The sequence below is a fragment of the Rariglobus hedericola genome (genome assembly GCF_007559335.1).
GTDB lineage: Bacteria > Verrucomicrobiota > Verrucomicrobiia > Opitutales > Opitutaceae > Rariglobus > Rariglobus hedericola.
In genome coordinates, this window is record NZ_VMBG01000001.1 from 225999 (window position 1) to 283669 (window position 57671).

The 57671-nt window shown below is 60.0% G+C and carries 51 protein-coding genes and 1 tRNA gene (2 of these 52 cut by a window edge); 30 read left to right on the forward strand and 22 right to left on the reverse strand.

Annotation, left to right across the window (positions count from 1 at the left end; all coding sequences use genetic code 11):
* From FPL22_RS01080 to FPL22_RS01095, 4 genes are all read left to right on the forward strand, one after another.
* A protein-coding gene (locus FPL22_RS01080; RefSeq protein WP_275263000.1) for an amidase crosses the window boundary here: on the forward strand, positions 1-565 show its 3' portion. It extends 734 nt beyond the left edge of the window; 565 of the gene's 1299 nt are visible here — the last part of the coding sequence; its start codon lies beyond the left edge, outside the window; it ends in the stop codon at positions 563-565.
* Positions 537-1337: a fumarylacetoacetate hydrolase family protein gene (locus FPL22_RS01085; protein ID WP_144228276.1), complete on the forward strand. Its 801-nt coding sequence runs from the start codon at positions 537-539 to the stop codon at positions 1335-1337. Before FPL22_RS01080 ends, FPL22_RS01085 begins: the two co-directional genes overlap by 29 nt.
* Before the next feature lie 154 nt (positions 1338-1491).
* Positions 1492-2184: a dihydrofolate reductase family protein gene (locus FPL22_RS01090; protein ID WP_144228277.1), complete on the forward strand. Its 693-nt coding sequence runs from the start codon at positions 1492-1494 to the stop codon at positions 2182-2184.
* 3 nt (positions 2185-2187) lie between these two features.
* Positions 2188-3039 carry an ion transporter gene (locus FPL22_RS01095; RefSeq protein WP_144228278.1) on the forward strand — a complete coding sequence of 284 codons (852 nt, stop codon included), beginning with the start codon at positions 2188-2190 and terminating at the stop codon, positions 3037-3039.
* 38 nt (positions 3040-3077) lie between these two features.
* On the opposite strand, the gene FPL22_RS01100 is transcribed toward FPL22_RS01095, so the two are convergent.
* On the reverse strand, positions 3078-3683 hold the full coding sequence (locus FPL22_RS01100) for a mobile mystery protein B (protein WP_144228279.1): 606 nt from the start codon (positions 3681-3683) through the stop codon (positions 3078-3080).
* A complete protein-coding gene (locus FPL22_RS01105; RefSeq protein ID WP_162525151.1) occupies positions 3680-4087 on the reverse strand; it encodes a helix-turn-helix domain-containing protein in 408 nt (135 codons plus the stop codon). Before FPL22_RS01105 ends, FPL22_RS01100 begins: the two co-directional genes overlap by 4 nt.
* A 205-nt stretch (positions 4088-4292) precedes the next feature.
* On the opposite strand from FPL22_RS01105, the gene FPL22_RS01110 reads away from it, so the two are divergent.
* The 3 genes from FPL22_RS01110 to FPL22_RS01120 all read left to right on the forward strand — a co-directional run bounded on the left by FPL22_RS01110 (position 4293) and on the right by FPL22_RS01120 (position 7498).
* Positions 4293-5297: a cupin domain-containing protein gene (locus tag FPL22_RS01110; RefSeq protein ID WP_144228281.1), complete on the forward strand. Its 1005-nt coding sequence runs from the start codon at positions 4293-4295 to the stop codon at positions 5295-5297.
* Between the two features lie 251 nt (positions 5298-5548).
* Entirely contained in the window at positions 5549-6733 is a 1185-nt protein-coding gene (locus FPL22_RS01115; protein ID WP_144228282.1) for a hypothetical protein, read from the forward strand.
* A 30-nt stretch (positions 6734-6763) separates the two neighbouring features.
* The gene (locus tag FPL22_RS01120; RefSeq protein WP_144228283.1) at positions 6764-7498 is read left to right on the forward strand and encodes an ATP-grasp domain-containing protein; all 735 of its coding nucleotides are present in this window, start codon (positions 6764-6766) and stop codon (positions 7496-7498) included.
* An 8-nt stretch (positions 7499-7506) separates the two neighbouring features.
* On the opposite strand, the gene FPL22_RS01125 is transcribed toward FPL22_RS01120, so the two are convergent.
* From FPL22_RS01125 to FPL22_RS01135, 3 genes are all read right to left on the reverse strand, one after another.
* Positions 7507-8169, reverse strand: a complete 663-nt coding sequence (locus FPL22_RS01125) for an AbiU2 domain-containing protein (RefSeq protein ID WP_162525152.1) — start codon at positions 8167-8169, stop codon at positions 7507-7509.
* A gap of 22 nt (positions 8170-8191) precedes the next feature.
* Complete coding sequence (locus FPL22_RS01130) at positions 8192-14059, reverse strand: excinuclease ABC subunit UvrA (protein WP_238991272.1); 5868 nt, start codon at positions 14057-14059, stop codon at positions 8192-8194.
* A gap of 208 nt (positions 14060-14267) precedes the next feature.
* Entirely contained in the window at positions 14268-15044 is a 777-nt protein-coding gene (locus FPL22_RS01135) for a DeoR/GlpR family DNA-binding transcription regulator (protein WP_144228286.1), read from the reverse strand.
* 97 nt (positions 15045-15141) lie between these two features.
* Between FPL22_RS01135 and FPL22_RS01140 the strand changes: the two genes are divergently transcribed.
* From FPL22_RS01140 to FPL22_RS01180, 9 genes are all read left to right on the forward strand, one after another.
* Positions 15142-15606 (forward strand): phage holin family protein, encoded by a 465-nt coding sequence (locus FPL22_RS01140; RefSeq protein ID WP_144228287.1) that lies wholly within the window; start codon positions 15142-15144, stop codon positions 15604-15606.
* A gap of 101 nt (positions 15607-15707) precedes the next feature.
* Complete coding sequence (gene lpdA, locus FPL22_RS01145) at positions 15708-17105, forward strand: dihydrolipoyl dehydrogenase (RefSeq protein ID WP_144228288.1); 1398 nt, start codon at positions 15708-15710, stop codon at positions 17103-17105.
* An 83-nt stretch (positions 17106-17188) separates the two neighbouring features.
* A tRNA-Arg gene (locus tag FPL22_RS01150) sits at positions 17189-17263 on the forward strand.
* A 51-nt stretch (positions 17264-17314) separates the two neighbouring features.
* A complete protein-coding gene (locus FPL22_RS01155; protein ID WP_144228289.1) occupies positions 17315-18205 on the forward strand; it encodes an NAD-dependent epimerase/dehydratase family protein in 891 nt (296 codons plus the stop codon).
* A gap of 73 nt (positions 18206-18278) precedes the next feature.
* Entirely contained in the window at positions 18279-18587 is a 309-nt protein-coding gene (locus tag FPL22_RS01160) for a YbaB/EbfC family nucleoid-associated protein (protein ID WP_144228290.1), read from the forward strand.
* 110 nt (positions 18588-18697) lie between these two features.
* Positions 18698-19294, forward strand: coding sequence for a recombination mediator RecR (recR, locus tag FPL22_RS01165; protein ID WP_144228291.1), 597 nt, complete (start codon positions 18698-18700; stop codon positions 19292-19294).
* A gap of 126 nt (positions 19295-19420) precedes the next feature.
* A complete protein-coding gene (locus FPL22_RS01170) occupies positions 19421-19864 on the forward strand; it encodes a response regulator (RefSeq protein ID WP_144228292.1) in 444 nt (147 codons plus the stop codon).
* Positions 19865-19876: 12 nt separating this feature from the next.
* Positions 19877-21829 (forward strand): cyclic nucleotide-binding domain-containing protein, encoded by a 1953-nt coding sequence (locus FPL22_RS01175; RefSeq protein ID WP_144228293.1) that lies wholly within the window; start codon positions 19877-19879, stop codon positions 21827-21829.
* 136 nt (positions 21830-21965) lie between these two features.
* Entirely contained in the window at positions 21966-22166 is a 201-nt protein-coding gene (locus FPL22_RS01180) for a hypothetical protein (RefSeq protein ID WP_144228294.1), read from the forward strand.
* A 74-nt stretch (positions 22167-22240) separates the two neighbouring features.
* Here the strand turns inward: FPL22_RS01180 and FPL22_RS01185 are convergent, their stop codons facing one another.
* The 4 genes from FPL22_RS01185 to xseB are packed head-to-tail and all read right to left on the reverse strand — an operon-like array spanning position 22241 to position 26792.
* Positions 22241-23059 (reverse strand): sugar phosphate isomerase/epimerase family protein, encoded by an 819-nt coding sequence (locus tag FPL22_RS01185; protein WP_144228295.1) that lies wholly within the window; start codon positions 23057-23059, stop codon positions 22241-22243.
* Positions 23060-23115: 56 nt separating this feature from the next.
* Positions 23116-24477: a GH1 family beta-glucosidase gene (locus tag FPL22_RS01190; protein ID WP_144228296.1), complete on the reverse strand. Its 1362-nt coding sequence runs from the start codon at positions 24475-24477 to the stop codon at positions 23116-23118.
* Positions 24478-24528: 51 nt separating this feature from the next.
* Positions 24529-26493: a 1-deoxy-D-xylulose-5-phosphate synthase gene (dxs, locus tag FPL22_RS01195; protein ID WP_144228297.1), complete on the reverse strand. Its 1965-nt coding sequence runs from the start codon at positions 26491-26493 to the stop codon at positions 24529-24531.
* 50 nt (positions 26494-26543) lie between these two features.
* Positions 26544-26792, reverse strand: coding sequence for an exodeoxyribonuclease VII small subunit (gene xseB / locus FPL22_RS01200; RefSeq protein WP_238991274.1), 249 nt, complete (start codon positions 26790-26792; stop codon positions 26544-26546).
* Between the two features lie 155 nt (positions 26793-26947).
* On the opposite strand from xseB, the gene FPL22_RS01205 reads away from it, so the two are divergent.
* Positions 26948-28186, forward strand: coding sequence for a M48 family metallopeptidase (locus FPL22_RS01205; protein ID WP_144228298.1), 1239 nt, complete (start codon positions 26948-26950; stop codon positions 28184-28186).
* Entirely contained in the window at positions 28186-29082 is an 897-nt protein-coding gene (locus tag FPL22_RS01210) for an endonuclease/exonuclease/phosphatase family protein (protein ID WP_144228299.1), read from the forward strand. The genes FPL22_RS01205 and FPL22_RS01210 overlap by 1 nt, the downstream gene beginning before the upstream one ends.
* Positions 29083-29169: 87 nt before the next feature.
* Here FPL22_RS01210 and FPL22_RS01215 read toward each other — a convergent pair whose 3' ends face one another.
* Complete coding sequence (locus tag FPL22_RS01215; RefSeq protein ID WP_144228300.1) at positions 29170-30084, reverse strand: IPT/TIG domain-containing protein; 915 nt, start codon at positions 30082-30084, stop codon at positions 29170-29172.
* Between the two features lie 57 nt (positions 30085-30141).
* Here FPL22_RS01215 and hemW point away from each other — a divergent pair, with 57 nt between their 5' ends.
* From hemW to FPL22_RS01230, 3 genes are all read left to right on the forward strand, one after another.
* Positions 30142-31329, forward strand: coding sequence for a radical SAM family heme chaperone HemW (gene hemW, locus FPL22_RS01220; protein ID WP_144228301.1), 1188 nt, complete (start codon positions 30142-30144; stop codon positions 31327-31329).
* An 87-nt stretch (positions 31330-31416) separates the two neighbouring features.
* Positions 31417-31926: a hypothetical protein gene (locus tag FPL22_RS01225; protein WP_144228302.1), complete on the forward strand. Its 510-nt coding sequence runs from the start codon at positions 31417-31419 to the stop codon at positions 31924-31926.
* A gap of 36 nt (positions 31927-31962) precedes the next feature.
* On the forward strand, positions 31963-32949 hold the full coding sequence (locus FPL22_RS01230; protein ID WP_238991275.1) for a M23 family metallopeptidase: 987 nt from the start codon (positions 31963-31965) through the stop codon (positions 32947-32949).
* Positions 32950-32952: 3 nt separating this feature from the next.
* Here FPL22_RS01230 and nadA read toward each other — a convergent pair whose 3' ends face one another.
* Genes nadA through FPL22_RS01245 form a run of 3 tightly spaced genes read right to left on the reverse strand, consistent with a single transcriptional unit; the run spans position 32953 to position 34800 of the window.
* Positions 32953-33933 carry a quinolinate synthase NadA gene (gene nadA, locus FPL22_RS01235; RefSeq protein WP_144228304.1) on the reverse strand — a complete coding sequence of 327 codons (981 nt, stop codon included), beginning with the start codon at positions 33931-33933 and terminating at the stop codon, positions 32953-32955.
* A 29-nt stretch (positions 33934-33962) separates the two neighbouring features.
* A complete protein-coding gene (locus tag FPL22_RS01240; protein WP_144228305.1) occupies positions 33963-34331 on the reverse strand; it encodes a TPR end-of-group domain-containing protein in 369 nt (122 codons plus the stop codon).
* A gap of 7 nt (positions 34332-34338) precedes the next feature.
* Positions 34339-34800 (reverse strand): Fur family transcriptional regulator, encoded by a 462-nt coding sequence (locus FPL22_RS01245; RefSeq protein WP_144228306.1) that lies wholly within the window; start codon positions 34798-34800, stop codon positions 34339-34341.
* A gap of 122 nt (positions 34801-34922) precedes the next feature.
* Between FPL22_RS01245 and priA the strand changes: the two genes are divergently transcribed.
* Positions 34923-37148 (forward strand): replication restart helicase PriA, encoded by a 2226-nt coding sequence (gene priA / locus FPL22_RS01250; protein ID WP_238991276.1) that lies wholly within the window; start codon positions 34923-34925, stop codon positions 37146-37148.
* A gap of 9 nt (positions 37149-37157) precedes the next feature.
* Here priA and FPL22_RS01255 read toward each other — a convergent pair whose 3' ends face one another.
* Positions 37158-38702 (reverse strand): YifB family Mg chelatase-like AAA ATPase, encoded by a 1545-nt coding sequence (locus FPL22_RS01255; RefSeq protein WP_144228308.1) that lies wholly within the window; start codon positions 38700-38702, stop codon positions 37158-37160.
* Positions 38703-38708: 6 nt separating this feature from the next.
* Complete coding sequence (locus FPL22_RS01260; protein ID WP_144228309.1) at positions 38709-39554, reverse strand: hypothetical protein; 846 nt, start codon at positions 39552-39554, stop codon at positions 38709-38711.
* A 129-nt stretch (positions 39555-39683) separates the two neighbouring features.
* Here FPL22_RS01260 and coaE point away from each other — a divergent pair, with 129 nt between their 5' ends.
* The 6 genes from coaE (at position 39684) to FPL22_RS01290 (ending at position 48336) form a co-directional block, all read left to right on the forward strand.
* Positions 39684-40265 (forward strand): dephospho-CoA kinase, encoded by a 582-nt coding sequence (gene coaE / locus FPL22_RS01265; protein ID WP_144228310.1) that lies wholly within the window; start codon positions 39684-39686, stop codon positions 40263-40265.
* A 48-nt stretch (positions 40266-40313) separates the two neighbouring features.
* Positions 40314-42308, forward strand: a complete 1995-nt coding sequence (rho, locus tag FPL22_RS01270; protein WP_144228311.1) for a transcription termination factor Rho — start codon at positions 40314-40316, stop codon at positions 42306-42308.
* Positions 42309-42368: 60 nt separating this feature from the next.
* On the forward strand, positions 42369-44099 hold the full coding sequence (locus tag FPL22_RS01275) for a GspE/PulE family protein (RefSeq protein WP_144228312.1): 1731 nt from the start codon (positions 42369-42371) through the stop codon (positions 44097-44099).
* Positions 44100-44123: 24 nt separating this feature from the next.
* Positions 44124-45206, forward strand: coding sequence for a type IV pilus twitching motility protein PilT (locus tag FPL22_RS01280; RefSeq protein WP_144228313.1), 1083 nt, complete (start codon positions 44124-44126; stop codon positions 45204-45206).
* A 51-nt stretch (positions 45207-45257) separates the two neighbouring features.
* The gene (gspE, locus tag FPL22_RS01285; protein ID WP_144228314.1) at positions 45258-46958 is read left to right on the forward strand and encodes a type II secretion system ATPase GspE; all 1701 of its coding nucleotides are present in this window, start codon (positions 45258-45260) and stop codon (positions 46956-46958) included.
* 73 nt (positions 46959-47031) lie between these two features.
* Positions 47032-48336 (forward strand): type II secretion system F family protein, encoded by a 1305-nt coding sequence (locus FPL22_RS01290; RefSeq protein ID WP_144228315.1) that lies wholly within the window; start codon positions 47032-47034, stop codon positions 48334-48336.
* 84 nt (positions 48337-48420) lie between these two features.
* Here the strand turns inward: FPL22_RS01290 and FPL22_RS01295 are convergent, their stop codons facing one another.
* The 3 genes from FPL22_RS01295 to FPL22_RS01305 are packed head-to-tail and all read right to left on the reverse strand — an operon-like array spanning position 48421 to position 50660.
* Positions 48421-49416: a 3'-5' exoribonuclease YhaM family protein gene (locus FPL22_RS01295; RefSeq protein ID WP_144228316.1), complete on the reverse strand. Its 996-nt coding sequence runs from the start codon at positions 49414-49416 to the stop codon at positions 48421-48423.
* A 14-nt stretch (positions 49417-49430) separates the two neighbouring features.
* Positions 49431-49988 (reverse strand): isochorismatase family protein, encoded by a 558-nt coding sequence (locus FPL22_RS01300; RefSeq protein ID WP_144228317.1) that lies wholly within the window; start codon positions 49986-49988, stop codon positions 49431-49433.
* Between the two features lie 6 nt (positions 49989-49994).
* Positions 49995-50660 carry a metallophosphoesterase gene (locus FPL22_RS01305; protein WP_144228318.1) on the reverse strand — a complete coding sequence of 222 codons (666 nt, stop codon included), beginning with the start codon at positions 50658-50660 and terminating at the stop codon, positions 49995-49997.
* A 59-nt stretch (positions 50661-50719) separates the two neighbouring features.
* Here FPL22_RS01305 and FPL22_RS01310 point away from each other — a divergent pair, with 59 nt between their 5' ends.
* The gene (locus tag FPL22_RS01310; protein ID WP_203235093.1) at positions 50720-51292 is read left to right on the forward strand and encodes a hypothetical protein; all 573 of its coding nucleotides are present in this window, start codon (positions 50720-50722) and stop codon (positions 51290-51292) included.
* Here the strand turns inward: FPL22_RS01310 and FPL22_RS01315 are convergent.
* Positions 51276-52043, reverse strand: coding sequence for a M14 family metallopeptidase (locus FPL22_RS01315; RefSeq protein WP_144228319.1), 768 nt, complete (start codon positions 52041-52043; stop codon positions 51276-51278). The two genes, FPL22_RS01310 and FPL22_RS01315, sit on opposite strands and share 17 nt — an antisense overlap.
* A gap of 58 nt (positions 52044-52101) precedes the next feature.
* Here FPL22_RS01315 and FPL22_RS01320 point away from each other — a divergent pair, with 58 nt between their 5' ends.
* Entirely contained in the window at positions 52102-53472 is a 1371-nt protein-coding gene (locus FPL22_RS01320; protein ID WP_144228320.1) for a glutamate--tRNA ligase, read from the forward strand.
* A gap of 51 nt (positions 53473-53523) precedes the next feature.
* On the opposite strand, the gene glnS is transcribed toward FPL22_RS01320, so the two are convergent.
* From glnS to FPL22_RS01335, 3 genes are all read right to left on the reverse strand, one after another.
* Positions 53524-55314: a glutamine--tRNA ligase gene (gene glnS / locus FPL22_RS01325; RefSeq protein ID WP_144228321.1), complete on the reverse strand. Its 1791-nt coding sequence runs from the start codon at positions 55312-55314 to the stop codon at positions 53524-53526.
* An 87-nt stretch (positions 55315-55401) separates the two neighbouring features.
* Positions 55402-57129 carry a putative manganese-dependent inorganic diphosphatase gene (locus tag FPL22_RS01330; protein WP_144228322.1) on the reverse strand — a complete coding sequence of 576 codons (1728 nt, stop codon included), beginning with the start codon at positions 57127-57129 and terminating at the stop codon, positions 55402-55404.
* 80 nt (positions 57130-57209) lie between these two features.
* Positions 57210-57671: the 3' portion of a type II secretion system protein gene (locus FPL22_RS01335; protein WP_238991277.1), read on the reverse strand. It continues 321 nt past the right edge of the window; 462 of the gene's 783 nt are visible here — the last part of the coding sequence; its start codon lies beyond the right edge, outside the window; its stop codon occupies positions 57210-57212.

A 57671-nucleotide genomic window follows, 5' to 3' on the forward strand; every position in this document is an offset into this window, starting at 1 on the left:
TGGCGATGTCGATACTGAGCTGGTGGCGGCGCAGGCGAGCGCGGCGGCTTCGTTGTGCGGTCCGCTGGAGGCGGAGCTGGCGGATCGGTTGCGGGTGGAGTTCGCGGAGGCGCCGAAAGCGTTTGGGGCGTTGCGCGGGCCCGAGGCGTGGGCGGTGCATGCGAATTGGGCCGAGCGGCGCAAGGACGCGTATGATCCGGTGGTCTTTGCCCGCGTTATAGCGGGTCGCGATATGACGGCGGAGGCGCAGGCGGCGGCGAAGGTCGCGCGCGAGCGGCTGATCGCGGCGTTTGGGGCGGTATGGGAGCGGTATGATTTTCTGGTGCTGCCGGCGACGCCGTGCGTGGCGCCGGTGAAGGCGGATTGCACGCAGGCGACGCGGGACCGGATTTTTCAGCTGACCACGCCGGTGAGTCTGGCGGGGTTGCCGGCGTTGACGCTGCCGGTGGCGTTGCCCGGTGGTTTTTCAACGGGTTTACAGATGGTGGCGCCGACGTGTGACGCGCCGGTGTTTGCCGACGTGCTCGCTCTTACTTATGAAAATCATCCGACATCTCACTGCTGAAGGTCCGGGGTGGGCGGCGTTGCAGGCCGATGGTTCGGCTCGGGTGATCGAGGGAGATATGCTGGGCGCGTGGTCGGTGACGGAGCGCGTGGTGGCGGTGGGTGAATTGCTGGCGCCGGTGGAGCCGGTGACGATCTTTGGGATCGGGCTGAATTACCGGAAACACGCGGAGCAACTCGGGTTGGCGTTGGTGGAGCGTCCGCTGGTGTTTATGAAGAGCGGGAACACCGTGCAGCGTCCGGGCGGGGTGATTGAGATTCCGCGGACGCTGGCGAGCGAGGCGGTCGATTATGAAGGCGAGCTGGCGGTGGTGATCGGAAAGCGCTGCAAGAATGCGACACGGGAGAATGCGCTGTCATTTGTGCTGGGATACACGGTGGCGAATGACGTGTCGGCGCGCGACTGGCAGTTCAAGCTGGGCGGCGGACAGTTTTGCCAGGGGAAGAGCTTCGATACGTTTTGTCCGTTGGGGCCGGTGCTGGTGACGGTGGATGAACTCGGTGACGCGGGGGCGCTGAAGCTGGAGACGGCGGTGAACGGCGTGGTGAGGCAGGAAGGCAGCACGGCGGACCTGATTTTTGATGTGCGGGAGCTGATCGTGTTTTTGAGTGCGAGCAAAACGCTGCTGCCGGGCACGGTGATCCTTACGGGAACGCCGGGCGGGGCGGGGCACACGATGAAACCGCCGGTGTATTTGCAGACGGGGGACGTGGTCAGCGTGACGATCGAAGGGATCGGAACACTAACGAATGCGGTGACGGAGGAGAGCTGAACCGGCAGGGTTTAACGCAGAGACGCAGAGGCGCGGAGAAGATGCCGGTTAACCGCGGAGAGCGGCATCGTTTGTTTCCACACATGAGCGGGCGGCAGCGGAGATAAACGCGGGGGCGCGTGAACTTTTTGGGCGCTTTGGGTTCCATGCGTAAATGAAACAACCGCATATTTCCTGTGTGATGATGACCTCGTTGGACGGCCGCATCCAACAGAAGATCTGGGGGCTGCCCGAAGACGAGGATCTGTTCGAAGACGTGGCCAAAAAAATCCCGTGGGATGCTTGGATCGTGGGGCGGGTCACGATGCAGGGCTTCACGGAGACCAAACCGCGTCCGCCGCGTCGCGGGCGCTTCACGGTGCCGTCGGGGGATTTCGTCGCGGACTACGACACCAAGACCTTCGCGGTCGGACTCGATCCGCATGGGAAACTGAAATTCAAAACCAACCGGGCTGATAGCGAACATATCATCTCCGTGGTCACCGAGCGCGCCACGGCCGAGCACTTGGATTATCTGCGTTCGAAAAACATTTCCTACATCATCGGCGGCAAGCGCGACATCGACCTAAAGCTCGTGGTCCGTAAGCTCGCGAAGCTTTTTCCGATCAAGCATCTGTCGGTGCAGGGCGGCGGGAAGATCAACGGTTCGTTTCTCAAGGCCGGGCTCATCGACGAATTGCACCTGATACTTATGCCGCTGGCCGATGGCACGGTCGGCACGCCGACACTCTTCGACGTCGAAGAAGGCTACTCCCGCCGCAAGGCCACGCATTTCCGGCTTAAGTCATCCAAGCTCATCAAGGGCGGTGCGCTGTTGCTTAAATACCAATCGGCTAGGAAAAGATAGCGCATGACCGCCAAGCACACTTCGACCCAGGTGGCGGCGGAGGAAAAGCCGCTCGGCAGCGGTTGGCGCGAGCGCTGGCACGAGGTCATCTTTGAGGCGGATACGCCGTGGGGAAAACGCTTCGATGTCGCGTTGCTGGTTCTCATTTTACTCAGCGTGCTGGCGGTGTGCTTGGAAAGTGTGCGCGAGCTTCGCGAAACCCATGGTTTAACGCTGCGCGCGATTGAGTGGGTCTTCACGGGCTTGTTCACCTTGGAATACGGCGCGCGGCTCATCAGTGTGCGGCGGCCACTGCGTTACGCGCTGAGCTTTTATGGCCTCGTGGACCTGCTCGCGATTCTGCCGACTTTCCTCGTTTATTTTCTACCCGGATCGCAGGCGTTGCTGGTGATCCGTGCGCTGCGGTTGCTGCGGGTTTTCCGGATTATGAAACTCGCGCACTTCGTCGGCGAAGCGCAGCTGCTGGGGGCGGCGATGCGGGCCAGCATCCACAAGATTGTCATCTTCATCGGCGTGGTGCTTTCGATTGTGCTGATCTTTGGCGCGCTGATGTATGTGATCGAAGGCGAGGAAAACGGGTTCACCAGCATTCCGGTCTCGATCTATTGGGCGGTGGTCACGCTCAGCACGGTGGGCTTTGGGGATATTGTGCCGCACACTGTGCTCGGTCGCGTAGTCTCCGCGATCCTGATGCTGATGGGTTACGCGATCATCGCCGTGCCCACGGGTATCGTCACGGTCGAGCTGAGCGCTGCGACCCGCGCCGCCAACAACACCCAGTCGTGTCCGTCGTGCGGTGCCAGCGACCACGATAACGACGCGCGCCACTGCAAACACTGCGGCACGAAACTGTAGGTGGATGGGCGTCGGCGAAGGGTTGATACTGCGGACGATCAGACGCGGGCAAAGGCGATGAGAGCGGTGAAGTCACCTGCGTCGGCTTTGCGGAGTGCGGCGAGGTAGAGGGTGCGAGTGTCGTTTTTTGCCTCCAGCTCGGCTCCGCCGCCCCACGTGAAGGTCGGCCGTTCGAGGGCAACGGCGAGGCGGTCCGCAAGCAGGCGGGCGTGGCGACCGTTGCCATTGCGCCAAGGGTGGATGGCCACGAGCCCGTGGTGCAGCCGCACGCAGAGTTCGTCGGGCGCAAAGGCGGTGTGTTCATGCCAGGCGCGGGCGTCGGCAAGAAGTGAATACAATCGTGTTTCGACCTGTGCGGGCGGCACGCCGAGGTTCAGTTCGCAGTCACGAATTTTACCCGCCCAGCGCCAGACACGGCGAAACATGCGCCGGTGCAATTCGCGCACGAAGAGATGATCCAGGAGATCGGCCGGTGCGAGACGACGGCGGGGCGCGAAGAGCCAGCGGCGGGCTTCCAGGATGTTGGCGCGTTCCAGCAAGTTGAGTTCTGCCAGAGTGGCGACGCTGGGGATGATAAACCGTTCCTCGTCCGGGGAAACGGGCGTGGTGCCGGAATCGTCTCGAGAAGGAGGGAGCAGGCTCATGGAGCGGTTGGCGAAGGCGGCAGGTCGTTACTCGCCTGAGCTTCGAGGGCCATGGAATGTTCGGTTGCGCGTAGGTGGGCGAAGTTGGGATCACGGCGGGCGGCGAGCTGCGCGAAGGTGAGTCCGTTCTTGGGGACCAAGGCGACGACGAGTTCACAGTCCATCGCGCCAGCTACCCGGCGAAGGGTGGCGAGAGTGATGGCGTCGGCTTTTTCGGCTTTCTCGTAATCTTGCACGGCTGAAGGAGTCACTTTGAGCGAGGCAGCAACCGCCGCGCGGGACAGTCCGAGGGCCTTGCGAACGGCCGCCAGCCAGCCATGAACGGGCTTGGAAATGGGGCGTGTGGTCGAAGTGATCGCTTGCAGACTATTTAAGGCTATAGCTGTTGATTCATGGCTTTTCACATGGCTATAACTGTGCGTTTGTGTTCTAATTGCAAGCTATAGCTATGATCCAGATCACATGCTTTTAGGCCGCATGGAATTTAATCCCTCAAAAACTAGCATATAGCGGCCCGACCCCATTTCGTCCCGCTCCCATGGATCGGCGGGCCTTTATAATCGGTTTGGGCGATTGCGTCGCGTGGGGATCGAACGAGAGTGGCCTCACATGGATTATTTTAAAGCAATCGGCGAAAAACTTTCTGCGCGCTGTGGCGAAGGCGAATTGGGGGCCAACTTCCCCGATCTTGCCGCCGAAGTGATGGCGGAGTTTCCGGTTCCCGCCGGCATGGGCATCGACTACATGGCGGATTGGGCGCTGGGCCGTGAGCGTTTACCCGAGCAGGTCAATTTCCACAGTGGATTCGGTGAGCCTGCGTTGGTCGTTTATGAGGAGCCGCGCTTTTACGCTGAAGTCCTTCACTGGTTTCATGGTCGCACCTCGATTCACGGTCATGGGTTTTACGGGGCTTTCAGGGTTTTGGCCGGATACTCGATCGAGGCGCAGTTTGCCTATCGGCGGGATGAGGAGCCCACGCCCGGGATTCAATTGGGGGAGTTGGACCCGACCGTCCTCCGGTTGATCGTTCCCGGCGATATCACGCGCATTCTGCCCAGAGAGGCATTCATTCACACGGTGATGCACATGGGGAATCCCTCTCTCACGCTCGTGATCCGCAACAAAGGGGGATTGGTGCAGTTGGATTATTCGATGAACGGATTGGGCGTGAACGCCTATCAGGATTCTCAAACCCACGTGCGCCAGGCCGAAGTCCTGAGCGCCTATCACGCGGCAAACCCGGAGGGCTTCGAAACGCGATTAATTGAGTTTCTGAAAACCGGGAGCGCCCATCGGATGGCCCGGATTCTCAAGGAAATGATGCACGAGCTCGACGACGGGTTTTTAAATGGTGAGATCCGCGAATTGGCGGTGGAGCGATTCGGTCCGCTCGGCGAGGTGATCATCGAATCCATCACCCGATCCCTTCGTGGCGGTCAAATCTGGGATGAAGTCGCGGGCATAGAGGATCCGGCGCTTCAGCTCAGAACCGCGTTGTCGGATCTTTTCCCCGAGGAAAAGGATTTGCTGACCGTGGTGGGCCGAACGTTCCCGGATCGCGAGCCGCAGGATGTTTTGGACGACTGGGCTGATACCGTAAGCAAGTTGAGCTGAGCCGTGGTTCGGCAATCCGTTACCTCAATAGTTAGATTTTCGAATACCGAAGGCCGGCTCCTCTGAACTGACTGTGTGGCGATTTTGTTGCCGATTTACGGCCCGAGCCCGTTGGATCGGCGCCGTGTCCGATCAGGCGGAGGTTGTCATGAAGTCTTGACCTGATTTGCAGCTGTCTTGGCTGCAGGCTTGCGAGCCAATGTGTTGCGGGGCATTGCGGAGGGATGCGGCCGATTAAGCGTTCTGTTTTCGTGCTATCCCTTCTCACGAATCTTGTTCTGGCTGGAGTGGTGGTGTGGTGCGGGCAAAAGCTTTTGAACCATGAGGCCTCGCCTGAACCCGAGCGACTACCGGCAAGCCGCCAGAGTAGGGTGGAGGGAGTCGATGTTTCCAGCCTTGGACCCGACTTGGTCGGCAAATTAAGACGGAGCGATCCGGAGGCTCTGCGCGATCTGTTGGATGCGTGTGGCATGGATCGTCAAGCGATTCGGTCAGTTGTCGGATCGGCTATCGGATATAAATTTCATGCCGAAAGAATTAAGGCGATCATGGCATCGGAAGGCGGTGCTTGGTGGAAAGGAGAACCTGATTGGTGGCGGGTTACGGGGCATGAGAAAATTGATCGTCGGGAGAAGACCGAGGAGGAGCGTGTGGTGGGTGCTTATCCGGAGTTAGTGTATCCGTGGAGAGAGCAGCGTTGGAATTTTCTACCCAAGGAAAAGCAGACCTCGATCAGGCAGCTTGATCGAGAATATGCAGAGATGATTGAAAACCTGCCGCCTGGTCCGTGGTTGGCGGAAGAAAAAGAGATGTATAACCGCCTGCTCGCCGAAAAGCGCCGAGATGTGGAGGCGCTGCTAAGTAAGGATGAATTGGCGGAATATGATTTCCGAGAAGATGGCCAAAGTCTGGATCGCGAGATTGGGAAATACTCGCCGAACGAGGCGGAGTTACGGGCGGTTTACCGGGCACAGCGGGAGCGCGAGCGTGTAAAAAAAGAATTATTGGCGCGGTATCCGGGCGAAGCGTTCAGCGATCCCTTTGCCTCTCCTCTCTCTCGCAACCCGAAAGCGGTGGCGGAAGAGAATGCTGTGGAGGAGACGTATAAAAACCAGTTGAAGGAAATTTTCGGCGCAGAGCGTTTAGAGCGCGGAGATCGTGAAGCCGATAAGAGCTTTCGTTCCATTGTGACCGTAGTCGACAAGTTCAAGTTGGATAGAACGCAGGCGGAGGTCATCTATGCGGTGCTGAACCAAGCTGACGCCGAACTTAAAGCACCTGTGACAAGAGCGGTTTCCCAAGAGGAATACGAAATCAGGAAAGCCGCTCTGCGGCTTGATGTGATCGAAGAAATAAAGGGCCGATTACCTGCCAATGCGGTCGATCTTCTCTTGGAGCAACTGACATGGGAGCATTATTGGCTTAAGGAGCCCTGAACATAACTGAGCGCGTATAAAGCCAGTCTGATGAACACAGCCGGATTGAACCTTTTGATTCCTGATAAACCGGACACTGAACGCGACGCGCTGGCCGCTGTGTTTCGTCGTGGCGGTGGCGAGGTTCATCGTATCGGGCGCTTCTGGGATCCTCCGGCATTCGATCCAGCCACTGTTCGTGTCTATGGCCCCGATTCGTTCTGTTTGGTTCTACAACAGAAGTTGGGCTTTCCGCTCTGCTCGCCGGATGACGATTTGCTTCTGCGTCTGCCTCCCGAGTTTCTCCGGCGTGAGCTTTCTCGGAAGACGTTGGGGGATGCGCTGGCTTCTGGCTTTCCGCTATTCATCAAGCCGATGATGCCGAAGCAATTTCGCGGCGCAGTTTATCGTTCTGCAGAAGCGTTGGCGGACGAGTGTCGGGGCATAACGATGGAGACGCCGGTGCTTGTTGCCGAACCGGTAACGATCACAGCCGAGGTGCGATGCTTTGCGCTCGATGGGAGTGTGCTGGCTGCCGCCGTTTACGAGGGAAAGGCGGAGGTTGCCGAAGCAGTTCAATTTACCCGGTCGGTAATAAAGTCGTTGCCGCTTCCACGCGCCGTCGTGATCGATGTGGGTCTGGTAGCTGAACGAGGCTGGGCGGTGATTGAATTCAACGCGGCTTGGGGTGCAGGGCTTAATGGCTGCGATCCGGAGTCAGCTCTTTCGTCCATTGTGACAGCATCAGCAATCGGCGAGGAAGCATGTAGTGACCCACCTTCCTAGCTGTGCGGTCACATTTTAACCCTGCGTCTCCACTCCATTTTAGGCACTATACCTTCTGCCTCTAGTAGGTCGTATGCGTGAGCTTTGTAGGCGGTTGCCTCCATCTTTCCAGTTAGGTCGGTGGCCGGCAGCGTATCGAAGAACATGGTCGTATTCTCGAACTCCCAGTAGAACAGATTTAACAAGGCTTCGATTTTTTCTAACACTCCACGTATGTCATTGAACGTTACGACAGGTAGGATTTCCGCGCTTAAACTTACCGCTAAATCATAATGAGCCAGCCGCTTGTGGCGGTGCTTACGAATGCTTGCGGCGTCTTTGATGATTTGATCCAGCGCGCCATTCACGTTTTTCTCAAACTCAACGTCTTTCGCATCTGGAATGGCCGCCCGCAGAGCCCACAGCGATAGGTTTGTCTGTGCGCGTGAGTCTTTGTCGGTTAACCGCGAAATAGATAGCGTCATTTCGTCCGCTAGCAGGGACTGAAACATTCCAAGAACGCCGCCCAATCGTTTACCGAGTAGCTCTGTCCGTGCTTTATCTGACATGAATAAATGGGAGTAGACTTCCCATGATTGGCGAAGCTCACATGCCTCGCCCGCGAGGTGAGGAAAGACACCTCGTATCGACGAGGGGTAACTAGAGTAATCGCGGTTGATCGTAGCAGGCATCTGTAGCTCGGTGCGCTCAGGGCTACCGGTTGAGTTTGGCTTTAAGGTAAGGAGCCGTGGGGCTGGTTTTGAGTTTTAGGAGGCCGGGGAGGGGGCCTTGGTAGAGGAGTTCGCCGCCTTGGGGGCCGCCGACGGGGCCTAGTTCAATGATGTAGTCGGCTTCGGCGAGGAGGTCCAAGTGATGTTCAATCACGACGACGGTGTGGCCTTGTTCGACGAGGGAATGGAGGACTTTGATCAGCTTTTCGCAGTCGCTGAGGTGGAGGCCGATCGTGGGCTCTTCGAGGAGGTAGAGGTTGCGGACGGCGATGCCGCGGCTGCGCTCTTTGTAGCTCGCGAGGCCGTTGGCGAGTTCGGTCACGAGTTTGAGGCGTTGGGCTTCGCCGCCGGAGAGGGTCGGGGAGCTTTGGCCGAGGGTGAGGTAGCCGAGTCCGCAGTCGACCATGAGCTGGCAGACTTGGGAGAGCAGGGAGTGGAAGTCGAAGAAGGTGGCGGCTTCTTCGAATGTGAGCTGGAGAACCTGGCCGATGTTTTTGCCTTTCCACTGGATGTCGGCGAGCTCGGGGCCGTAGCGGGTGCCGCGGCAGTCGTCGCAGGGGAGGTAGGTGTCGGGCATGAAGGCCATCTCGAGCTTGATGCGGCCGCCGCCGGAGCAGGTTTCGCAGCGTCCGCCGGCGGTGTTGAACGAGAAGCGTCCGGCGGAGTAGCCGCGCATCTTGGCTTCGGGGAGCGAGGCGAAGAATGTGCGGATGAGGTCGAAGATGCCGAGGTAGGTCGCGGGGGTGGAACGCGGGGTTTTGCCGATGGGGGATTGATCCACCTCGATCACCCCTTTGAAGGCGTCGGCGTTGCGGAGGTCGAGGAACGGGACGGTGTCGGCGGGCTCGGGCGCGAAGCCGGTGGCTTTGACGAAGTCTTTGCCGGTGACTTTGGATTTCTTCGCCTTGATCGCGTGGTTGACGGCTGGATACAGGACGTCGCGGAAGAGCGTCGATTTGCCGGCGCCGCTGGGGCCGGCGACCATGGTGAGGCGGCCGAGCGGGAGGCGGACGTCGAAGTTCTTGAGGTTGCGGAATTGGACGTTCTCGAGGGTCAGCCAGTCTTTGTCGGAGGACGGAGAACGGAGGACAGAGGACGGACGACGGGCGGAGGCCGGAAGGTCGCGGTAGGATCCGCGGAGGGGGTGTTGGATGCCTTTGGCCAGGAAGAGGCCGGTGAGGGATTTCTCGCTGGCTTTGATGTGGGCGGGCGTGCCGTGGGCGAGGAGGTCGCCGCCGTGGATGCCGGCGGCGGGTCCGAGGTCGATGATGCTGTCGGCGCGTTCCATCAGCTCGTCGTCGTGCTCGACGACGAGGAGGGTGTTTCCTTTATCGCGGAGGGCGAGGAGGGTTTCGATGAGGCGGTCGTTGTCGCGGGCGTGGAGTCCGATGGAGGGTTCGTCGAGGACGTAGAGGACGCCGGCGAGGTTGGTGCCGAGTTGCGCGGCGAGGCGGATGCGCTGGGCTTCGCCGCCGGAGAGGGTGTCGGTGGGGCGTTCGAGCGCGAGGTAGCCGAGGCCGACGTGGTCGAGGAATTTGAGGCGCTCCTGGATCTGCGGGACGATGTCCTGGGTGATGAGCGCGCCGCGTTCGTCGAGCTTGAGGGCGCCGAGGCGGGTGAGGAGCTGCTCAGGCGTGCTGGCGAGGAGCTCGGGGAGGGAGACGGGCGCGAGCTTGCCGTTGAGGTGGAGTTTGACGGCGCGGGCGATGCGGTTGAGGCGCTGGCCGTGGCACTCGGGGCAGGGTGTGCCGGTGTCGGCGACGTCGTCGCCGGACTCGATGCCGAATTCGCGGAGGCGGGCGGCGGGATCGTCTTTGTCGTCATCGTCGGCGGGTTCGAGCATCCACGGGAAGACGCGGCCGTGTCCGCGGCAGGTGGGGCACCAACCGCGCGGGGAGTTGTGCGAGAATTGCTTGGGGTCGAGCTCGGGGAAGGATTCGCCGGTGTCGATGTCGGTGCGGGTGGTGGAAAACCACGAGAGGACCTCGCCGTTGGGGAGGGCGATGAAGCAGGAGCCTTTGCCGAGGCGGAGGGCGTTGTCGAGGGCGGGGCCGGGGCGGGCCTCGGTCTTCATGTCGGCGACGACGACCTCAATGTCGTGCTCGGAGTAGCGGTCGAGTTTTTGGAATGTATCCACGCGGAGGAGACGTCCGTCGGCGCGCATGAGCTCGTAGCCGTGGTCCTCGATCCAGGTGGCGATGGGCTGGTGGTGGCCCTTGCGTCCGCGGATGAGCGGGGCGCAGAGGTAGAGGTGTTTTGCCTTCTTTGCCTTGGGCGAGTGGAGGACGGTGAGGAGGAGTTTTTTGAGCTGGCCGGGGGTGAGCGGCTGGACGGGTTTGCCGGTGTCGGGGTGGTGCTGGACGCCCATGCGGGCGTAGAGGAGGCGGAGGTATTGGGCGACCTCGGTGATGGTGGCGACGGTGGACTTGCGGGAGCCGCGGGTGATGCGTTGCTCGATGGCGACGGTGGGCGGGATGCCGGTGAGGCGGTCGATGGCGGGGCGGGGCATCTGCTCGACGAACTGGCGCGCGTAGGGCGACATCGATTCCATGAAGCGGCGCTGGCCCTCGGCGAACACGATGTCGAAGGCGAGGGTGCTCTTGCCGGAGCCGGACACGCCGGTGACGACGGTCAACTCGCGGTGGGCGATGGTGAGCGAGATGTTCTTGAGGTTGTTCTCGCGGGCGCCGGTGAGCCGCAGCTCCGCTGCGGGTGGAGTGACGAGTGATGAGTGATGAGTGACGAGTGGGGTGCCGTAGGGCGCGGGGTCTTCGGCGGCGAGGGGAAGGGATTCGTCGGCGAGCGCGTGGCGGAGGAAGGGGGACGTGGCGGTGGTGGCGCGGGCGACGTCTTCGGGGGTGCCTTCGGCGATGATCTGGCCGCCGTCGGCGCCGGCTTCGGGGCCGACCTCGATGAGCCAGTCGGCGGATTTGAGGACGTCGAGATTGTGCTCGATGACGACGACGGAGTGTCCGCGGTCGACGAGGGCCTGGAGGACGGCGATGAGGCGTTTGACGTCGTGGCGGTGGAGACCGGTGGTGGGTTCGTCTAGCAGGAGCAGAGCTCCTTTCGGAGTGACGAGTGATGAGTGAGAAGTGACCGGTAGCTTTTCGCCGGTGAAGTTGCTGAGGTATTTGACGAGTTTGAGGCGTTGGGATTCGCCGCCGCTGAGGGTGTTGAGGGGCTGGCCGAGCGTGAGGTAGCCGAGGCCGACGGAGTCGAGGCTGGCGAGACGGGTGCGGATGGACTCGTGGTTTTTGAAGAGCGGGAGGGCGTCGGTGATGCTGGTGCCGAGGAGGTCGGAAACGGAGAGGTCGTTCCAACGGATGGCGAGGACCTCCGGCTTGAAGCGCTTGCTCTCGCAGATGGGGCACGGGACGAAGACATCGGAGAGAAACTGCATCTCGACGCGCTCGTAGCCGAGGCCTTGGCAATGGTCGCAACGACCGTCGCCGCTGTTGAAGGAGAAGGACGACGAACTGAAACCGGCTTCCTTGGCGGCGGGCTCCTTGGCGTAGAGCTCGCGGATGAGTTCCCATGCCTCGGTGTAGAGGGCGGGGTTGGAGCGCGGGGTGCGGGAGAGGGGCGACTGGTCGACGAGAACGATCTCGGAGAAGGCATCGTCTCCTGTGATGGACGCGATGACGGCGGGATCCTCGGTGAGCTGGAGGCGCTTCGAGAGCAGGCCTTGGTGGATGACGTTGTCGAGGAGCGTGGACTTGCCGGAGCCGGAGACGCCGGAGAGGGCGACGAGACGCTGGAGCGGGAGCGAGAGCGTGACGTTGCGGAGGTTGTGCTTGGAGGCGTCGCGGAAGGTGAGCCAGCCCGAGCCAGAGGACGGAGGGCGGAGGACAGCGGACAGATCGGAGTCGGGTCGCTGGCGCTCCCCGCTACGGGGAAGGGCGACTGGGCGGCGGGTGGCGGGGAGGTCGACTTGTTCGCGGCCGGAGAGGTAGCGGCCGGTGATGCTGGCTTTGGATTTGAGGAGGCCGGGGAGGTTGCCTTCGAAGACGATGTGGCCGCCGCGGGCGCCGGGCTCGGGTCCGACCTCGATGAGGTGGTCGGCGGCGCGGATCATGGCTTCGTCGTGCTCGACCACGACGACGGTATTGCCGGCGTCGGTGAGGGTGCGGATGATCGCGATGAGGCGGTCGATGTCGCGCGGGTGCAGGCCGACGCTAGGTTCGTCGAGGACGAAGAGCGTGTCCACGAGGGACGTGCCGAGACAGGACGTAAGGTTGACGCGCTGGACCTCGCCGCCGGAGAGGGTTTTCGAGGTGCGGTCGAGGGTGAGGTAGCCGAGGCCGACTTGCTGGAGGTAACGGAGGCGCGTGAGGATGCTCTCGTAGGCGATGGTGGCGCTGCGGTTGTCGGCGGAAGTGATGAGTGACGAGTGGCGAGTGAGAAGATTGAGAAGCTCGGAGACGGGGAGTTGGTAGAGTTCGGGGAGCGTTTTCCCCTGCCATTTCCAGCAGAGGGATTCGGGTTGGAGGCGCGTGCCGTGGCAGGACGGGCACTCGTTGTAGGCGCGGAAACGCGAGAGGAAGACGCGGACGTGCATCTTGTAAGTGTTCTTCTCGAGCCACGTGAAGAAACCTTTCACGCCATACCAGGCCTTGGGCCACTCGAGTCCGTTTTCGCCGTAGCCGGGTTCGCCGTTGATGACGAAGTCGCGCTGCTCGGGCGTGAGGGAGGCGATGGGGACGTTGACGGGGATCTTTTTCTTTTTGGCGACGGAGATCAGGTCGTCTTTGGAGGCGCTGTAAACTTCGCCTTCCCACGCCTTGATGGCGCCGTCGGCGATGGAGACGGACTGGTCGGGGATGGCGAGGCGGTAGTCGATCTCGATGATGCGGCCGAAGCCGCGGCACTGGGGGCAGGCGCCCAGCGGGGAGTTGAAAGAGAAGAGCGCGGGGGACGCGGCGCGGAAGGTGCGGCCGGTTTCGGGGGAGTGGAGGCCTTTTGAATAATGGCCGACGGGCGCAAGGGTGTCGGCGGAGAAGACGTGGACCTGGCCCTGGCCGAAGTGGAGGGCTTGTTCGACGGCTTCGAGGAAGCGCGGGCGGGCGTCGGGAGTGGTGGCGAGGCGGTCTTGGGCGGTAAATAAGAACGTCGAACGTTCAACGTCCAACATCCAACGTCCAAGTTCGGAATCGGCTGACGCGGCCAGCAAGTCGTCGATACGGGCAACCTGCATGCGCGAGCCGGGCGGTTGGACGTTGGGCGTTGAAGGTTGAGCGTTGGATGTTGAGCGTTCGTGCGCGGGCAACAGCACGCGGACGTAGGACTGGCCTTTGAGATTGGTGAGGATTTCGACCCACGTGAGCTTTTCCGGCTTGGTGACCTTGAAGGCGATGATGACCTGGGCGCCGGGGGTGACGGCGCGGGTCTTTTCCCAGATGGTGGCGGGTGTGTCGTCCTCGACGGGTTTGCCGGTGGCGGGGTCGAAGCAGGTGGCGACGTGGCTGAACCAGACTTTAAAGAAGTCGGTGAGCTCGGTCATCGTGCCGACGGTGGAGCGCGAGGTTTTGACGGTGTTGGTCTGCTCGATCGCGATGGACGGGCGGATGTTCTCGATGGAGTCGACCTTGGGCTTGTCGAGGAGGTCGAGGAACTGGCGTGTGTAGGCGGAGAACGTCTCGACGTAGCGGCGCTGGCCTTCGGCGTGGAGGGTGTCGAATACGAGGGAGCTTTTACCCGCGCCGGAAAGACCGGTAACGACGACGTATTTGCCAAGGGGCAGGTCGAGGTCGAAGCCCTTCAGGTTGTTCTGACGCACGCCGCGCAGGCGGATGCATTCGGGGGCGGCTTTGGACTTGGCGGCGGGGAGGGAGGAGGCGGAACGGACCACGGGTGAGACGAAGTCCAGCGTGCGGAAGAAAGCAAACCGTCAGCGGACGGGAAATTCCCGCTGCTGACATAGGGTTGTCAGCGGGGAGGACGGAATACGGAATACAGAGGACGGGCGACGGACGGATGACGGGCATGGCGCGCTTTGCGCGTCATCGCGGCATAAAGCCCCTCCTACAAACGGTGCGGGCGGAGTTCCCGCCCTACTGTCAGGCCTTGGACTTGGGGGCGACCGTGAGGGTGGCGCTGGCGTTTTTGATGGCGGCGACCACGGCGGGGGCGGGCTTTTGGTCGGTGATGATGGAAAACTTCGCGCTGAACGGGGCGGTGAGGCTCATGGCCTTGCGACCGAACTTGGAGCTGTCCATGGCGAAGATCGTGCGCTCGGAAGCAGCGATCATCTTGCGCTGGGTGGCGACGATCAGGGTGTTGTGATTCCACACGCCGGCCTCGGTGATGCCGGCGCCGCCCAGGATGGCGATGTCGGCGTGGATTTGTTCGAGGGATTGCTCGCAGAGCGGGCCGACGAGCACGCCGAGACGGTTGTGGATGCTGCCGCCGGTGACGATGGTTTCGAGAGAGCCGATTTCGCTGAAAAGACCGGCGATGGGCAGGGAGTTGGTAATGACCTGCAGGCGTTTGGCGGTGAGCAGGCGGGCGACGGCGTAAATGGACGTGCCGCCGTCGAGGATGACCGTCATGCCGGGTTGGACTTGGTCGGCGATGAGACGGGCGATGGAAAATTTTTCGTCGGACTGGCGTTGGTCGCGGGAGATGAAGTCGTATTCCTTGGCGAGTTCGTCGGTTTCGACCAGCGAAGCGCCGCCGTGGTGGCGGCGAAGGACGCCGCGCAATTCCAGTTCGTCGAGCGCGCGGCGCACGGTGGAAAGCGAACTGGCGAAGAGCGTGGCGAGGGTGTGCAGGTCGGCGTATTTGTGCTCACGGATATGTTTCTCGATGAGGTCGAGCCGCTGCTTGTTTGTCATGGCGATGGGTTTTAGGGAGCGGGAGGCAAAGGTCGAGGCGTGTGTTGCGAGGGGAGTTTTTCGTTGCCCGAGCGGGCGACGGCTTGAAAGTGGCGCGATGAAACATCCTTTCGTCGCACTTCTGGTGCGTTGGTCGGTGCTGGCCCTCGGCGTGACGCTCGCGACACGCCTGGTGGACGGCATCAGCTACAACGATATCGGCACCTTGGTCGCGGTGGTCGCACTGTTGAGCTTGTTCAACGCCGTGCTGAAGCCGCTGCTGGTGCTCTTCGGACTGCCGTTCATCGTGCTGACGCTGGGATTGGGTGTGTTGTTGATCAACGCATTGCTCCTCTGGCTGGTGGGCAGTTTGTTGCAGCCGGCGTTCCGGGTGGATGGGTTTGGCTCCGCCTTTTGGGGTGCGCTGATCATCAGTCTGACCAACCTCTTCGTGAGCGTGCTGCTCGCCAAAAAGAATGTGCAGATCAACGTCACCCGTGGCGTTCCGTCCGCGCATCAGGGCAATCCGCCGCCGGCTCCGGGGCCGCGCAAGATCAAGGACGACGACGTCATCGACATCTGATTGCGGCTTCGGGCGCATCCCTAGTTTCAATTTGACCGGCGAACGCGACGACGCGACGTTTGCGCCTTTAGCCGGCACACGCATTCCTTCACTTTTCCATCATGGCAGACACACTTGAATACGATCTGATTGTCATCGGCGGCGGCCCTGCGGGCTACGCGGGCGCTATTCGCGCCGGTCAACTGGGCAAAAAAGTTGCCTGTATCGAACTCGAGCGGGCGGGCGGCACCTGTCTCAACTGGGGCTGCATTCCCACCAAGGCCCTGCTGAAGAGCGCCGACCTCTACCAGAAGATCAAGAAGTCCGAGACGTTTGGCATCACCGTGAAGGACGTGACCTTCGATTTTGCCAAGGTCATGGAGCGCTCCCGCGGCGTCGCCGGCCAGATGGCCAAGGGCATCGAGTTTCTCTTTAAGAAGAACAAGGTCGACTACTTCACCGGCAAGGCCCGCGTGATCGCCGCCGGCATGGTCGAGATCACCGAAGGCGAGCATAAGGGCAAATTCTTCAAGACGAAGAACACGCTCATCGCCACCGGTTGCAAAATGCGCCGCATCCCCGATCTCGCGCTCGACGGCGTGCGCGTGATGACCTCCCGCGAAGCCCTCGCCAACACCAAGCTGCCGAAGTCCATCGTGATCGTCGGCGCCGGCGCCATCGGCGTGGAATTTGCTTATTTCTACAACGCGTTTGGCACGAAGGTGACGCTCGTCGAAATGCTCAACCAGGTTCTCCCCGTTGAGGACGAAGAGGTGTCCAAGGTCCTCCAGAAGTCCCTCGAAAAACAGGGCATCACCATCCTCACCGGCACCAAGTGCGAGAACTTCCGCGTTGGCAAAGACTCGGTCAAAGTCGACCTCGTCACCGGCGACAAGAAACAGGAAGTGGAGTCCGAGGTGGTGCTCTCCGCCATCGGCGTCGTGGCCAACATCGAAGGCGTCATAGCTGATGCCGTGAAGATCGAACTCGACCGCAACTACGTGAAGGTGGGCGACGATTATCAGACCAACATCAAGGGCATCTACGCCGCCGGTGACATCATCGGACCGCCCTGGCTCGCCCACGTCGCGACCTTCGAAGCCGTGAGCTGCGTCAACGGCATGTTCGGCCACGGCAAGGCCAAGCGCGTGACCAAGTTCCCCGGTTGCACCTACTGCCAGCCGCAGGTTTCCAGCACCGGTCTTACCGAGAAAGCCGCCAAGGAAAAGAAGCTCGATTACAAGGTCGGCAAGTTCCCATTCACCGCGTCCGGCAAGGCCGTGGCATCGGCCGACAGCGAAGGCTTCGTGAAGGTCATCACCGATGCGAAGACCGGCGAGATCTACGGCGCGCACATCATCGGCAGCGAAGCCACCGAGCTGATCGCCGAGTATGGACTCGCGATCGAACTCGAGGCGACCGTCGACGAAATCCACCAGACGATTCACGCGCATCCGACGCTCAGCGAAGCCGTGATGGAAGCCGCCGCGGCGTCGCTCGGCGAGGCGATCCACATCTAAGCGGGGAGAGCCACGGATTGCCCTGCGTTGTCTTTACACTGGACAGCGCGGGGTCACCGGAGGAGTTTGCCGCTCAGTTTTTTGCAGGCGTAGCACAATGGATAGTGTAGCGGTCTCCGAAGCCGTCGATCCGGGTTCGACTCCCGGCGCTTGCACCACTTTTTAGCCCCGCTTTCTTAAAGGAAAGCGGGGCTTTTTATTTAATACCGATGTCACTCCCCAGTTCAAAACACCTCGTGGTTTTCGGCGCCGGTTATGTCGGCGGTGAGGTGGCGCGTCAGGCGATCGCGCGGGGCTTTCGCGTCACGGCGCTCACCCGCAACCACACCACGGCCCGCGCGCTGGCCGAGGCGGGTGTGACCGTGATCGTGGATGATCTGGCGGCGGATACCTGGCATACGCATGCCGCGCTGCGAGACGGCGCCGACTGCGTGTTGAATTGTGTGAGCTCGGGCGGTGGCGGTCCGGAGGGTTATCGCCGTAGTTATGTGGACGGGATGAAGTCGGTGCTGGCCTGGGCGTCCGGCGTGACGGCGGGCACGATTGTTTATACGGGCAGCACCTCGGTGTATCCGCAGGACGGCGGCGTGCGCGTCACCGAGGAAGATTCCATCGAGGAGGTCCGCACGGTCGGCAATCCGCTGGTGGAAGCCGAGGATTTGTTGCTCGCGAGCGGGGCGGGTGCGCGGCGTTTCGTGCTGCGGCTGGCGGGGATCTACGGACCCGGCCGGCATTATCTCGTCGATCAATTGCGTGAAGGCCGCGGTGAAGTCGCGGGCCTGGGGGGACACCGGCTGAACTTGATTCATCGCGATGACATCGCGGGTGCGATCTGGGCGGCTTTTACGGCACCGGCGAGTGTTGATGGGGGCGTGTTCAACGTGGCCGACGACGGTGCGGCCCCGAAGGCGGAAGTCGCGGAGTTTCTGGCGACAAAGCTGGGCCTGCCCGCGCCGCGATTCACGGGTGAACCGGCGCAAGGACGCCGTCGGGTGACGCCTGATCGGGTGATCGCCAACGACAAGATCAAGCGGGTGTTGGGCTGGCAGCCGGTTTACCCGAGTTATCGGGAGGGGTATGCGGCAATACTTGGGGCTTGAAGATTTGCCCGCGTTGCTAGGCACTAGCCGTTCGTTTCAAACCTCATCTTTAACTCCCAACCCTTCTCTTACCATGGCCGGCGTAGGCAAACTTCTTAAACAAGCTCAGAAAATGCAGAAATCCATCGAGTCCATCCAAGGACAGATGGAGACGAAGGTCATCGACATCACCAGCGGCGGCGGCGCGGTGAAAGTGAAGATCAACGGCGCGGGCAAGTTCCTGTCTCTCGAACTCGATCCCGAGTTCCTCAAGGAAGACTCCAAGCTCGTGTCCGAGACCCTGCTGACCGCCATCCAGGATGCGTCCAAGCAGGCCAAGGAATTCAACGACGCCGAAATGCAGAAGGTCACGTCGGCCTTCCAGATGCCGGGGATGTTCTAAGGAGCGACGGACTCGCTCAGGTTGAGAGTTGAGTGATGTGAGTTGAGAGATCCGGACTTCGGGTTTTGGTCACTCAACTCTCATCTTTCATCTCTCAACTATTCCGATCCATGACTCCCGCATTCGAACGTCTGCAGCAGCAGTTGAAGCAACTGCCGGGGGTCGGGTTTCGCTCGGCGGAGCGGATGGCTTTGCACCTGCTCGTGGGCAAACCGGGTGCGTTGCCGGTGCTCGTGAGTGCGTTGCAAGATGCGGCGCAAAGTGTGCGGCGTTGCACGCGCTGCGGCAATCTGGCCGAAGGTGATCTGTGTTCGATCTGCGCCGATGAACGTCGCGACCAGCGCATCGTTTGCGTGGTCGAAAACGTGCCCGATCTCGTGGCGCTCGAACGCTCGGCGGCCTACCGTGGCGTCTATCATGTGCTCCACGGAAAACTGTCGCCGATTCACGGCATTGGACCGGCGGATCTGAACCTCTCGGCGCTGTTAACGCGTGCCGCGGCCGGCGAAGTAACCGAGTTGATCCTGGCGTTGTCCAACGACGTGGAAGGTGAGGCGACGTGCCACTATCTGACCGAGCACCTGTCGTCGGGTGCGGGCATCAAAGTGACGCGTATCGGCTTCGGCCTGCCCAGTGGCGGCGGGGTTTTGTATGCGGATTCGGTGACGCTGAAAAGCGCATTGGATGCGCGGCGCGACTACGCGTGACGGTGGGTTTTCGCCCCTAACGATGGGGCGAAGGATTGGCGCGATAATGCAGGAGTTGCGCATTTGGCGTGGAACTAGCTCTAGGGAGTTATCCTTAGCTTTCTGCTCTGAAACGCTTAACTTCCCGTGACTTCTTCCTGGTATGATCGATTGGTGAATATGCCCGGCTCGGAGCCCGAGAAGGGCGCTCGCGAGATTTTGGTGATCGATGATCATTCCGAGGCGCGGGAGATCATTGTGACTTTGCTGGCCCGTCTGGGATGGGCGACGCGTCAGGCGGCCACCGGGGCCGAAGGGTTGGAGGTCATGAAAGCGGGGCGGGACTGTATTGGTCTGGCCTTGGTGGATGTGATTTTGCCGGACACGGATGGGATGAGCCTGGCGAGGCAGTTGCGATCGGAGTATCCGCGGCTGCCGATCGTGCTGTTGAGCGGGCAACTCAACGATGAGTCGCGCTGGATCGTGAGCGCGGAGGGATTTCGTTTTCTGCCAAAACCTTTTAATCTCACGCAACTGCGCGATGTGGTCGCGGAGATGTTGGGGGATGCCGGACCGATGGCACCGACGTGAGCCATTGATCACATGGACCAAAACCTACTGCTGACCGTCGAGAAACTGACGCTAAACCCGGACATTCAGCGCGGGTGGGTGGCGAACCGGGCATTCGTGATCAAGAACGTGCCGGCGCAGACGTATCTGTCGGTGAGCGCGGCGCAGGCGGTCGTGTTGCAGGTTTTTTCCGAGGGAAGCACGGTGCCGGCGGCTTTGGCGCATTTACTGAAGAGCCGCGAATGTCTGCCGTTGCGGGAATTTTATGAGCTGGTGCTCAAAGCGCACCATGCCGGAATTCTTTGCGCGGGATCGGTGCGCAAACCGGTGAAGAAAACCATTCGCTGGCCGGGGTTGAAGGCGAATTTTATCAAATGGCCGGTCGCGTTGTTATCCCTGGTGGTGGTGGTGTGGATGGCGGTGCGTTCACCGTCTTTTTCTTTGGAGTGGGGGCCGCTGGTGGCGGGAGTCTTGCTGGCGTTGGGTATGCTGGTAGCCGGTCAATTGCTGGCCGCTGCGGTGTTGGTGAACGCCGGTGGCGACGTTTATGCAGGACGCAGACTGGCGGGGGTGCATTGCTATTTTGATTTACGGGACACCCGGCTGATGCGTCCGGATGAGCAGCTGTTAATCACGCTGGCGGGAAGCCTGCCGCTGACGGCGGCGCTGTTGGTCGCGTTATGCAAGTTCCCCTTGATGGCGCTACCGCTGGCGGCGGTCTGGCTGCTCGTTTGGCGGCCGTGGGGACAGGGATTACCGCGCAGGCTGGCCGGTTTGCTGAGCAGGTATCCGGATTTGGATACCGACAGCCGGTTTATGTTTCTGCCGAACCAGCGTCCGCAATTGCATTGGCGCCCGTGGTGGCAGCTGTGGGATTGGCGGGTATGCGCGATCGAGCTCGTCTGCGCGGCAGGTTGGGCGTTGCTGGTGGCGCGGTTGGTTTTGGACGGATTGGGTTTGTCGTTTATGGAGGTGGCGACCGACTGGAGTTATTGGTCATGGTCGCTTCCGGCGCTGGGTTCAGCTCTTTTGATTACAGTGATGGTCATCATGATCCGGCGGTGGCGCGATGGTTTGCGACAGAGCTGGCGCGGGACGAGGCAACGCTGGGCGACAACGTGGCGCCATTGGAGACACGAGTATGTGTTTCCAGATAACGAAGCGGCGTTGCTGCGGCTGGCCGCGGCGCATCCGTTGCTGGGGCAGCTTAATCCTTACGATCAGGCGCTGGTCTGCCGTTCGTGGCGGCCCGTGACGTTCAAGGCATGGACCGATCTGGCTTCGGACCAAGTGGAGAGCAACCATGTCGGGTTGATTTTATCCGGCCGCGCGCAGGCCAGTCGTGTGGGCAAAAACGGACGCCGCTTGCAGGCGCTTTCGCTGGAAGAAGGCGATTTTTTTGGTCTGCCGCACCTGAAGCCGGGAGGGATGGATGTGTTGCTGCATGTGCGCAGCCGCACGCCGTTGTCGGCGATGATGATGCCGGTGGAGGTTTTTAAGAGCGTGATCCTGGAGCGGCTCGGTGCCGAAGTGGTTTACGACCTGACGCACAAATATGCGTTTTTGCGGATGCTGTCGTTGTGCAAATTCTGGCACACGCACGCCGTGGCGCGGTTTGCACGGCTGGCCCAGGTAGCTGCCTACAGCGATGGCAACCCGGTGGTGTATGAGAAAAGCGAGATGCGCTGGTTTTACATTGTCTATGATGGCATCGCGCAGGTGCGCAGTCGTGAAAAATTGCTGACACGGCTGAAGTCGGGGGATTTTTTTGGCGAGATCAGTCTGTTGCAGAACAGTTCGGCGATGGCCGACGTGGTGGCGCAGGGTCAGTTGCGTTGCCTGCAAATCGACCGGACAAGTTTTCTGCGCTTCATGACGCATAATCATCATGTGGCGCTGCGACTGGAGAAGATCAGTTCGTATCGGTTGGGTCACCCGATCTTACCGCTGGGTCTGGGGACGTTTGATCCTACTGGTCACGGGTAAATTCGGGTTGGGAGAACATGCGCGCGGGTTTCAACGGAAGTCGGTTTGCGTGGATTCGACTCCCTGCATCTCATCAAATTTTCTCAGGGATTTTAATCCCTGCCGCGTATTACTTCACGCAACCTTACTTAAAATTATGAAATCCACCCGTATCCTGTTTGCCTGCCTGCTTGCTTCTTTTGCCGCCGTCGCGCTCGTTCGCGCCGAGGCCAAGTCCGAGGAGAAGAAGACGGAAAAGGCCTGCTGCGTCGAAAAGAAGAGCTGCTGCGCCGCTGAGAAAGCCTGCTGCGAGGGCCATGAAAAGAAGGACGAGAAGAAAGAAGAGAAGAAGTCCTGAGCCGCGTCATCCGTTGCTCTTTAACATAAAAAAAGCCGGCCATCATAGGCCGGCTTTTTTGTGTTCGTCAGTTCTCACCACCAACGATGACTGGCGGCGGAGGTGAGCGCGTCTTCAAGCGGCTCAATCTTCGGGTGCCAGTGGCGTTCCCATTCAAGGCTGACCGTGCTGGCATAGCCGTCCTGCTCCAGAATGGTGCGCAAACTCGCCATGGGGAAATCGCCCGTTCCGGGAAGGGCGTAGGTGTAGGCGTTGTTGCCGGAAGGAACCGGAATGCTGTCTTTGACGTGGATGTGAACCACGCTGGAGCTAATCTCCTTCCATGTATCCACGGGCGATTCGCCGCCGAGTTTCCAAGTGTGGTGGGCATCCCAGAGCAAGGAGGTTCCAGTGGGTGCCTGAGCGAGGAAACGGCGGATCGCGGGTGTAGTAATGAGCGCGTCGTGGGTCTCGATCATGAAGTCGGTCCGCCAGCCGTTTTCACGGCGGAGGCCGTTCCACCAGGCGAGCGTTTCGAGGGCTTGGGCGAGGTCGGCCTCGGTGAGACCGGCTTTGCTGCCGCCGTCGAAAATGCGCAGGCGGGGGATGCCAAGGGCTTCGGCCCACGGTATGAATTGGAGGAATGCATCGCGGTCGGCCGACGTGTTGCCGATGAGGCGGAGGGACGTATCCAGTGCGACGATACGAATGGGCGACTGACGGGCGTGGGCGGCGAAGGCTTCGGGCGTGCCGTAGGTTTTGGCGAGCCAGGCGGGCACGTCGAGCGAACCGCCGAGTCCGCGCAGTTCGACGGCGTTGAGTTGGTGGCGTGTAGCGAGGGCGAGGGTTTCATCGAGCGTGAGCTCGACGGCACCGAGGGAGGAGAAGGCGCGGGCGTAGGGACGGGTGGACATGCGGAAACGAAAAGCCCCGGGCATGAGCCCGGGGCTGTGAGGGTTACGATTGCGGATTAAACGAGGCGGTTTTCGGCGATGACCTTCGCATACCATTTGGCGGAGGTCTTGGGGGTGCGCTTCTGCGTCTTGAAGTCGCAGTGGACGATGCCGAAGCGACGGGTGTAGCCGTCCTGCCACTCGTAATTGTCCATGAAGGACCAGAGGAAGTAGCCCTTGACCGGCACGCCGTCGGCGATGGCGCGGTGGAGTTCGTGGAGGTAGTTGCGAACGAGATCGCGGCGGTGGAGATCGTGGACCTCGCCGCTTTCAGTGAGCGTCTCGACATCGTAACCGCAGCCGTTCTCAGTGATGTAGATTGCGGGGACCTTGTAGATCTCGGCGGGGAGGCGGGTGCCCCAGTAGAGGACCTGCGGCATGATGTTGAGCCACGGGCAGCTGCTGCGGGGGAAGTCGGCGGGGAGGGGGAGTTCCTCGTAGCGCTTGCCCTTGGCGGCGCGGACGAAGGCGCCGGTGTAGATGTTGAGGCCGAGGAAATCGGTAGGGAGGCTGATGAGGCCGAGGTCGCCTTTCTGGACGTCGGGCATATCGGCGCCCATGCGCTTCTTGTGGTCGGCGGAGTAACGGCCGGTATAAATCGGCTCAAGGATGCGGGAGTTCTTCTCGATGAACCAGGCGCGGGCGGCGGCGATGTCGGCAGGCGTCTCGGTGACGGGAATGGGAACGGCGGAGTTGTCGGTGATGCCGACGCGGGCGCCCTTGCCGCCGAAGTTGCGGACGGCCTTCACGGCGTGGCCGTGGCAGAGGAGGGCGTGATGGTAAGTCTGGTTGACGACCTTCTCGCTTTCTTTGCGACCGGGGGCCTTGTCGCCGACCTTGGAGTAGCCGAGGAGGGTGAAGCAGACGATCTCGTTGAGCGTGATCCAGTTTTTGACGCGGTCGCTGAGGGCTTTGACGACGGTCTCGGCATAGACGGCGAAGGCATCGGCGGTGGCGCGATTGGTCCAGCCGCCGCGATCTTCGAGGGATTGCGGGAGATCCCAGTGGAACAGCGTGACCCACGGGGTGATGCCGTGCTTGAGGCAGGAGTTGATGAGTTTGTTGTAGAACTCGAGGCCCTTGGGGTTGATTTCGCCGTCGCCGTTCGGGTAGATGCGCGGCCAGGAAACCGAGAGACGGTAGTTCTTGATGCCGAGCTTGCGCATGAGCGCGAAGTCCTGCGGGTAGCGGTGGTAGTGGTCGTTGGCGACATCGAGCGTGTCACCGTTGAGGACCTTGCCCGGGATGCGGGCGAAGCGGTCCCAGATGGACTCGCCTTTGCCGTCCTCGAAGGCGGCGCCTTCGATCTGGGCGGCGGCGGTGGCGACGCCCCAGACGAAATTCTTAGGGAAAGTGAGAGGTTTTGGTTTGATGGGCATGGTCAGGGAAAAGTTGAGGGTTGGTGATGAAAGTTAAAGTGGACGGGGCGGTCAGGCGTTGGCCTCGACACGGGCTGCGTGGCGGTTGCGCCAGCGGTCGGCGACACGCTGGTGGATGGCGTCGGGCGAAAGTCCGTGGGCGGCGCGCAGGATGTTCTGGCTGCTGCCGTGTTCGACGAACGTATCCGGCCATCCGATACGTTCGACGGCGGCGGGGCAGTCGGCTTCCTGCAGCGCCTCGAGGGCGGCGCTGCCAAACCCGCCGGCGAGCACGTGATCCTCCATCGTGACGATGAGCGGGATGCAGGCGGCCTGGCTGAGCAGCAGTGTGCGGTCGAGGGGCTTGATAAAACGGGCGTTCACAACGCCGACAGAAATATTTTCGGTAGCTTCGAGACGTGCGGCGAGGGCGAGGGCATCCTGCACCATGGAGCCAAGCGCCCAGATCATGATGTTGGAACCCTGCTTTAAGACCTCGGCCTGTCCGATTGGAAGCGTGGCGGGGCTTTCCTTGATCTTAACGCCGAGCCCAGCTCCTCGGGGGTAGCGGATGAAACCGGGGCCGGGGAGCTGGAGACTGGTGTGCATCATGTCCACGAGCTCGTCCTCGTCCTTGGGCTGCATGATCGTGGCATTCGGGACCGGGCGCAGGTAGGCGAGGTCAAAGAGGCCGTGGTGCGTGGGGCCGTCGTTGGGCGAGAGGCCGGCGCGATCCATGACGAACGTCACCGGCAGGTTTTGCAGGGCAACATCGTGGATGATGGGATCGTAACCGCGCTGGAGAAACGTGGAGTAGATGGCGACGACGGGCCTGATGCCCTTGGTGGCGAGACCGGCGGCGAAGATCACGGCGTGTTCCTCGGCGATGCCGACATCGAAGAACTGTTTCGGGCACTCGGCCGCGAGGTGCGACAAACCCGTGCCGCTCGGCATGGCGCCGGTGATGCCGACGATGGCGGGATTGGCCTTCGCGAACCGAACCATGGCCTTGCCCATGACGTCCTGGTAATTGGGGGCGGGCGGAGCGATGGGAGCGACGGCGGGTTTCAGGCTCTCGCCGGTGAGCGGATCGTAGGGACTCGCGCCGTGGAATTTTTCCGGATGGGCGATGGCGGCGTCGAGGCCTTTGCCCTTTTTGGTGATGACGTGAAGAATGACGGGCGTGTCGCAGTTTTTGGCGAACTCGAGGTTCTTCACGAGTTCTTCGAGGTTATGCCCGTCGATGGGACCGAGGTAACGCAGGCCGAATTTTTCGAAGAGCGAGGACTCGACAAAGAAGTCCTTGGTCTCGCGTTTCCACTTTACCCAGAGACGGTGCATGTCCTGTCCGCCAGGAAGGCCGGTGAAGAACTTTTCGAGGTCGTGGTGGACTTTGTTATAAGTGGAGTTGGTGGAAAGCCGGTTCAGGTATTTCGAAAGGGCTCCGACGTTTTTGGCGATGGACCACTCGTTGTCGTTGAGGATGACGACCAGGCGCTTGGTGGAACTGACGACGTTGTTCAGTGCTTCGAGCGTGATGCCGCAGGTGAAGGCGGCGTCTCCGCAGAGGGCGACCACGTGTTCGTTCGTGCCGCGCAGGTCGCGGGCGGTGGCCATGCCCAAGGCCGCGGAGAGGGCGGTGCCGGCGTGTCCGGCGCCGAAAGAATCGTGGGTGCTCTCGGCGCGATACAGGAAACCGCTGGCGCCGCCGGTCTGACGGAGTTTGCGGAAAAATTCACCGCCACGGCCGGTGAGGAGTTTGTGCACGTAACCCTGATGCGAGACGTCGAAGACGAACTGGTCATCGGGGGTGGTGAACACACGGTGAAGGGCGAGGGTGAGCTCGACGACGCCGAGGTTGGGGCCGACATGGCCACCGTTGCTCGCGGTGACAGCGATGATCTCGTTGCGAATTTCGCGGGCGAGCTGCGGCAGTTGATCCGCTGCCAAGGCCTTGACGTCTGCTGGCCCGCGGATGCCATCAAGCAGACGTGGCGAGGAAAAAGAAGGGGCCGAAGTGCCGGCAGATGTGTTCATTAACGAAATTCGAAGGGATGGGCGCGGACAGCGGGCAGTGAAGAATCGCTTCAGGCGTCGCGGGTGGTGTCAAAGGGCGTCAGGACAACCGGGCCGTTTTTTTGTTTTTTAAGCTGTTCTATCTTGAGCTCGGCTTCTTTGAGACGGGCCTCGCAGGTTTTGAGCAGGGTGTTGCCCTCTTCGAACTTGGCGAGCAACTCGGCCAGCGGGACGTCGCCGGATTCCATCGATTCAACGATCGTTTCAAGGCGTGCGAGGGCGTCCTCGAAGGAAGGCGGTTGCTTGGTTTTGTCGGCCACAGCTGGTTAACGTTGCGGGCGGAGAAGGGCTTTTCAACCAAACTTTAGGCGGACGGGGTGCAGACGGTTTTCAGGTTTGAGAAGACAGGGTCAGGCTTGGCTGCCGGCTTAAAATTGAGAGTTGGCGTTGACGGGGAAACAGATGGAGTCGGCGCATGGTTTTTACAGTCGTGGTCGGGTTGGTGGTTGCCAAGTTGCTGGCTGAATTGGTCTTGGCGGCTTTAAATCGCGCGGAAGTGCGCCGTCATGCCTCGCAGGCTCCGGCCGCCGTGGCCGCGATCATGGATGAGGAGACTTACCGGAAATCCGTGGATTACACGCTGGCGAAGAACCGCTTCGGAGTCTGGTCGATGATTTTTGACACGGGGGTGCTACTGCTGGCGTTGTCGAGCCAAGTGCTGCCGATGCTTTTCGGAAGCGTGGGAGCGTGGTCGCCAGTGGGTAAGTGGGATGACGCGTTGTTTATTCTTTTTGTGGGTGTGCTGCTGAGCATCCCGAGTCTGCCGTTTGAGTGGTGGGGGCAATTCAGGCTCGAAGGGCGTTTCGGCTTCAATAAATCCACGCCCGGGTTGTGGATCGCGGACAAGTTCAAGGGCCTGGCGCTGATGTTCGTCATCGGGTTTCCGCTGCTCTGGGCGTTGCTCTCGTTGGTCGGCTGGGTCGGTAATGCGTGGTGGTTCTGGGGCTTCGGGCTGATCTTCGTGTTCCAGCTCCTGATGATGGTGCTCTACCCGAAGTTGATCATGCCGCTGTTCAACAAGCTCACGCCGCTGCCCGAGGGCGAGCTGCGCACACGCTTGATGTCTTTGGCGGATCGCACGGGTTTCAAGGCGGCGACCATCGAGGTGATGGATGGCAGCAAACGCTCGGGGCACTCGAATGCGTTTTTTACGGGCTTCGGACGCTTTCGCCGTATCGTGTTGTTCGATACGTTGATCGCGCAGCTCACGCCCGAGGAACTCGAGGCGGTGCTGGCGCATGAAGTCGGTCACTATCGTCGCGGGCATATTCCCAAGACGCTCGTGCTTTCAGCGGTAATCCAGCTGGGCGCATTCGCAGCCATCGCCTGGCTGGCGCGCAGCGACTGGTTCAACCCGGCGTTTCATTTTCCTGCGCGTGAACTGGCGCCGAGTTTCCTGCTCTTCGGCTTGTTGAGCGGAGCGGTGATGTTCTGGTTTTCGCCCCTCGGCAACATCCTGTCGCGAAAACATGAATACGAAGCCGATGCCTTCGCCCGCGAAGCGATGGGCGGAAAAGAACCGCTGGTGGCGGCGCTGCGAAAGCTCTCCCAGAAGAACCTGAGCAACCTGACGCCGCATCCGTGGTTCAGTGGATTCTACTACTCGCATCCAACTCTGGTGGAGCGCGAGGCGGCGATGGCCAAAACAAGCTGATGAACGTCGCGGTCCTTCGCCTTTGCGGGGTATTGCTTTCGGGCTGGTTGCTCGCGAGTAGTTCGCAGGCGGAGCCGCTGACCGTCGCGACTTACAATATCGAGAATTACACGATCGCCGACCGGACTGTGGAGGGCGTGTATCGGAAGGAATATCCCAAGCCGGAGGCGGACAAAGCGGCGTTGCGGGCGGTCATCCGCCAGATGAATGCGGATGTGCTGGCGTTGCAGGAGATCGGTGGAGCGCCGTTTCTCGCGGAGTTGCAACGCGACTTGAAACATGAAGGCGTGGATTATCCGCATGCCGTCGTGTTGGAAGCGGAGGACAAAGATCGCATGATCGCGGTGCTGTCGAAGAGGCCACTGGTGCAAGTGGTGCGTCACCAAGATCTCGCGTTCAAATATCTGGGTGGCGTCATGAAGGTCCGTCGCGGATTACTTGAAGTGCGCGTGGCTGACGACAAGGGCGAGGTCGCGGTCTTTGTGGTGCATTTGAAGAGCCGCTTTACGGAGCGACCGGATGATCCGGGTGCGGCGCTGCAACGAGCGGGTGAAGCCGTTGCGGTGCGTGATCGGGTGCTGGCGGTGTTTCCCAAACCGGATACGGCGCGGTTTTTGATTGTCGGGGATTTTAACGACGGACGGACCGCGCGTCCGGTGCGGGCGATGTTGGAACGCGGCGAGACCCCGATCACGACCTGGCTGCCGGCGGCGGATGAACGCGGCCATGTGTGGTCGCACTTTTTCCGGAAGGACGATTCTTATTCACGCGTGGATCACGTGCTGGTTTCAGCGGGTTTGCTGCCTCGGGTGCTCGGTGGAGCCGGACGGATTCAGGACTCGCCGGAAGTCGGGAAGGCGAGCGATCACCGTCCAGTCGTCGTCGTGTTGGAATAATTAAACGGTGATAATACCGGCTCGGGCACAGGCACAAAAAAGACCGGCCCTTGAGAGGCCGGCCTTTTCTGAAGAAGCGACGTGCGCTTACTTGACGGTTACGGGAACGGCGATTTCGCCTTCGCCGAAGCCCTTGAGGAAGAGGCTGCCGGAACCGGGCTTGCCGCCGGTGATGCTGACCGTGGCGCTGGTGGAGCCGGCGGGGACGACGACTTCGGGCATGATCACGCTGTCGGGAGCGTCGGTGGTGACATCCAGGAGCAGGCCGCCGGTGGGGGCGGGCGTGGTCAGGGTGAAGGTGAGCTCCTGAACCTGGCCGCGGGTAAGGGCGAGCGAGGTGGGCGAAACTGTGAGGGCGGTGGAATCGACGCGGAAGGTGCCGACGGCGGAAGTGCCGTTGGCGCCGGCGATCTCGACCTTGTAGTTGCGACCGGACTCGACGGCGGGGACGAAGAAGCTGATCGAAGTGGGGGAGTCGTAAACGGTGCGGGCGGAGGTGCCGTCGAAGGTCACGGTGTCCTGAGCGGTGAAACCGCGGCCAAGGACGCTGATGCGGGCGCCGACGGGACCACGGTTGGTTTCCAGGGAGAGAACGTAGCGACCAACGATATTGCTGCGGACGACGTCGGAGAACTCCTCTCGGGCGTTAACGACGCCCTGATGGACATACTTGTAGTTAATCAGGAAATAATAGGCGATTTCGGCGCGACCGGCGGGGAGTTGATACTCGAATTCATAGATGTCGCGGCCGAGGGCGCTCTTTTTCATGTCGAAGCTCTGGCCGTCGATGATGATGCGGACGAGCAGGCTGCCGGGGACGACCTCGGGGGCATCGGGCTTTACGCGGGTGGAGATCGTGTAGATCTGCGAGGGGTTTTCCGCCAGCACGCTGGGCGTGAGATTGGTGATGGCGTGGTTGCAACCGGTCAGGGAAACGAGACCGACCAAGGCGCTAAGCGCGAGGAGAAGGGATTTGGCGCGAATAAAGCGGGTGTTTTGCATTGGGATTTTCTGATTTAAAAGTCCGTGGATACGCAACAGAAACGCCTGATCTTGGCAATGAGCGAAATCAATTCTGCGGTGCGGCAATCAGGTCAACACGGTCCGCTTGGGCTTTACGTGCATGTTCCGTTTTGCGCATCGACGTGCGATTTCTGTGCGTTTTACCAGACCACGCCAACGGCAGATGGTATCGATCAATATATGAAAGCGATGGCCGATGAGGCGGCCTTGGTCGCCTGGGACGGTCGCCGGATCGAAACGGTTTTCTGGGGTGGAGGCACCCCTGGGCTGCTGTCTCCGCAGGATATCCGCCGGTTGGGGAACATCGTGAGCGCACGGCTTGGCGGCGGGGCGACGGAGTGGACGGTGGAAATGGCACCGGCTTCCGTGACCGAGGCGCGACTGGAGGCGTTGAAAGAAATCGGGGTCACGCGTATCTCGATGGGGGCACAATCATTTCAACCGGAGTTGCTCGACGGATTGGGGCGCCAGCACACGCGCGAGCAAATTTTCCGTGCTTACGAGCGCATCCGTGCGGCGAATTTCGCGAGTGTGAACATCGACCTGATGTTCGCTTTGCCCGGGCAGGACGAAGCGGCATGGCTGGCTGATCTGGGCGAAGCACTGGCATTGGCGCCGGATCATCTTTCGACGTATTGCCTCACCTTCGAAGAGGACACGAAACTCTGGGTGAAGTTGTCCAAGGGACAGGTGAAGCTCGACGTCGAGCACGAGGCGCGGCTCTACGAAACGACTTGGGCGCGGTTGGAGGAGTCGGGTTACGTCCAATATGAAGTGTCGAATTTCGCACGATCAGGTCATGCGTGCCTCCATAACTTGAATACGTGGCGCATGCACGAGTGGGCCGGACTGGGGCCGTCGGCCGCCTCGCAACACGCGGGCTGGCGCGGAGGAAATGTGGCGGATCTGGTCAAATGGCAGGAACTCGTCTCCCGGGGCGAACGGGTGACCGAGGACCGGGTGCAGCTCACGCCGGCGCTGCTGGCCGAGGATGCGCTGATTTTTGGCGTGCGGATGAATGCAGGGGTTGACCTCGGGGCGTTGCGCGGCCGTTTCCCGTCCGCGCCATGGGATGCGGTCTCAGCCGAGATTGCACGGCTGACCGATGCGGAGGTCGCGGTAGTGAAGGACGACCATCTGCGGCTGACGACACGCGGCCGGTTGATCGCGGATACGGTGGGCGGCGAACTGATGCAGGCGTTTTCCGAAGCTGCCGAGGCGTGAGGTCGTGCGCCTCGGTCCTTGCCAAGTTCATGTCGTCCGGCACAGGGTGAGGTTCGGCGAATTTCTCCGACCGTATTTTTATTTTATATGAAACACCCCCTGCGTTCTTCTTTTTTTATTCTGATGCTGGCTGCCCTGCTGGCAGTGGCAGGCTGTAACAGCAGCACAAAGAAGATGAAGGATGAGGACATGGTAATGGCGCGGTTCCTCGTTGAGGCCAGCGAAGGCGATGCGTTTGCCTCGGTGACCCTTCCGGTGAGCGGAGTGCAGATTGTGGTGAACAACAAACCGGTCGTGACCGAGTTCGATTATGTCAGTGTAGAACTGGCGAAGTCGGATCTCGGCACCTTTATCGTCTTTAACCTTACGGGTGATGCTTCGCGGGATGTCTATCGTTTTACGGGCAATAACCAGGGCAAGCGACTGGTGCTGTTCATTGGTGGAAAGCCGGTGGGCGCCCGTATGATCGATCGTGCGTTCAATACCGGATCGATCGCGGTTTTCGCAGCAATTCCCGAAGAGGAATTGCCCGCAATCGTGAAAAAAATGAATGAGACGGCCATCGAAATTCAGCGCCGCATTTCCAAGGAGAAGTAAGGAATGGCCGGATGTGTTTCGGGTTGGTTGATTTTTTTGTGTCCGCTGGCGGTATTCGCGGCGGGCCCGCGCATCGAGTTAGTGTGGCCTACGCCCAATACGGCTTATCTCGAGGGTAAGCCGATCGATGCTTACGTGCAGCCGACAGTTTCCGGGGAGGTGACGTCCGGGCTTTTCGGCTGCGCGCGCAGCGGTGGCGGGCAGTTTCACGAAGGCGTGGATTTAAAGCCGGTATCGCGCGACCGGAAGGGCGAGCCGACGGATGATGTGTTTGCCACGATGACGGGTGTGGTGAGGCACATCAACAAACGCTCAGGCGAGAGCAGTTACGGTCGGTATATTGTGATCGAGCACCCCGACTTGAAACCGGCGGTGTATACGCTTTACGCGCATCTCAGCGCGGTCTCCGTGGGATTAAACCCGGGGGACACGGTGCAGCGCGGACAGGTGATTGCCACGATGGGGCGTTCGGCGGGCGGCTATGCGATTCCCAAGGATCGCGCCCACCTGCATTACGAAATCGGTCTGATGATGACGCGGCAGTTCCAGTCGTGGTATGACTGGAAAAAGTTCGGCAGTCCCAACGAGCAGGGGCTTTACAACGGCATGAATCTCATGGCCGTGAACGCGCTGGATTTCTTTAACGAATTTCGTGCGCGTCGCGTAAATAACTTCACCGAATATTTTGCGCAGCTTCCTGCGGTGGCCCGTGTGCGCATCGCCACCACGCGCACGCCGGATTTCGTGCAACGGTATCCTGAACTGCTGACGACCCCCGTGCCGATGGGCGGCGTGGCGGGTTGGGAAATGAAGGTCAACGCCACAGGGATTCCGTTTTCGTGGACTCCGCTGGCGGCGACTGACGTGATCGGGTTTCGTGCAAACGAGATCCGGTTGTCGGAGGTCGATGCCGATGCAATCAAGCGCTTTCGCTGCAAGTCCATCGCGGTGTCACGACGCGGCGAATACACGCCGGGCCGTGATCTCGACACAATGCTGCAGCTCGTGTTCGGCGTGCGCTGAGGATCAGCGCTTGCTCCAGTCCAGCATGCGTTGGATCGGAACGAGCGCGGCGGTGCGGATGGCTTCCGGCACATCGATGACGGGCGACAGGTTTTTCAACGCATCGCGGACCTTCTCGATGGTGTTCATCTTCATGAAACGGCAGTCGTTGCAGGCGCAAGAATCGGTTGGGCCGGCGATGAAGGTCTTGTGCGGAACTTCTTTGCGCAGGCGGTGCAGCATGCCGCTCTCGGTGACGACGATGATCTCGGTGGCGGGGGTTTCCTTGGCGAATTTCACCATGAGCTCGGTGGAGCAAACCTCGTCGGCGAGATCGCGCACGGCTTGCGTGCACTCGGGATGGGCGACGACGGGCGCGTTGGGGAATTTGGCGCGGACTTTTTCCACGGCCTGCGTCGTGAACATGACGTGTGCGTAACAGCTGCCGGGCCACAGGCGCATCTTGCGGCCGGTCTGCTGGGAAACCCACTGGCCGAGATTCTGGTCGGGGACGAAGAGGATGTCTTTGTCGGCGGGGATTTGGTTGACGATTTTGACGGCGTTGCCGCTGGTGACGATCACGTCGCTCAGCGCTTTCACGCCGGCGGAACAGTTGATGTAAGCGACGACGTAAACGTTGGGATTGGCGGCTTTGTAGGCGGCGAGACGATCGTCGGGGCAGGAGTCGGAGAGTGAGCAACCGGCGTCGATGTCGGGCAGCAAAACCGTGCGCGCGGGGTTCACGATCTTGGCGGTTTCAGCCATGAAGTGGACGCCGCAGAAGAGAATCACGTCGGCCTGCGCGGCCTGTGCCTGATACGACAGACCAAGGGAATCACCGACGTAATCGGCGACCTGCTGGATGGCCTCGATCTGGTAGTTGTGGGCCAGGATGACGGCGTTGCGTTCGCGTTTGAGCGCGAGGATTTCCTCCTGAATGGGCGTAAGCTTCGGCGGGGCCGAACGCGGGAGGAGGACGAGGGGCTCGTAATCGAGAACAGGCATGGCGGGAAAAATGGCAGGCGGTAACCGGCTCAGCTCTGGGGCTTGAGCTGCGATAACAGCGCTTTGAATTCGCGGACGTTTTTCAAACTCTCCAAATCGGGGTCGTGCGACATCCAATCATAGTCGGTGTAGCCGAGATGGATGGCTTCACCGAGCACGCGAAGGGCGTCGGACCGGCGTTTGCTGAGAGCGAGGCTGCAGGCGAGATTGTAGCGGGCGGTGGCGTTGTCGGGCTGAAGACGGACGAGCTTGCGGTCCATCTTGAGGCCATCGGCAATGCGACCGGTTTTCGTGTAGAGACCGCCGAGCAGTTCGATCACATCTTCGTAGCCCGGCTCGCGCTTGAGCACGGATTCGTAGAAGGCGATGTCGAAGGCGGGATCTTCTTTGCGGGACATGTGCGATTTAAGCGTGGTTTTTGCAGCCGCCCGATTGCTTGAGGGCGTTGCAATGAGCGCTGACCTGAAGTCGCTGGGTGACGGGGGTCAGTCCCAATTTGGTGGAAACGGTGCTGCCATACCACTCCATGAACGGGGCGCTGATCTCGAAAATCTTGTCGCAATCCACGCAGATGACCTGCGCGACCTGCGCGTTATTGGTCGAGATGGGCAGGTAGTATTTGATGTTGGTGCCGATATCGACCTCACGCAGCAAAGCGCTCTCGGTCATGATCGGCAGCGTGCGGTAAACGGTGGCACGCGACACGGAGTCATCGATGGCACGTGCGTGATCGAGGAGTTCCTCGGCGGTAAAGTGTTCCTTGCGCGCGAACGCCGCCTCGAAAATGGCGAGGCGCTGGTTGGTCATGCGGAGACCTTTTCGGGCGAGGTAATCTCTGAATTTTTCGCGGGCCGCGTCGTTACTCACAGGCAAAATGTCGGTGGGGTGGTGGAAGCTGTCAACTGGTTCGTCGGATGCTTAAATTCGTGGTCGGCGCGCTTGCAGGGTGGCGGACGGGGGTTCATCAACCACTGCTTATGACGGTTGGCGTGCATCCCCTCGCGGGCTTTGACAAGCTCCTGCACTACAAGGTGCCGGAATCGTTGCGCGCGCAAATCGCCATCGGCTCCCTGGTGCGGATTCCGATCATGAACCGCCTGCTCCTCGGAATCGTCGCGGAGTTTAGCGAGCCGGTGGATTTCCCCGTGAGCCGTCTCAAGCCCCTGGCCGACGTGGTTTATCCGTTCCCGGCGCTGCCTCCGGATTTGCTCAGTCTGGCGCGCTGGATGTCGAGTTACTACGCCGCGAAGCACGACTCGATTATCGAGACGATGTTGCCGGCCGCCGTGCGCAACGCGGCCAACATCAAACAGGAAAAACTGCTCTCCATCGCCCGGGTGATTCCTGCCGATGAACTGGCTGCTTTGATGAAACGCGCGCCGGCGCAGAGCAAACTTTACCAGTTCCTCGCCCAGCAGTTTAAGCCTCAGAAAAAATCTTTGGTAATAGGACGGTTGGGGGCGACGGCCGCAGTTGTCGCCGCGCTCGTTAAACGCGGACTCGTGCTCGAAGAAAACCGGCGCGTCGAACGTATCGCCTACACCGACGACTGGTCGACGGGCGAAGTCGTTGCTTCGCAACCGCACAATCTTAACCCGGGCCAGCAAACGGCGGTTGATACGATCGCAGCGACGTTGGCCGAGAATAAATTTGTCGTCACGCTGCTTCACGGCGTGACCGGATCGGGCAAGACGGAGGTCTATTTGCGCGCGATGCATGATGCGCTCGCCGTGGGTGGCGGCGTGATTTTTCTCGTGCCTGAAGTGGCGCTAACGCCACAGACGGTGTCGCGGTTGCGCGGGCGCCTCGAAGCCATCGCGCCCGGCCATAAATGCATGGTCTGGCACAGTCACCTGAGTGAAGGCGAGCGACTCGACGGCTGGCTCTCTCTGGCGACGGGTGAATCTAAAATCGTGGTCGGCGCGCGTTCGGCGATCTTTGCTCCGGTGCAAAACCTGAAGCTCATCATTGTCGATGAGGAGCATGAACCCGCTTACAAGCAGGACGAGACGCCGCGTTACCATGGCCGCGATGTCGCGGTGATGCGGGCCAAGTTGAACAACGCGTTGTGCCTGCTCGGCTCGGCGACGCCGTCGTTGGAAAGTTACTCGAATGCGCAGGCCGGGAAGTATCGGTTGATCGGTCTGCCGGAGCGCGTGGATGCGCGCAAATTGCCGCACATTGATATCGTGGATATGCGGGTCGAGATCGTGCGCCAGCGCGGGTTCACGTCACTCTCGCGCAAGCTCGTCGATGCCATGCACGCGCGTTTTGAGAAAAGGGAGCAGACGATTTTGTTTCTCAACCGCCGCGGCTATTCGCCGTCGATGCAGTGCACCAAGTGCGGGCATGTGGAGGAGTGTCCGCATTGCAGCATCACGATGACCTACCATCGGAGTGACGAGAAGTTGCGTTGCCACCTGTGCGGACAAGAGGCGGTGGCGCCGGCTCGGTGTCCGGCCTGCGGTGCGCCCGAAATTCGTTGGAAAGGCATGGGCACGCAGCGGGTCGAGGAGGCGGTGCGCCGCGTGCTGCCGAAGGCGCGTCTCGAACGCATGGATACTGACACCATGTCGAAGAAGAATCGATTCCGTGAAATCCTGTCGGATTTTCGCGCGGGTAAAATCGATATCCTGATCGGCACGCAGATGATCGCGAAGGGACTCGATTTTCCCAACGTTACGCTCGTGGGCCTGATCGATGCGGACATCTCGATGCACATCCCGGATTTTCGCGCCAATGAACGGACTTTCCAATTGCTCGTGCAAGTGGCGGGTCGCGCCGGGCGAGGAGATCGCGCGGGCGAAGTCGTGGTGCAAACGTTCACGCCCCAGGCCGAGGCGATTCAGTTTTCACGGCATGCGGACTTCGAAGGTTTCGCTGCCAGCGAGTTGAAGATGCGGAAAGATTTTCGTTATCCGCCGTATCGGCACCTGATCCATCACTTGTTTCGCGGACCGAGCGAAGAGAAGCTCAAGTTCTTTACGGAGCAGTGGGCGCGGCACGTGGAAAAAGAGCTGGCCGGTCGCGTCGAGCTGCGCGGTCCATCGCCGTCGCCCATCGAAAAAATCAAGGATGAGTATCGGTATCAGGTCTGGTATTTCACGAACGGCGTGACCCGGGTGATCGCCGATTTGAATGCGTTGCGCACGGCCTTTGCATGGCCTGATGACATCACGCAAGTGCTCGATGTGGATCCGGTGAACCTGACGTAGTCGGCCTGCTTAGTAGAACAGGTTGCGGTCGAGGCTGCGGTATTGGATGGCTTCGAGTAAGTGTGGGGCCTCGATGCGGTCAGAGGCGGCGAGGTCGGCGATGGTGCGGGCAACTTTCAAGATGCGGTCGTAGGCACGTGCGGAGAGCGATAGCTGTTCCATCGCCTGCTGGAGCAGGTCGCCGAGAGACGAATCAATGACGCAGTGCGCGCGGATTTGCGCGTGGGTCATGCGGGCGTTGGCGGTGGTGCGGGTGCCGGCGAAGCGGGCGAGCTGGCGTTCGCGGGCGGCCTGCACGCGGGCGCGGATATCGGCCGACGACTCGGCGGGTTGCTCGGTGCGCAGTTCGTTGATCGATAGCGCGGGCGCCTCGATGTGCAGGTCGATGCGATCAAGCAGCGGGCCGCTGATGCGGGCGCGGTAACGCTGGATCTGCGCGGGCGAGCATCGGCATTCGTGACGCGGGTCGCCGAGGTAGCCGCACGGGCAGGGGTTCATGGCTGCGACAAGCATGAAGCTGCACGGCAGCGTCACTTTTCCAGCGCTGCGTGAGATGGTGACGTGACCGTCCTCGAGCGGTTGTCGGAGGACTTCGAGGGCGCTGCGTTTGAACTCGGGGAGCTCGTCGAGAAACAGCACGCCATTGTGCGCCAAGGAGATTTCGCCGGGCCCGGGAACGGTGCCGCCGCCGAGGAGGCCAACATCGGAAATGGTGTGGTGTGGCGAGCGCACGGGACGGCGGCCGAAGACAGGGGCTCCGCCGCCGCTCAAGGTTTGTCCGGCTGCGGAGTGGATGCTGAGAATCTGCAGTGATTCATCGAGCGTGGGTGAGGGGAGGATGGTCGGGATGCGTTTCGCGACCATTGATTTTCCGCTGCCGGGCGGCCCGATCATGATCAGATTATGTTCACCGGCGGCGGACACCTCGATAGCGCGGCGGAGTGCGTGCTGGCCCTTGATCTCGGCAAAGTCACCCGACGACATGTCGGGACCGGCCTCGATGCTGATGCTCGCCGCATGGGGGATGGGCTCCAAGGCGAGTTCACCGCTTAAAAAACGCACGGCTTGGTCGAGGGATTTGACGGGGTAGGAAGCAACTCCATCGACGAGGGCGGCTTCCTCGGCGGATACGGGCGGGAGCAGGACGCCGCGTTTGCCCAGTTTTTTTGCGAGACGGGCGAGGGCGAGGGCGCCACGCACAGGGCGGGTGGCGCCGGAGAGGCTGAGTTCGCCGGCGATCAGATAATCGTCGATGCCGGGGGCGTTGATTTGTTCGGTCGCGAGCAGGATGCCGAGGGCGATGGGGAGATCGTAGAACGGGCCTTCTTTACGCAGGTGACCGGGGGCGAGATTGATGGTCGTGCGGGTGCGAGGTGACTTGAACCCGCTGTTGCTGAGGGCCGAGACCACGCGGTCGTCAGACTCCTTGACGGCGGCATCGGGCAGGCCAACCAAAATGAGTTTAGGGTCGCCGCTTTCACCGGAGTTCACCTCCACATGGACCAATTCCGCGTCGATGCCTTGCAGTGCGGCGGAGGAAATCGTCGCAAGCATGGCTGATTAAATCGCTGCGACGGAGTGCCGGCGCGCGATCTCACCGAGGTTGCGTTCTACCGCGTCGATGTAGGGGTGAGTGCCGTCGGCTTGAGTGAGGAACCGGTAAACGCCGAGGAAGTCGTTTTCCAGTTTGGGCCTCACGACTTTTTCCCAGAATAGAGAAGTTCCCGCGATGAGTTGTGCGGGGGATTTGAATACACGCTGGGAGGAAGGCAGTCCGAGGAATGCGTCGGACTCGGCGAATTCGTTGAACAACAGCTCCAGCTCATCGGGGTAGTCGTCCGCAGCCATTTGCCCGAGGTAGTCGGCGGTGGCCACCATACTGGCGAGCACATGATCGTCGCGCCGGTTGAAACGGAGTTTCATGCCGGTCGTCGAAGGGCCGGTGCAGCGAATCGCGCCGAGCACGGTGTCGATTTCGTCGATCTTGAGGCCCAGGGTGGGTAAATAAGACGCGCTCAGAGCGCAGCTGCGCAGAACGTGGCAAAACGTGTATTTGGCACCAGTGCCGAGGCGATCTGAACGGAGTTTTAGATAGCCGCTGTCGTGTAAAAGGGCGGTGGCGAGACCCAGTTCGAACTGGCGGTGGGTGAACGGTGTTTCACCGGAAGTCTGACGTGCGGCGAACAAATCCACATAAGCCACCGTGACCTGCAGAGTATGACGGAAATCGTGATAGCTCAGGTCGTTGGCTTGGTAATCTAGATAACCGCCAGTGAAGAGTTTTTGAACTCCGGCCAAAAGCTCGCAGGTGAACGTTTCGGATGCACCGGGAAACAGAGTGCGAGTGGCATCAAGGATGGCTTCGGTGACAGACTCTGCGCGCGTGGTGTCAGTCGTGAGAGGCATGTCGTGGTCCGGCCGGTTTTACGAGGAAGTGGAGTTACGCAAAACTATGGCGAAGCGAGCTGTGAGTAATGATTTGCGGAATGCGCGCGCAAGCCCAATCTTCGTATTCAACTATTCACCGACTCCACGATGATATTGGGAATTACCGGCGGTATGGGCGGGGGGAAATCCACCGCGATGCGCTTCTTTGAAGAGGCGGGTTTTCGGCGGATTGATTCCGATCGCATCGTGCGCGAGGACTTGCTGACCGATCCGGCGGTGGTCGGCCTGATCAAAGCAAAGTTTCCCGATGTGGTGAATGCGCAGAACGAAGTGCAGCGGGCGGAGTTGGCGCGGTATGTTTTTGGCAACGATGAAGACCGCGTATGGCTGGAGAAATTGTTGCATCCCATGGTATATAACCGCTGGCAAGAGCTGATGGCTGCCGACCCTGCGGCGGATTGGGCGATCGAAACCCCCCTGCTTTTCGAACAAGGTTTGGAAAATTGGTTTGATTTTACCGTATGCGTATCGACATCGTCGGCCAATCAGCTTGTCCGGTTGATTGAGCGCGGAATTCCCCAATCGCTCGCCGAGCAGCGAATTTCCAAGCAATTGCCCTTGGCTCAGAAACTAGAAAAAGCCGATTTTATCTTGTCCAACGATGGCACTCCCGAGGCGCTTCGCCTTCAGGTGAACCACTTGGCGGCCCGGTTGTCCGGTGTTCGCTGAAAAGCGGTTTCGGGCCGGTTGATTTTTTGTCCCTCTTTTTTTCCACAAATGGCTGAATCCGATTTGAACGCCTCCGCCGAAACCGGCGCAGGTAAACCTAAGAAAACGACCAAGCGTGCGCCTCGCGCCGCAAGCGCCGACGCCCCGAAGAAAACGCGGGTGACCAAGCCCAAGTCGCCCAAGGCCTCTGCCAAGTCGGAGAGCGTCCGCGAGCCGAGCTTGTTTGAACCCACCTCGTCCCCGGCTCCCGAGCCTTACCGTGCTCCCGAACCGGTGCGCGAGGCGGTTGCTGCTCCGGTGCACTTTGACGCGCCTGCGCCCGCACCGACACCGCCGGCCGAGCGTCCGGTCTTCGTGCCGTCGTCTGAGCGTGCCGCGGCTGCGGCATCAGACGCACAACAAAATAGTTTTGAGTCCTCTGGCGCGACATCAGCCGAGCCTCAATCGCAGGACTCTGCCCCGTCTGCTGATCGTGGCCACGAAGGCTCTGCGCCGCAGGGTGGGTTTCAACAAGGGCAGGGCGGGGTCGGCGGAGCCCCCGAAGATGATCGGGGTCCTTGGTGGAAGCGCAAAAAGGACAAGAAGAACAAGTGGAAGGATAAGCATCAAAATAGCGGTGGTGGCGGTGGAGGTCGTTCGGGTGGACACCCGCAACATCCCCCGCAGCCGGCGCCTCCCGTGCTCGCTCCGCAGCACTATGGTGACCTGCCTGACCCGGCGCGCTTTGAAGATCAGGTCGCGTTGGATACGCTGGCGGCCTCCCTGCTTACGGGCAATGGCGCAGCGCCCATCCAGATCGACCAGCTGTTCTCCTTCAGCCTGTTTGAGCTGACTGCCTACGCCCGCAAGCTGGATGTTCCGTTTGAAGGCACGCTCAACCGTCTGCAGATGTTGGAGGCGATTTTTATTCACGCCGCGGAGAAACAGATTCCCATCGTCGACCGCGGACTGGTCGAGCTCACGGACAAAGGTCACGGCTTTATCGTTCACGAGCAGGCGAATTATCGTCTGTATCCGGAAAGCACCTACCTCCCGGAGTCGCTAATCAAGCGTTACGTTCTCAAGCGCGGCCACCACGTTGAAGTGATCGTGCAGTCCCCGCAGTCGGGCGATCGTTGCGCGGCGGTCGTGGGTGTAAAGACCGTCATGGGCAAGGCGCCCGACGAGGTGTCCAGGCTCACGCCCTTCGAGGAGCTCGTTCCTTATTATCCGCTCCAGCGTATTCTTTTGGAAGCGCCCGAGATTCATAAAGACATCTCGATGCGCGCGGTCGATCTGCTCACGCCGATCGGCTTTGGTCAGCGCGGCTTGCTGGTGGCTCCGCCCCGCACGGGCAAAACGGTGCTGCTGCAAAACATCGCGAACTCCATTTCGCACAACTTCCCTGATAAAAAACTCATCCTGCTGCTCATCGATGAACGTCCCGAGGAAGTGACCGATTTCAAACGTCACACCAAGGGCGAGGTGGTCAGTTCCACGTTTGACGAGGCTCCCGAGAGCCATGTGCACGCTGCGGAGATGGTCATCGAGAAATCACGCCGCCTGGTCGAACAAGGCGAGCATGTCGTGATCCTGCTCGACTCGATCACCCGTCTGGCGCGCGCCTACAACGCTCTCGCGGCCAACTCCGGCAAAATCATGTCCGGTGGTGTCGAGGCGACCGCGCTTCAGAAGCCCAAACGCTTCTTTGGTTCGGCCCGTAATATCGAAGGCGGCGGCAGTATCACGATTATTGGCACTGCGCTGATCGATACCGGCAGCCGCATGGACGAAGTTATTTTCGAAGAGTTCAAAGGCACGGGCAACATGGAGCTCCATCTGGACCGCGGCTTGTCCGACAAACGTATCTTCCCTGCGATCAACATTGATCGCTCCGGCACACGCAAAGAAGAGCTCATTTATCACCCCGAGGAAATGCTTCGTGTATACGGTTTGCGCCGGGCGATGCAGGGCATTCCTCCCGTCGAAGCGATGGACATGTTAATTCAACGCTTGAAGAAAACCAAAACAAACGCGGAATTCCTCATGAGCCTGAGCCGCTAGTTCACTCTCCCTGTAATTACCCGACAACTACCCTGATCGGCCTAACGCCCCCTCCCCAACGTGACTTCCGCCGACGATTTCGTCATACAGCTCGCCCTTGACAAGGGCGTGCTCACTCAAGCCCAGATCGATGAAGCCAACCAGCGCATCGCTGCTCACACCGATCTGACCACCGCTCCGCCCAAGCTCTTCGATATTCTGATCGCCAGCAAGCTGGTCGAGGCCCGCCAGCTGAGCAAGCTGCTGGCCGACGAATTTGGCATGCCCATGGTGGACTTGGCCGCGTTGCGCGTTCCCAGTGCCGAGGCGATGGCCTTGGTGCCCCGCGCGCTGGCCGTGCGCTACACGGTATTCCCGATTTCCAAAGATGGCGGTTCGTTGCAGCTCGCCATCAGTGACCCGCTTGATGTCGACGCGATCGACAGTCTGGGCCACATGCTCAAGCTCAACATCGAGCCGTCCGTCGCACCCGCTAGCGAAATCAAGCACGTCATCGAGCGTTTCTACGGCAAGGATGCCGATGAACTCGATGCCATGCTCGGCGAATTTTCCGTCACCGGAGCCGAGGCTGCGGGCGTAACGACCGTGGCCGTCGATGGCATGCCGTCCGTCGAGGAAGGCGATGCGCCGATCATCAAGCTGGTTCACCAGATCATTCTGGAGGCGATCCAGCGCCGCGCTTCCGACATCCATTTGGAGCCGCTCGAAAAGCGTTTCCGCGTCCGCTACCGCATCGACGGCGTGCTACTCGAAATCGAGAACCCGCCGAAGCGCCTGCAGCTTTCCATGATCTCACGTCTGAAGATCATGGCTAATATCTCGATTGCCGAAAAACGCATTCCGCAGGACGGCCGTATCCAGATCAACATGACAGGCAAGCAAATCGACTTGCGCGTGTCCTCGCTGCCCACCGCGCACGGCGAGAGCATCGTCATGCGTATTCTCGACAAAGACGGCCTCCAGCTCGGTCTGCCCGAGCTCGGCTTCTTCAGTGATGACCAGGCCATCGTGGAACGACTGATTGCGCTGCCCGACGGTATCATGCTCGTCACGGGTCCGACCGGCTCCGGCAAGACCACGACGCTGTATTCATGTCTCCACTTCATCAATAAGTCCGACCGCAAGATCATCACGGTGGAAGACCCGGTCGAGTATGTGCTCGCCGGTATCAACCAAGTGCCGGTCCGTCACGATGTGGGCATGACCTTCGCCTCGGCGCTTCGCGCCATGTTACGTCAGGCTCCGAATATCGTGATGGTGGGTGAAATTCGAGATTTGGAGACGGCGGAAATTGCCATCAACGCCTCGCTGACCGGTCATATGGTGTTCTCCACGCTGCACACCAACGATGCTCCCGGTGCGATCACGCGCCTCATCGATATCGGTGTTAAACCGTTCCTGGTTTCCACTTCGTTGCGTGCGGCGGTCGCCCAGCGTCTTACGCGCAAAATCTGCAAGCAGTGCAAGAAACCGTATACGCCCGACTCGAACGAACTGCGCTCTCTTAACATCACGCCGCAGCAAGCCGCCACCGCGACGTTCATGCAGGGTGAGGGTTGCCAGAACTGTAACGGCACCGGCTACCGCGGCCGCGCCGGTATTTTCGAGATGTTCGTCGTGAACGAAGAGATCCAGCGCATGATTTATGACAACGTCGGCACCGCCAAACTGCGCGACAAAGCCCGTTCGCTCGGCATGCGCACGATGCGTGAAGACGGCGTTCGCAAGGTGCTCTCCGGCATGACTACGATTGATGAAGTCGTTTCGATCACCGTCGGTGACGCCAGCTAAGCCTGCTTCCTGCTACTCGCCGCTATGAGCTACGAAATGAACGATCTGCTGGAGCTGGTGGTGGATCAGGGCGCCTCCGACCTGCACCTCCAGGTTGGCCAGCCGCCGACCCTCCGCTTGAGCGGCAGCATGGTGCCGATCGACGGCCCTTTGCTTACTCCGGCCGACACCGAGAAGCTCATGCTCTCGATCACGCCGGACAACCACCAGCAGAACGTGAAGCTGAACGGCGGCTCCGATTTCGGCTTTGCCTACCTGGAGAAGGCCCGTCTTCGCGTGAGTGTTCTCAAGGCGAAGGGCAACTACGGCATGGTGCTTCGCCAGATCCCGAACAAGATGTTCAGTCTGCGCGAAATCGGCATTCCCGACAAAGTGCGCGAGCTTCTCTATCGTCCGCGCGGCCTTATGCTGGTGACCGGCCCGACTGGATCGGGCAAGTCGACCACGCTCGCGGCGATGATCAATTACATCAACGAAACCCGCGACGGCCACATCATCACCATCGAGGATCCGATCGAGTATTATCATCCGCACAAACACTGTATCGTCACCCAGCGTGAAGTCGGTGTGGATGTGCCCAGCTTTTCAGAGGCCATCCGGCGGGCGCTTCGTCAGGATCCCGATATCATTCTCGTGGGTGAAATGCGCGACCTCGAGACGATCGAGGCGGCGATCAGCGCGGCCGAAACCGGTCACTTGGTGTTTGGCACGTTGCACACCAACGGCGCCGCCAAGACCATCGACCGTATCGTGGATGCGTTTCCCGCAAACATGAAGGACATGATCCGCACGCAGCTCGCGTCGTCCATTGTGGCGGTCATCTCCCAGGTGCTCTGCAAGAAAATCGGCGGCGGACGCATCGCCAGTTATGAAATCATGGTGAATACCACCTCGATTTCTTCGCTCATCCGCGAAAACAAGACCTTCCGTATTTCCTCCGATATTCAGACCGGGGCCAGCTTGGGTATGATCACCCTCGACGCCCATCTCATGAGCCTGGTCAATCGTGATCTCGTCACCCCTGACGAGGCTCTCGACAAAGCCCAGGATCCCTTGGTCATGCGCGAGAAACTCCTCGCGATGGGAGCACAACTTCGCCAACTCTAACCACTCTCAACGCAATCGCTTTCCCCCTCGTCGGCTCACGCCGGTTACCCTATGTTCGAAAGCCACAGTCAGGCCATTTTGGAACTCTGCCGCGACCATCATCTGGTCGCGCTCAACACCCTTAACGATCTCAACGAGGAGCACAAAGCCACCGGCAAACCCGTGGCCGATCTACTCATTGAAATGGGACTCGTTGAGAAAAGCACTCTGCTGCGTAAAATCGCGGAGCATCTCGGCCTCGAGTATCTGGAAGGCCACGCAGGTGACATTCCAGCCGAGGTGGTCGGCGCCGTCCAGGGCAGCCTCGCCCGCATGTATGGTGTCGTGCCCTTGCGCGTGGACGCTCAAAGCATCGACCTGCTGGTGGTCGATCCGTTCAACAGCCAGGTCATCGACGACCTTACCTTTGCCCTGGGCAAAGACGTTCGTCTGGTCGTGGCCGATCCCGGCCGCGTGGACGGGCTGCTCAAGCTTCACTATGGCGAGGACGACGCCACCATCGACGACCTCCTCAAGGAGATGTCGAGTGACGATCATGACGGTGCCAACGGTGGCGAAAAAGAACTGTCCGAGCACGACCTCGAGTCGATGGCCGGCCAGACTCCGATCGTCCGTTTCGTGAACTTGGTCATCGGCCAGGCGATTCGAGACAAGGCATCCGACATCCATTTCGAACCCTTCGAACACGAATTCAAAATCCGTTACCGCATCGACGGCGCGCTCTATGAAATGGCGCCGCCGCCCAAGCATCTCGCGTTGCCCATCACTTCACGCGTGAAAGTGTTGGCCGCACTGAACATCGCTGAACGCCGCATTCCTCAGGACGGACGTATCAAGCTGACCTTGGGCGGTCGTTCGGTCGACTTGCGCGTATCCACGTTGCCGACACAGTTCGGTGAATCGGTGGTGTTGCGCGTCCTCGACCAATCGGCGGTCCAGCTCGATATCGCCGCCCTCGGCATGCCGACCGACGTGTTTGAAGGCATCAACGAGATCATCAAGCGCCCGAACGGCATCTTCATCGTCACGGGCCCGACGGGTTCCGGCAAGACGACCACGCTTTACTCCGCACTTCGCGTCATCAATACCGCGGACCTCAAGCTGCTCACGGCAGAGGATCCGGTGGAATACGAAATCGAAGGCATCATGCAGGTTCCGGTGAACCATGCCGTGGGCCTTACGTTTGCCGCCGCCCTGCGCTCGTTCCTCCGCCAAGATCCCGACGTGATCATGGTGGGCGAAATCCGCGACTTGGAGACGGCGCAGATCGCCATTCAGGCATCGCTTACGGGTCACTTGGTGTTGTCCACCCTCCACACCAACGATGCTCCAGGTGCGGTGACGCGTCTCGTGGACATGGGCGTCGAACCCTTCCTGATTGCCTCGTCGCTGGAGGCCGTGCTGGCCCAACGTCTGGTGCGTCGCATCTGCAAGAGCTGCCGCACTCCCTACGAGCCACCGGCTGCTCTTCTGCAACAACTTGGGATTGATCCGGTTGATATCGGTAATCGTGAGTTCTTCTTCGGCAAGGGCTGCGAACATTGCAGCAACACCGGCTACAAGGGACGTATGGGCGTTTACGAGTGGCTGCGTATGAGCGAGGCCGTTCGCGATCTCGTCGTGGAGCGCGCCTCCACGATGGTGATCAAACAAAAAGCCCTCGAACAGGGCATGCGCACGTTGCGCGACGACGGTCTTCGCGCCATCTTTGACGGTGCGACCTCGATTGAAGAAATTATCAAATACACCTGATCCACGTTCGGCACGTTTCCAGCATCGACCTGTGATCTAATTTCCATTACAAACTTCTTAATACCCTTACCCTATGCCAAAGTTTACCTACAGCGCCATTGAGTCGGCCTCCGGAAAAGAAAAAAAGGGCGTGCTTGAGAGCGCGTCATCCGAACAAGCATCCGCCGAATTGAAGGCGATGGGCCTCATTCCCACCGCACTTGCAGCCGAAGGCAGCGGCGGTCCCAAGCTGTCCGCGGGCGCCAAGAAAGACGTCCGCAAGCTCAACGCTCCCGCCGCGCCGGCGAGCACGCAGCTGCGCGCCAAAAAGAAAAAAGGCGGCATGACATTCGGCCGTATTATCAGCAACGCGAACCTCACGGTGTTTACCCGTCAGCTCGCCACGCTCGTTAACGCCGGCATGCCCATCATGCGCAGCTTGGAGACGCTCGCCCGTCAGGAGAAGAATCCGCTCTTCAAGGACGTGGTGGAGTCTCTCGTCGAGAACATCCGCTCGGGCGGTAATTTTTCCGATGGTCTTCTTCAGCACCCGAAGGTCTTCGATCGCCTTTATGTGAACATGGTGAAGGCCGGTGAAGCGGGCGGCGTGCTCGGCACCGTGTTGGATCGTCTTTCGCGCTTCATGGAGAAAGCCGAGAAGATCAAGGGCAAGGTGAAGTCTGCGATGACCTACCCGGTGATCATCGTGTTTGTCGCCGTCGCCATCGTCGGCGCACTGATGGTTTTCGTTATTCCGCAGTTCGAGAAAATCTTTTCGGGTATGCTCAAAGGCCAGTCGATGCCTGGCCTGACACTCGCGGTTCTGGCCGTAAGTAATTTCGTCAAGAATCACATCATTGCCACCATCGGTATCTTTGTTGCGCTCTATTTCTCTTTCAAGGCGTGGCACAAAACCAAGGGGGGCACCCGTGCGGTCGATTGGTTCCTCTTGCATGCCCCCGGCGTTGGTCCGCTTTTCCTGAAGTCGTCCATCAGCCGTTTCACCCGCACGCTGGGCACACTGCTCGCTTCGGGCGTCCCGATTCTGCAGGCGCTGATCATCACCCGTGATACTTCGGGCAATGTTCACGTGGCCGATGCGCTAAACGTCGTTCATGACCGCGTTAAAGAGGGTGACAACGTCGCCCGTCCCCTTGATTCGACCAAGGTGTTCCCGACCATGGTAACCTCCATGATCGAGGTCGGTGAAGAAACCGGCGCCCTCCCTGAGATGCTTAATCGCGTGGCTGATACCTACGACGAAGAGGTGGATAATTCCGTCGCCGGTCTTACCTCGATCATCGAGCCGGTCATGATTGTGTTCATGGCCGTGATGGTGGGCACCATCGTCATCGCGTTGTTCCTCCCGATCGTGAAGATCATTCAGAGCCTTTCGTAATTGTCCGATTACGTTTCGACTCAACAAAAAGGCCGCCCGATTTTCGGGCGGCCTTTTTGTTGAGGGGACGTCTGAACTCCGCTCTTATTTCGCCGGCGAAACCGGCTTGGTGAGCAGCACGCTGTTGAGCCCCATCAGGCGCTCCGAGAATTCATCGTGCTCGTTGGCTTGGCGTAGGGTGCGCTGGACCATGCCCATCTTGGCGTCGAGGTTGTCGATCATCGAAACAAACACCGCTTCCGGCGTGGCCGCGTAAACGGCCGCGCCCCATTCCGGTTCACCTTGATGACTGAGCACAATGTGTTCGAGGCGTTCCAGACGCTCCGCATCGAGACGGGATTTGATGCCGTGTTTACGGGCAAGTTGATAACCGAGGACGACGTGGCCTTGCAGGATGCCCTTGCGGCTGCGCTTGGTTGCAAGCGAGCCCTCGTATTCGATGGTCTTGCCGGTGTCGTGGAGAAGGATGCCGGCCATCGCGAGGTCGGCGTCCACTTCGCGGTAGAGCGGTAGCAGGGCCTTGCAGGCGCGCGCCATGTGAATCGTGTGCTCAAGCAAACCATGTCGGTAGGCGTGGTGCATCGAGACGGCGGCAGGCGTCCATTTGAACGTGTCGCCGATCTCCTCGAACACGCCGCGCACGGTCATACGAAGCTCGTCGTGGGTGATGCTGTCGATGAATGTTTGAAACTCCGCCCACAGTTCAGCGGCAGGCTCGGGCGCGACTTCAACAAGGTTGTCGATCAGGCCGGGAGCCCCAAGTTCGTCTTCGGAAAGGGGAGTGACCTTGAGCAGTTTTGGAGAGAGCCGGCCTTGATAATAATCGACGCGACCTTCGATGCGCAGCACGCCGCCTTCGCCGGCGGCCTTGACGGTGTCGAACACCGTGCCGTCGCTGAACAGGGTGCAGCCAAACGAGCCGGTGCGGTCACCTAGATCGAGGACGAGAAATGGATTGCCGTTGGAGGCTGTTTTGATAGCGAGTTTTTTGACCACCAAGACACTGGCGAAGGGGCGTCCGGAGGCGTCTTCAAGCGCTTTGAGTTCGCGGACTGAGAGCAGAGGGAGTTCGTCGGACATAGTGGTGACGGAGCTTAACTGTATTTTTTGACGAGCTGGGTGAAGTTCTTGAAGAACGGATGTCCTGCATCGTGCAGCAGTGCATAAAAGACGGTCTCGGAAGGAAGCAGGTGCACGCCTGCGCGTGCGAGCGAACCGAGGCAGATGGCGGCATCAGCGGAACGGCGGGCGCCAATCGCATCGGAAAGCACGGTGACTTGCAGGTTGGCATCAAGAGCTCCGAGTGCGGTCTGGTAAATGCACACGGGAGTTTCCAAGCCGCAGAGAATGATGTGTTCGATATCGGGTGATCGCAGGGCATCGGTGATGCCATCGTCACCAAAGACGGAAAAAGAACTCTTGGTGTGGACGTCCGAACCGGGGGCGAGCGCGAGCAGTGCGGGGGCTGTGCCGCCGAGTTTGCGTGGGAGTTGCTCGGTGAAAGCGACCCGAATACCCAAGCCGACCGCCGCCTCGATCACGAAGGAGCAGCGCTTCAGAAGTTCTTCGTGCTCAGGGATGACCTTGAGGAAGGACGGTTGGAGGTCGACGCAGAGCAGTAGAACACCGGCGAGAGGATCGGGAGCGGCCATGATTGTTTATGGATAATAACGACGGCGGGACTTCACCTGCACGAACCGTTTTTCGGGAAGAATGTAAGCGGTCAGGTGGCCGCCCATGACACACGCGGTGTCGATGCCGACAGACCACTTAAGTTTGTAAACATCAGGCCGGGGAGTGTGCCCGTAAATGACGAAGGGCGGACCGTTCCAGAGATCGGCCCACGGAGGTGAGTCGGGCGAATCGGAGCGTTTGCAGGCCCGTCCATCGGCATCGATGGATTGGATTCGCGTGACGATCGAGGCGGGCTGGCGTTGCCAGGGTTCGTTAGGAAGAAATCCACCGTGCGCGAAAACCGTGTTCAGGGCCTCGACATAGTGGGTGAGCGGCATCGACTCCAAGTAGAGCCAATCCTCGGGGCGCAGCTTTTGGAAAGTGTCAGCGTCGGTTTTTCGATCAATCTCGGCAGCAGGCGTCTTGTTCTTCCGGTAATTCAGGAGACGCAGTTCGTGATTACCGAGGAGCGAGATCGCACGGTGCTGACGAGCGAGGTCGATCACCTTGCAACTGTCGGGACCGCGATTCACGAGATCGCCGACGAGAATCAGACGGTCGTCCTTGGTGGGTTTCAGGAGCTCGAGGAGCTCGGCAAACTCTTGATGGCAACCATGGATGTCGCCGATGGCGATGATACGACCGTTCATTCGTGCTGGTGAGCAAATTTGCTAGCGTCCACCCCCTTGGGAAGTAAACAAGAAAGCCTATGGAATTGAATCTGCAGCCCCTCGCCACGACCTGTTTTGTCAGCGGAAAGCCATTTGGTGAGGGCGAGCGCGTGCTGAGTTTTCTGGTGCGCAACGAAACTTCGGACGAAGTGATGCGTTACGATGTCCTGGAATCGGCGCGGGAGAGCTTTACGGTTCCTGGTTTTGTGGCCTGCAGTTGGGGACATGTGTTCAAGCCTCGCAAGGTCGGGGAAAATCCCGAGCGTGAATTAAAGCTCACCGCAGAAAATCTTTTCGTGACCCTGGCGGATCCTACCATCGAGATTGCGCCGGAAAACGAACGGCTTGTTCAATTCCTCGCCCTCATGCTGGAGCGCAAAAAACTTCTCAGGCCGAAAGGGCGTGCTGCCGATGGGGAGCGCAATCTTTACGAGCACGCCAAGTCCAAGCTCATTTATGCGGTGCCCGCCGGTGAACTCAGTCCGGAGTTCTTCATGGCGATTCAAGAGCAGCTCAGCCTGTTGGTGGGCGGCGCAAAGAAATCAGTTCCTGTTGCGCAAGGCACCGTAACCCCCGAGGGCCCGGCCTCGACGTCTACTCCGTCCGAGTGACGAAAAATGCCGCGAGCGCGGCCGTCACCGCAGCATGGTGTGTGGCGATGCGTTGTGCCATCGGAGTGACCGATGGAGTTTCCAACGTGTAACCAAGTCGGGAGTGATGTTCGAAGAGGTAAATCGCCTCAGGCCATTTATCGCGTAAAAGCGGATCGGTGTCGGGCCGAATGATGCCCGGGGCGATGGACTCACGACCGTCGATCAGCGGTGCCGATTCGATGGGGCCCTGATGTCGGGCGGCCTCAATCATCGCATCGGCGAGAGTGTGGCGGGAATCCGGATTCAATTCGTAGAGATAAAAGCCGGTGGTTTCCCAGTCTTCGTGCAGGCAAAAGGTGACATCGAACCGGGGCTGTTTTTGTAGCCAACCAATGTGTGCGCTGATCTCGATGCTGAGCGTATCGCGATAATCACGATTCAGATCGATGGAGGCTTCATTTTCCCGGGTGCCGCGGATGTAGCCGGTGGGATTGAGTAATGGGCACAAAAACCAGGTCGCCCGTTCGTCGAACAGACCGCTTTCGAGCATCTGCAGAAGTGCTTCGGGAGCCGCGGGCTCGTCTCCATGGATGCCGCTCGAAAGATAAATGCGCGTTCCATTGCCCGCCGTCTGTTTTGTGTAAGCGGAAAGGGGCACACCGGCTATGGTAGCGAGCGGTTCCTGTCGGAAGCCATGGGCGAGCGCCGCCGCTTCGAATCTTTTAACGAAGGACAGCGGATCGAGCGGGCAGGCTTTGACAGCATTCATGGGCTACTTCTGTCTAGCGTTTTACCCGTTTCCGCGGGTGCAATTTATTTCCACCATCATGTCTCCAGTTCGCGTTCGTTTTGCTCCCAGTCCGACCGGGTTTTTTCACATCGGCAGCGCCCGCACGGCGTTGTTCAACTGGCTTTATGCCCGCCACACCGGCGGCGTGTTTGTGCTCCGTATCGAAGACACCGACCAGGCGCGCAACAGCGAGGCGTTCCTCAACGTGATCTACGACAGCCTCACGTGGTTGGGTATGACGTGGGACGAAGGTCCGAAGGTAGGCGGCGAATTTGGTCCATATCGCCAGAGCGAGCGCGGTCCCATCTATAAGGAATACCTGCAAAAGCTCACCGACGCCGGTCGCACTTACGAGAAAGACGGTGCGGTTTGGTTCAAACTCATCGGCGATCGTTCCGAAGTGTTCGATGAACATCGTCAGAAGACCGTCACCAAGGTCGCGGTCGCTCCGAGCGTGATCGATGACCAGATTCGCGGTCGCGTGGAGCGCATCGAAGACGAGGATTTTGTGATCTTCCGGTCCGACGGCAACCCCGTGTTCCATTTCGTCAACGTGGTCGATGACATCGCCATGAAGATCACGCACGTGATCCGCGGCGAAGACCATCTGTCCAACACGAGCAAGCACGTCGAGTTGTTCAAAGCGTTTGGCGCACCGATGCCGAAGTTCGCGCACATCCCGCTGATCTTGAAACAAAATGGTCCGGGCAAGATGTCGAAACGCGACCAAGGCGCGCTCATCGAGGAATATCAGAACAAGGGCTATTTGCCTGAAGCATTGGTGAACTTCCTTTCATTGCTCGGCTGGTCTCCGAAGGACGACCGTGAGAAGATGGCCATTGCGGACATCATCGCGCTCTTCGATTTCCCCGGGATCAACCAGAGTAACGCGCGTTTCGACGAAAAGAAACTCGCACACATGAACATGGCCTACCTGCTGGAGTTGCCGGTCGATGATTTCGTCGCGCGTGCACGCGCGTATTTTGAAAAGCATAACGTGACCTCGCCGCTCTCCGCTGATGCGGCGTATCTGCGTGATGTGCTTTTGATCAGCCAGCCCAAGATCAAATCGTTTGAAGAGCTCCCCGCTTACACGGCCTATTTTTTCACCGAAGATTTTACGATCGATGCCAAGGTGCGTGACAAAGTCATGGGCAAGGGCGAGCCGCAGGCGCGTATGGCCGAACTCACCGAGACAATCGCCACGGCGGATTTCTCCAGCGACACGGCGATCGAGGAAGCGATTAAAGCTCTCGCGGTTTCGAAGGGCCTGGGCTTCGGCGATTATCAGTCTGTTGCTCGTCTGGCTGTGAGTGGCACCAACGTGGGGCCGAGCCTCACCGGCATGTTCCGCGTGCTCGGGCGCGAACGCGTGCTGTCGCGCTTCGCACGGTTGGCGGCGCTTTGAGCGTATTCATAAAAAAAGCCCGACGATTTCTCGTCGGGCTTTTTTTGGAGATTACTTTTTGGGCGTCCAAGCGTCTTTAAGAGAGATCGTGCGATTAAACACGAGTTTCCCAGGCGCGCTGTCTTTGCTGTCCAAGGCAAAGTAGCCGATGCGTTCGAGTTGGAAGCGGTCCTCGAGCTTTGCTTCGGCGAGGGAGGACTCGAGCCGTGCGGTAACGACTTCGAGTGACTGCGGGTTTACGACCTTCAGGAAATCCTCCTCTGACCCCGGTTCGGACACGGTGAAGAGACGGTCATAAATACGCACTTCAGCGGCGATGCTTTGCGTGGCGCTGACCCAGTGGATGGTGCCTTTGACTTTGCGGTCGGAGCCGGGTTCGCCCTGAAGCGTGGTGCGATCGAAGGTGCAGCGCAGTTCGGTCACGGCACCGGTGGCGTCCTTCACGATTTCGTCGAGCTTGATGATGCCGGCGTATTTCAGGCGGACCTCACCGTCGGGTTTGAGGCGGAAGTATTTGGGCGGCGGGACTTCTGCGAAGTCATCGCTCTCGATGAAGACCTCGCGCGTGAGGGCAATTTTGCGCGTGGTGGGCGTTTCGTCCTGAGGGTTGTTGGTCGCGTTGCACTCGATGACCTCGCCCTCGGCGATGTTGGTCAGGACGATCTTGATCGGACGCAGCACACCGAGACGGCGGACGGCGAGCGTGTTGAGATCCTCGCGCACGACGTGCTCCATGACGGCGATATCGGTGAGGGCGTCGAACTTGGTGACGCCGGCACCGATCACGAATTTACGGACGGCCGTGGCGGTGATGCCGCGACGACGCAGACCGGAAAGCGTGGGCATGCGCGGGTCGTCCCAGCCGGTGACGACGTTGTTCTCGACGAGCTGGAGCAGCTTGCGCTTCGAGACGATCATGTAGCCCGGAATGAGCTTGGAGAACTCATACTGGTGCGGCAGCGCGCGGGGCAGTTCGAGGCTTTCCAGAACCCAGTCGTAGAGAGGGCGGTGATCAACGAACTCGAGCGTGCAGATGCTGTGGGTGATTCCCTCGAGATAATCGCTCAGGCAGTGCGCGTAGTCGTAGAGCGGGTAGATGCACCACTTGTCGCCGGCGTGGTGGTGCGCGACGTGGCGAATGCGATAGAGCAGGGGATCGCGCAGCCACATGTTGGGCGCGGTCATGTCGATCTTGGCGCGCAAGGAACGGGCACCGTTGGGGAACTCGCCGGCGCGCATGCGCTGGAAGAGATCGAGGTTTTCCTCGACCGAGCGCGTGCGGAACGGACTGTCCTTGCCGGGCTTTTCAGGGGAACCGCGGTAGGTCTCGGTGTCCTCGGCACTCAAATCGCAGACGTAAGCTTTGCCCTTTTTGATGAGTTCGATCGCGTAGCTGTAAAGTTGTTCGAAGTAATCGCTGGCGAAGAAAGGCTCGGCGGCAGACGAACCAAGGGTGATCGAAGCGCGGTAGTGATCGGGGCGGCCGTTGACGGATTGAGCGTCGGGATGGGATCCCTTGGGTTTGAAGCCGAGGCACTGATCGGCCCAGCCGGCGATGAGCCACTGGACATCGGTCGTGATGGAATCGACGTATTCGACATCTTCCTTCGCGGGATTGGTATCGTCGAAGCGGAGGTTGCAGGTGCCGTTGTTTTCGCGGGCGATGCCAAAATTCAGGCAGATAGATTTCGCGTGGCCGATGTGAAGGTAGCCGTTGGGCTCGGGGGGGAAGCGCGTGACGATTTTTTGATGACGGCCTGCGGCGAGGTCGGCGGCGACGATGTCGCGAATAAAATCGGTGGGCGTGGCAGGCGCGGGTGCGTCGTTGTTCTCAACGGTCATAAAACGACGAACTTGCCGCCCGTGCGAGCGGGCGGCAACGCTGCATTTATTCTTCGATTATTGTCCGCACGTGGGACGCGAACGCTTTTAAGAAGAAGCTGCTTTATCGAACGGGGCGGCCGAGGCGCCAGGCGTGGGCATGACGCCGTAAGTCTGCATTTCCTTGAGGATGCCACCGATGTAAGGGATGAGCTGTTTCTTGCGGCTTACCACGCCGGGCATGTCGAAGATCTCGTCCTTCTGCACGGACGGATAGTTGATGCGATTAATGAACTCGGCTTCGCCTTTGACGAGGAGCAGGGAGTTTTGCGTGTTGATATCGGTGACGAGCACGCAGGCAAACAGCAGGGCTTCGTCGTCACGCAACGTTTGCAGTGCCTTCGCGAGATCGCGGGAATGTGGCCAGAAATTGCCGAAGCCGAGCTCTTCGATTTGGGAAACGGCAAAGCGAATGCCGTCCTCTTCGTAGATTTTGAAATCGGAGCGGATGACTTTGTCCGGCGAATTGGCCAGAATGACGGAGCCTGAACTGAAAATCTCGTTGGCGAGTTCACGCGAATCCACCGAGGCGATTTTCGCCAGCCAGCTGAGAATGACGCCGTCTTTTTCGGTGGTGGTGGGACTGTTGAGATGCAGCGTATCCGAGATGATGCCGCTCATCATAATGCCGGCGATATCCGGCGAGGGCACGATGCCTTCGCGTCGAAACAAGTCGGCGATGATGGTGCAGGTGGAGCCCACGGGTTCGTTGATGAACAGAATGGGTTGCTGGGTGTTGAGCGATCCAAGGCGATGGTGATCGATGATCTCCACAATGGTGACTTGATCCGCGCCGCTCACGGCCTGGCTCATCTCGTTGTGATCGACGAGGACGAGGCGGGTTTTAACCGGCTTGAGAACGTCGGTCTTGGTAAGGATGCCCTGCAGCTTGCCTTCGTCGTTTACGACCATGTAGGCCGCCACGGTGGAGGTGGCCAGTTTCTTGCGCAAATCGCCGAGGCGGATGTCACCGCTGAGTGATGCGAATTTACGATCAACGAGTCGATCCAATGTAGTGGCGCTACGGATAACCCAGGCGGTGGTGGCCGAATCGAGCGGGCTGACGATGAGCGCGACGCCATTGGTTTTGGCGGCCTGAACGATCGAGTCTTCCACGGGAAGATTACCGGTCACGACGAGTGCACGCACGCCGAGTTCGATCGAGCGCATCTGGATGTCGCGACGGTCGCCCACGATGATGATGGTTTTTTCCATCGGCACCCCTTCGCCGGCGGACACCTTGCCGAAGGATTTCACATCCATGGCGCCCACGCGCACGAAGAGCTCTTCGGCGAGATCGGGGCGGTCCACATGGAGCGTGTGAGCTTTAAGCGCGCGCGAGATGTGGGTGAGGCTGGTGAATACCTTTCGCATTTCACGCGGCTCGCGCATGTGTGGAACGAAAAAGCTGCCTAGTTGGAAAATCGAGACCGTGCCGATGACGCGATTATCCTCGGTTACTACGGGCAGAATACGAACGTCGTATTGGTCGATGAGCTCAAGGGCTTCGGCGCAGGTAGCCGATTGGCAAATCGAGACGACATTGCGCACCATGACATCGCGCACGCGCGGGGTGACGTCGCTTAAATAAATCGGGAGCGGCTGGTGGAATCGCGCGAGAATGGTATCGATGCGGGCATTGGAATTGCCGCAGCGGGCGGGGGCATAGCCAGTCTCACCCTTGGCCTCTTTGAGTGCGGCATACGCAATCGCCGAACAAATAGCGTCTGCATCGGGATTCTTATGGCCGATGATGTAGGTGGGTGATGCGGACATTAATAAAAGAGGGTATAAAATAAAACAGCCCGACCATAGGTCGGGCTGTTTGAGGATCAAGTCTTGGAATTCAGGATGTTTTAAGCACCGCCTGCAACAGCTGGCGCAACATCTGCGCCGGTGTTGTCCTGTTCAAGAAAGCGAACACCAGTCTTGTTCGCTTTAACCGTCTTTTTGATGTCAAAGGTGGTGGTGCCATCGGATTCGATAAGCTCACCCGTGGCTTCCGTGCCGCCGAGGTTCTTATAAAAAGCGACGTTGCCACCAATGAATACAATGTGGCCACCGTCGGCTTTATATGTTCCGGCATTTTCGCTCCATTTGCCCGTGGCCATGTTAGCAATACCGCGTGTATAGGCAATAGGAGTGGTTGCAGGATAGTTGCTGTTCAGGCCGACGACATAACCAAAAGCCAAGTTGGCGGCTTTAAATTCGTTGGTCAGATCCTGCTTGGTTGGAAGAAGGATGTTGGCAACAGCGACGTTCTGGGCCTCTTGGGTAGTGGTATCGTCAGCCTTGGAGATCCAGAGAGCACCGGCTTC

Excerpts from the sequence above, each read along its gene's own strand:
- FPL22_RS01225 (WP_144228302.1), top strand. The coding sequence starts at position 31,417 with ATGAAACACCCCCTGCGTTCTTCTTTTTTTATTCTGATGCTGGCTGCC.
- recR (WP_144228291.1), top strand. The coding sequence starts at position 18,698 with ATGACTCCCGCATTCGAACGTCTGCAGCAGCAGTTGAAGCAACTGCCG.
- FPL22_RS01305 (WP_144228318.1), bottom strand. The coding sequence starts at position 50,660 with ATGAACGGTCGTATCATCGCCATCGGCGACATCCATGGTTGCCATCAA.
- coaE (WP_144228310.1), top strand. The coding sequence starts at position 39,684 with ATGATATTGGGAATTACCGGCGGTATGGGCGGGGGGAAATCCACCGCG.
- FPL22_RS01210 (WP_144228299.1), top strand. The coding sequence starts at position 28,186 with ATGAACGTCGCGGTCCTTCGCCTTTGCGGGGTATTGCTTTCGGGCTGG.
- FPL22_RS01155 (WP_144228289.1), top strand. The coding sequence starts at position 17,315 with ATGTCACTCCCCAGTTCAAAACACCTCGTGGTTTTCGGCGCCGGTTAT.
- hemW (WP_144228301.1), top strand. The coding sequence starts at position 30,142 with ATGAGCGAAATCAATTCTGCGGTGCGGCAATCAGGTCAACACGGTCCG.
- FPL22_RS01320 (WP_144228320.1), top strand. The coding sequence starts at position 52,102 with ATGTCTCCAGTTCGCGTTCGTTTTGCTCCCAGTCCGACCGGGTTTTTT.
- FPL22_RS01205 (WP_144228298.1), top strand. The coding sequence starts at position 26,948 with ATGGTTTTTACAGTCGTGGTCGGGTTGGTGGTTGCCAAGTTGCTGGCT.
- FPL22_RS01255 (WP_144228308.1), bottom strand. The coding sequence starts at position 38,702 with ATGCTTGCGACGATTTCCTCCGCCGCACTGCAAGGCATCGACGCGGAA.
- FPL22_RS01110 (WP_144228281.1), top strand. The coding sequence starts at position 4,293 with ATGGATTATTTTAAAGCAATCGGCGAAAAACTTTCTGCGCGCTGTGGC.
- FPL22_RS01300 (WP_144228317.1), bottom strand. The coding sequence starts at position 49,988 with ATGGCCGCTCCCGATCCTCTCGCCGGTGTTCTACTGCTCTGCGTCGAC.
- FPL22_RS01310 (WP_203235093.1), top strand. The coding sequence starts at position 50,720 with ATGGAATTGAATCTGCAGCCCCTCGCCACGACCTGTTTTGTCAGCGGA.
- FPL22_RS01095 (WP_144228278.1), top strand. The coding sequence starts at position 2,188 with ATGACCGCCAAGCACACTTCGACCCAGGTGGCGGCGGAGGAAAAGCCG.
- FPL22_RS01160 (WP_144228290.1), top strand. The coding sequence starts at position 18,279 with ATGGCCGGCGTAGGCAAACTTCTTAAACAAGCTCAGAAAATGCAGAAA.
- gspE (WP_144228314.1), top strand. The coding sequence starts at position 45,258 with ATGTTCGAAAGCCACAGTCAGGCCATTTTGGAACTCTGCCGCGACCAT.
- FPL22_RS01120 (WP_144228283.1), top strand. The coding sequence starts at position 6,764 with ATGAACACAGCCGGATTGAACCTTTTGATTCCTGATAAACCGGACACT.
- lpdA (WP_144228288.1), top strand. The coding sequence starts at position 15,708 with ATGGCAGACACACTTGAATACGATCTGATTGTCATCGGCGGCGGCCCT.
- FPL22_RS01260 (WP_144228309.1), bottom strand. The coding sequence starts at position 39,554 with ATGCCTCTCACGACTGACACCACGCGCGCAGAGTCTGTCACCGAAGCC.
- FPL22_RS01125 (WP_162525152.1), bottom strand. The coding sequence starts at position 8,169 with ATGCCTGCTACGATCAACCGCGATTACTCTAGTTACCCCTCGTCGATA.
- FPL22_RS01295 (WP_144228316.1), bottom strand. The coding sequence starts at position 49,416 with ATGTCCGACGAACTCCCTCTGCTCTCAGTCCGCGAACTCAAAGCGCTT.
- dxs (WP_144228297.1), bottom strand. The coding sequence starts at position 26,493 with ATGAACACATCTGCCGGCACTTCGGCCCCTTCTTTTTCCTCGCCACGT.
- FPL22_RS01315 (WP_144228319.1), bottom strand. The coding sequence starts at position 52,043 with ATGAATGCTGTCAAAGCCTGCCCGCTCGATCCGCTGTCCTTCGTTAAA.
- FPL22_RS01190 (WP_144228296.1), bottom strand. The coding sequence starts at position 24,477 with ATGCCCATCAAACCAAAACCTCTCACTTTCCCTAAGAATTTCGTCTGG.
- FPL22_RS01135 (WP_144228286.1), bottom strand. The coding sequence starts at position 15,044 with ATGACAAACAAGCAGCGGCTCGACCTCATCGAGAAACATATCCGTGAG.
- FPL22_RS01280 (WP_144228313.1), top strand. The coding sequence starts at position 44,124 with ATGAGCTACGAAATGAACGATCTGCTGGAGCTGGTGGTGGATCAGGGC.
- FPL22_RS01290 (WP_144228315.1), top strand. The coding sequence starts at position 47,032 with ATGCCAAAGTTTACCTACAGCGCCATTGAGTCGGCCTCCGGAAAAGAA.
- FPL22_RS01185 (WP_144228295.1), bottom strand. The coding sequence starts at position 23,059 with ATGTCCACCCGTCCCTACGCCCGCGCCTTCTCCTCCCTCGGTGCCGTC.
- FPL22_RS01240 (WP_144228305.1), bottom strand. The coding sequence starts at position 34,331 with ATGTCCCGCAAAGAAGATCCCGCCTTCGACATCGCCTTCTACGAATCC.
- FPL22_RS01085 (WP_144228276.1), top strand. The coding sequence starts at position 537 with ATGAAAATCATCCGACATCTCACTGCTGAAGGTCCGGGGTGGGCGGCG.
- rho (WP_144228311.1), top strand. The coding sequence starts at position 40,314 with ATGGCTGAATCCGATTTGAACGCCTCCGCCGAAACCGGCGCAGGTAAA.
- FPL22_RS01100 (WP_144228279.1), bottom strand. The coding sequence starts at position 3,683 with ATGAGCCTGCTCCCTCCTTCTCGAGACGATTCCGGCACCACGCCCGTT.
- nadA (WP_144228304.1), bottom strand. The coding sequence starts at position 33,933 with ATGCCTGTTCTCGATTACGAGCCCCTCGTCCTCCTCCCGCGTTCGGCC.
- FPL22_RS01215 (WP_144228300.1), bottom strand. The coding sequence starts at position 30,084 with ATGCAAAACACCCGCTTTATTCGCGCCAAATCCCTTCTCCTCGCGCTT.
- FPL22_RS01180 (WP_144228294.1), top strand. The coding sequence starts at position 21,966 with ATGAAATCCACCCGTATCCTGTTTGCCTGCCTGCTTGCTTCTTTTGCC.
- FPL22_RS01330 (WP_144228322.1), bottom strand. The coding sequence starts at position 57,129 with ATGTCCGCATCACCCACCTACATCATCGGCCATAAGAATCCCGATGCA.
- FPL22_RS01090 (WP_144228277.1), top strand. The coding sequence starts at position 1,492 with ATGAAACAACCGCATATTTCCTGTGTGATGATGACCTCGTTGGACGGC.
- FPL22_RS01175 (WP_144228293.1), top strand. The coding sequence starts at position 19,877 with ATGGACCAAAACCTACTGCTGACCGTCGAGAAACTGACGCTAAACCCG.
- glnS (WP_144228321.1), bottom strand. The coding sequence starts at position 55,314 with ATGACCGTTGAGAACAACGACGCACCCGCGCCTGCCACGCCCACCGAT.
- FPL22_RS01140 (WP_144228287.1), top strand. The coding sequence starts at position 15,142 with ATGAAACATCCTTTCGTCGCACTTCTGGTGCGTTGGTCGGTGCTGGCC.